This window comes from Bacteroidota bacterium (genome assembly GCA_039821555.1).
Classification (GTDB): Bacteria; Bacteroidota; Rhodothermia; order Rhodothermales; family Rubricoccaceae; genus JBCBEX01.
On the sequence record JBCBNX010000024.1, the window covers coordinates 1 to 53,304 of the forward strand.

Consider the following 53,304-nt stretch of genomic DNA (forward strand, 5'->3'; position numbering starts at 1 on the left):
CCCACGAGCGTCGGCACCAGGTCGCCGCGGCGCGGCAGCAGCACCCCCACGCGGCTCTCGGGCCCCACCCCGCGCGCGGCGAGCGCGCGGGCGAGGCGGCGGGCGCGGGCGGCGAGCGCGGCGTAGGTGAGGTGGGTGTCGGCGGCGACGAGGGCGACGCGCTCGGGGGTGCGGCGGGCCTGGGCGGCGAGGGCGCGGTGGAGAGGCAGGAAGGGGCGGTCGGGGAGCGGGGGCCCGGCGGCGCGTTCGAGCAGGGCGAGGCGCTGGGTGGAGGTGAGCAGGGCGAGCTCGCTCAACCGCGCCTCCGGCGACGCGGCCATCCCTTTGAGCAGCAAGCCTAGGTGCTCCAGCACGCGCTCCACCTCTGATTCGGCAAAGCGCTGGGCGCTAAAGAGCGCCGAGCACGTCAGCGACTCTGCCCCCGTGACCTCGACCGTAATCGGGTAGTTCGTCTGTTCCTGGAGGTGGACGTCGCCGATCTGCAATGCAGATTCGTCGGACATCGCCTCGAGTTCCTGGACGGGGTAGTTCTCGAAGACGAGGATGCTCTCGAAGAGCGTGCTCTCGTGCGAGAGCCCACTGTCCCGCTGCATCTCGTAGAGCGGGAAGAAATCGTACCGACGCGTCTTGGCCTGGTGCGCTTGAAGCGCTTGCAGCCACGTACCCACGCGCTCGTCCTCGTCGACGGCCACTCTCACCGGCAGCGTGTTGATGAAGAGGCCGATCATGGATTCGACCCCCTTGACTTCTGGAGAGCGACCCGAGGCCACCGCTCCGAACAGGACGTCCTGTTCTCCGCTGTACCGCGACAGCAGCAGCGCCCATGCCCCCTGGACCATCGTGTTCAGCGTGACGCGCATCGACCTGGCTGCCTCGCGGAGCTGTGCGGTGCTCTCTGGGGAGAGGCTGACCCGGACTCGGCTGGGCGGCCCGTCGTTGGACATGCCCCGCTGCACCGTGCCGGCCTGCAGCCCGAGCGATGTCGGCTTTACATCCCCGGCCAGTTCCTGGCGCCAGAACGCGGCGCCCGCTTCGTGGTCCTGCTCCTCTAACCACTCGATGTAGGTCCTGTACGGCGTCGCGCGGGTTCGCTGCGGCCGCTGTCCCGACCGCAGCGCTTTGTACGCGTTGTGGACCTCGCCAAACAGGGCGGCGACGCTCCACCCATCCACGAGGATGTGGTGGTGGCTCCAGTGGAAGAGGTACTCGTCTTCAGCCGTGCGGATGAGCAGAAACCGCATGAGCGGCGGACGGGCCAGGTTGAATCCCTTCTTGCGATCTGCCTCCACGAACAAACCGAGGCGACGCTGCTGCTCGGCTTCGTCGAGCGCTCGCCAGTCCTGCTCCACCCAGCGGATGTCGACGGAGGCGAGCACGGCCTGCCGGGGATCCTCTTGCCCCTCCCACACAAACGCCGTCCGAAGAATATCGTGCTGCGCTACGATCGCCGCCCATGCCCCCTTAAACGCGTCGACATCGAGGTTGCCTACGAAGCGCCACTGCAGCTGATTGATATGCTCGCCCGCTCCCGGAGCATATATCGTATGGAACAACATCCCCTTTTGCATAGGAGACAACGCGTACACATCGTCGATTCTTGGCTGTACGACATGTTCCATATCCTAGCCCTCAGTCATGGTCTAGAGGTGCATTTAATACGTCGAGCAAATCAGCCCAATCGTCTTCTTGTCCTTCTGATTCTAGTGAAGTAGAGACTTTATACCAAGGGTTCTTTTCATTTATATCAGATATATCTTCGAACGTAGCCTCATGAGCTACACGTCTCAACTCATTGATATAATCGTTTACCATTACAGACACATAGTCTTCTCCCTGTATATCCCTATTGAACCTCCATTGCACCACAAGCTTGCCCCCCACGACCATCACATCAAAAATGTGCGGATGCGTCCGCTTGTTGGCCAAATTCCGCACACGTCCCATCGACTCTGTCGCCCCACCAAAAAAAGTGGATTCGACGCCAACCCTGTCGATCACCCCCAGATAGTTGAATAGAATCGGTGCTCCGGATCGCCTCTCGTCTAGCAATTCCAACGCACCCAGCGCTGACCCGAGGGATGTTGCACGACTCGTATCAAGGCGCACCGTTTGGAGGGCCGTGAACCACCCTACCGTACGCGTCAGATCAGCGCCGATGTCTGAATCCCGTCCATGGCGTTCGACATCGATATCCAGCGGACCCTGGCGCAGGGTCGGACGGAGCGTTGTCGCAAGCGCGGCGATGAGGACCTCGTCGAGCGGGCGCCGGGCGAGGCGCGGGATGCGCTCCAGCAGCAACTGCGTGGTCTCCTCGGACAGTTCGCGCGTGATGGTAGCGCCCGTCCCCTCGGTCCCGGCCTCGCCGAGTTCCGGCCAGGGGTGCGCTGGCTGCAGGGCTGCGTCCTGCTCCTGCTGTGCCACGTTCACCCACGCGCTGAAGGGCAGCACAGGCGGCAAGGAGGCCTGCTCGCCGTTCCGTGCCGCCTCGTAGAGGAGATGCAGGTCCTCCAACAGGGCCGTCCAGGACACGCCGTCTACCACCAAGTGGTGAGCAACGAGGAGGAGGCGGCCAGGCGTGGCCGCTCCGTAATGCGCGTAGACGACGCGGCACACCGGACCCTCTGTGATGTGCAAACTGCCCTGCGTCTGCTCAGCAGCCTGTTCCAACGCACCAGATCGGAGCGCAGGGGGCACGGCGGAGAGGTCGAGCATCGTCAGCGTCGGCCCCGTCTCGGCTGCTACCTGCTGCTGCCATTCCCCGGGCGCGTCTGGGGCTGGGCTGAACCGCAACCGCAGCGCGTCGTGCCGACGATAGAGACCATCGACGGCGTGGCCGAGGGCACGCATATCGATGCCCGCAGCGAGGGTCAGCAGCACGACCTGGTTCCAGTGGTGCGGCTCGGCGAAGTCGTAGTCAAAGAACCAGCGCTGGATGGGTGTCAGGGGGAACGGTCCGGACACTTCGCGGAGTGAATCCAGTTGGGGTCCGGCCAGCCGGGCCACGGACGCAAGTTCGGCGATGGTCTGGTGCTCAAACAGTTCGCGCGGGGCGAGCTCTAGCCCGACCGCCCGCGCTCGCGCGACGAACTGAATCCCGATGATCGAGTCGCCGCCCAGCTCGAAGAAGTTGTCGTCCACGCCGATGGGCTGGCGTTTGAGCAGCAGCTCCCAGATCTCGACGAGCTTCTGCTCCGCGTCCGAGGCTGGAGCCACGTAGGCCGCGCCGACCTCGGGATCTGGGAGGGCGTTTCGGTTGAGCTTGCCGTTGGGCGTCAGCGGCATCGCCTCCAGTGCCACAATGAATGGCGGAACCATGTGGTTGGGCAGGTACCCTGCCAGAAACCCGCGCAGCGTCTCCGTAGACGGCAGGGGCTGCCCGGCCGTGGGCACGGCGTAGGCAACGAGCCCGAGCGCTCCGCTTGGGCCTTCCCGCACAACAACGGCCGCCGCCTGAACACCAGGGTGCTCGACCAGGACGGCCTCGATCTCGGCGAGCTCCACCCGCTGCCCGTTGAGTTTTACCTGGAAGTCGAGCCGGCCCATGAACTCCAAGGCTCCGTCTGTCCGCCAGCGTGCGCGGTCGCCGGTGCGGTAGAGACGCCCACCCGGCTTGCCGCCGAATGCATCCGGTATGAACCGCGACGCGGTCAGTCGGGGTCGGCCTTCGTAACCGCGCGCCAGTTGGACGCCCCCGAGCATCAGCTCGCCCTCCGCGCCGCTCGGCACGAGCCGCCCACGCTCGTCTACCACGTAGGTGCTGGTGTTCGACACCGGGCGCCCGATCGGCACGGTGTCCTCATCGCCGTGGCACATCCACCACGTCACATCGACGGATGCTTCGGTGGGGCCATAGAGGTTGTGCAGGGTGGCCGACGGCAAGCGCTCGTAGAACTGCCGCACATGGGCAGGGGCAAGCGCCTCTCCACTCGCGACGACCTGGCGCAGAGACGAGCATCGGCCTTCTTCCACCTCTTCGAGGAAGAGCGAGAGCATGGAGGGCACGAAGTGCATCGTCGTGACCTGCGCCTGCTCGATCAGAGCCGCCAGATACGCCGGATCCTCGTGGCCTCCCGGACGCGCCACGACCATGGGCACGCCCACGAAGAGCGGCCAGAAAAACTCCCAGACCGAGACATCGAAGCCGAACGGGGTCTTCTGAAGCACGATGTCGTCTTCGGTCAACGGCAGCGCCGCCTGCATCCAATCCAGGCGGTTGCAGATTCCGGCGTGCGTGCACACCACCCCTTTGGGGCGGCCGGTGGAGCCCGAGGTAAAGATCACATAGGCTGCCTGACTGGGCAGGGTATCTGCGATTAGTGCGGGCTCGCTCAGCGCCTGCCCGACTTCAGGCTCCAGTTCGTCGACGATGAGCACGTGTGCCGACTGCGCGGGCTGGTCAGGGGCCAAGGCCGCCGTAGTGATCAGCACCTCAGGAGCCGCGTCCTCCACCATGAGGCGGCGACGGGTACGCGGCAGGGCCGGGTCGATGGGCACGTAGGCCCCGCCGGCCCACCAGATGCCTACCAGACTTGCAACCAAGTCAAGGGAGCGCTCCAGGCATACGCCCACGCGTACATCGCGGCCGACGCCGTGACTGCGCAGTTCCCGCGCGATCTGCGACGCTCTGGCGGCAAGCTGACCGTAGTTGAGCACATGCCCGTCGTAGGTGACGGCGACGGCGTCCGGGGTGGCTTGCGCGCGGCTCCAGATGCGCTCCGGCAGCAGCCGGCTATCTGGGAACGCGTGCTCGGTTGCGTTCCATTTCGAGGTGACGCGCGCGCGCTCGGGCGCGCCCAGCACCGTCCAGTGTGTAACGGGCGTCGTCGGGTTCTGCACGGCCTCGTCCAGACACGCGACAATGCTGTGGGCGAGGTCCGACGCGTCCTGATCGCCGATCTGCGCTGCGTCGTAGGCAACGAGTGCCCCGAGCGTCCCCTCGGCCTCCGTCACGTAGAGCGTGAACCTAGCACCGCCGCTGGAGTCATGCACGCCGACCAGTTCGACGCGGGCCTCTCCACTGCTCCACAGGGCCTGCGTCGTGGCGAAGGCATACGACTCCGCCGCTCTCTGCTCCTGCTGGATGAGCCGGTCCGTCCAGGGACGCTCCCGGTGCGCATCCACGTGGCTTCTCGTGCTGCGCAGTACCTCACCAAATGAGTGCTCGGCGTTCGAGGCCGGTGCGATCGACACCCAGTGCGCGAGGCGCCCCGCGGATTCCGCGAGCCCCTCCACATCCCGACCGTCCAGGTGATACCCGATGGCCGAGGGCGCGATACCACGGCGCTCCAGCACGACCTGGTACGCCGCCAGCATGACCAGGTGTGGCGATACACCCTCTCGATCTGCCACCGCCTGCACGGCGGACGCGTCGAGCCCGGGTAGCTTGGTCCAGCACCACCGTGGCTGACCGTTCCCGGACGCCGCCAATGGATGCGGGGCAGGGTCTTGAGTTGGGGGACGCTCTTCGCGGGCGTTCGCAAGCCCGTCGTTCTGCCACGCGGCGACATCTGCGTATTGGAGCGGCGTCGAGGACGTGTAGCCCTCCCCACAGTGTTCGGCAACACCACGGAGCACGAGATGCACCGTAGGCACGTCGGCACAGGTAGCCGGGAGGGCAAGCATCAACCGAAGCTCGTCCTCGTCGATGTGGAACAGCACGCCGCGCAGGGTCGGACCGGGCTCAGCCGGAGACTGGGCTAGCGCCTGGCGAGTCGCCCGGAAGCTCGCTGCTTGCGCCTCGGGGGCCGCGTCCCGCACGTCCTGGTAGTCCACTGCGATTTCGCCGCGTGCGCTCTCGTCGGCCAGGTACACGACCTGGACGACCTCACCCCCAGGGCCCTGGCTGACAACCGTTCGCAGGATCTCATGCTCGCCGCACAGGAGGCGCAGGGCATCGAGGACGCGCTCCGGATCGGAGCAGCCTCGCACCACCGCTTCCGTGACGACCGCCCCCCGCGGAGCACGGGCCCACACCTGCCGCTGTAGCGGAGAGGTCTCGAAGGCCGGATGGGTGGCGGTCATGGTGCACCTACATGTTGGATGGTTGTCGGCCTATCAGACGGCCCCTGTGGTGGAGACACTCCGGCGGCGCGCCCTGGACAACAAGCTGGAATCCACCGTTGCCTGCTTCCGCGCGCGAGCCTGGCTTCGCCGCGCCGCCGCCTCTCGGACCGTCGCCACCACGGAATCCAGCGGCGCCTCGACGTCGGCAGCCAGCGCCTCCATCACGGTCTTCCAATCCTGAACCAGGTCCAGAATCGTCTGCTTGCGATACAGACCCGCTGCGTACTCCAGGTCGCCCACGAGCCCTGCTGCCGACTCGTGCACGTTGAAAAACAGGTCGTGGCGGCTGGCCTGCTTCTCGACCGGGATCGACTCGATGACGAGGCCCGGCGACGCGGTGTCCTGGGTGGTGGCCGGAGCGACCACGGGGGTGTTCTGCAGCGTGAGCTTGACTTGAAACAGCGGAGCAAACCGTGGATCACGCTGGGGGGCGACGGCCGCCACCACGCGGTCGAACGGAGCCTCACGCTTCGCAAAGGCACTCAGCGCCCCCACGCGAGCTCGGTCCAGGAGTGCGCGCAGCGTCGGATTACCGTCCAGGCTGAGTCGGAGCGCCAGTTGGTTGATGAAGAAGCCAATCAGCTCCTCTTCCTCGACGCTGTTGCGTCCGGCGCTGTCCGTCCCAATCACGATGTCCGTGCTGCGCGTGTAGCTGTGGACCAGCACATGCACCGCGGTCGCGAGCACCATGAACAGCGTCCCTCCTACCTCCTGGGCGCGCGCCCGAAGCCTGGAGACCAACTCGGGGGGCACGTCGATGGAAACGGACGCACCCGACCCGGAGGAATCCTGGCGACGCTCGTGGTCGACGGGGATTGTCTCGGTGAACGAGGCTCCAGCTAGCTCGGCCTGCCACTCGCCGACGAGGTCGTCAAGTTCGCCTTGGCGGAACCGCTGCCGCTGTGACGCCGCCGTATCCACGTATTGAACCGACAGCGGAGGCAACGGAGACGGGGCCCCACGCAGGAAGGCGTCGTAGAGCGACTGCATCTCGGCCATCATGATGCGTATCGACCACCCGTCCGAGATGATGTGGTGCATGCACAGCGAGAGCACGTGGCGCTCCGTCCCCGACGGCGAATCGATCTCGGTTTTGCAGAGCTGCGCGCGGATCAGCGGCCCGCGAGACAACGCGAAGGGGCGCCGAGCATCCTCCGACGCGAGTCGCTGGACTACGCGTTCGCGAACGTGGCCTGGCACCCCGGTGAGGTCGACGAGCGGGAGCGCAAACGGTGTCGGCGCTGCAATACGCTGCTCGGGTTCGCCATCCTGGGAGGTGTGGAAGGTGGTCCGCAGGGTGGCATGCCTCCGCGTCACCTCGGACAGCGCCGCCGCCAGCGCCGTGCGCTCCAGCGGGCCCACGAGCGCGACCACCACTTGCATGATGTAGGCTGGATCGCCCGGGTTGAACTGGTCGATGGCCCACAGGCGCTGCTGCGCGAAGGAAAGGGGCCCGACCTGCCTCTCAGGCATGCGCTCGACCACGGCCGTCACGGCGGGCGCCTCCTCTGCCATCAGCGCCTCCAACTCCGACGCGATTGAGGCCACCGTCGCCTCGCCGATGAGCGCCGCCATCGGCACACGCACCCCAAACCGCTCGGTGAGCCGGGCGAGCACCCGCGTCGCGACGAGTGAGTCCCCGCCCAGTTCCAGGAATCTGTCGTGCAGCCTGATCCGGCGGGCGCCGAGCAGTTGGGTCCAAATCTCCGCCACACCGCGCTGCACCTCCGTGACCGGGGCGTCGGCATCCGTCGTGTCCTCGTGCTCAGCCTGCTCTTCAGCCGCCGCTGCCGCTTTGTCGGCGTCGCGCTCGATCCAATAGCGCTTCCGCTGGAAGGGATACTGCGGTACGGGCTCGTACCGCCTTGATTCCTCGGCGTAGTACGTCTCCCACGACAGATCCACACCGACCTGCCAGAGCCCGCCCGCCGCCTCCAGCAGCGCTGACGAGGCGTCGGCCGAGTCGGCGTCCTTGTAGGCCGAGTTCACGGCTGCCCGCACGGCGTCCCCGTTCGGGTGCTTGGCTGCAAGCGAGGTCAGCGTCCGCCCCGGCCCGATCTCGACCAGGGTGGTCGGTGTGTGCGCGAGGAGCGTCGACACGCCGTCCATGAACCGGACCGGAGCCCGCGCATGCCGCGCCCAATAGGCTGGCGAGGTCGCCTCGCTGGCGGTGATCCAGGTACCCGTTACGCAGGACACGAACGGAACCTCAGGCGGCCGCATCTCCACGCTCGCCACCGCGCGTTCGAACTCGTCCAACATGGGGTCCATCATGGGAGAGTGGAACGCATGCGATGTGTTCAGACGCCGGTAGTCGATGCCGTCCTGGTCGAACTGCCGTGCCAAGGCATCCATGCTCTCATGCTCGCCGCTGATGACGCAGCGGCCGGGCCCGTTGATAGCCGCCACCGAAACGCTGCGCGGGAGCATCGGCAGTACGTCGGCCTCCTCCAGAAGCACAGAGATCATCGCCCCGGAGGGCAGCGCCTGCATGAGCTGCCCACGCAGCGCCACGAGTTTGAGCGCCGACTCCAGTGAAAAGACGCCGCTGAGACACGCCGCGGCAAACTCGCCGACGCTGTGCCCGATGAACGCGTGCGGGTGTACCCCGTGGGCCTTCCACCACTGCCCCATCGCGTATTGCGTGGCAAACAGGATCGGCTGCAAGTAGGCCGTCTGGTGGAGACGACGGCCCGTGTCGGCCCGGGCATCGTGGTCACGGAGCGATGGACGCAGCAGGAGTTTGCGGAGGTCCTCGCCCATCAAGGCCTGTAGCACCGCTGCAGCCTCGTCCAGATGGTGACGGTAGATGGGCTCAGCCTCGTAGGCCGCGCTCGACATGCCCGCGTATTGCGACCCCTGCCCAGGGCACAGGAACGTCACGTGGGCTGCCGCGCCGTCATAGACCGCTGTTCTCAGTCCCGTCCTGAGCGCCGTAGCCACGTCGTGGCCCGTCGACGCGGCAGGCACAGTCACAACGCCTCGGTGGGCGAACGACTGCCGCCCCGTCGCGAGGGTGTAGGCGATGTCGGGCAGCGCGAGCGTGTCCGTGTCGCAGGCGGCAGCAAGCTGTTCGGCCTGGGCGTTCAGGGCCGCGCCCGTGGTTGCGGACAGGCGGAGCACCACGTCAGGACGCGAGGCTGGGGTGACTGCTGCGCGGGCCGGGGCCTGCTCCAGCACGACGTGCGCATTCGTGCCACCCAGGCCGAACGAACTCACGCCCGCGCGACGGAGCCCGCCCTCAGGGTCCCAGGGCCTCGCCTCGACGGGGACGTAGAAGGGACTCTCAGCAAGGTTCAGCGCAGGATTGGGGGCCGAGAAGGTCGGGTGCGGCGGAATGGTTGCGTGTTCGAGGGCGAGCACGGTCTTGATCAGTCCCGCGATGCCGGCAGCCGAGCCGAGGTGGCCGATGTTAGCCTTCACCGCCCCGAGGGCGCAGTATTCCCGGGCGTCGGTGCCCTCCCGGAAGGCCCGCGTCAGGGCGGCCACCTCAATGGGGTCTCCGATGACGGTGCCGGTCCCGTGCGCTTCGAGCAGCGACACCGTCCCAGGCGCAACTTCTGCGACCTGCTGGGCCGTCTGGATCACCTTCACCTGCCCGTCGATGCTGGGCGTAGTGAAGCCAGCCTTGAGGGCCCCATCGTTGTTGACCGCGGAGCCCTTGATGACGGCGTGGATCACGTTGCCGTCGCGTTGCGCGTCGTCAAGACGCTTCAGGGCGACGATGCCTGCGCCACACCCCCCCATCGTTCCGGCTGCCTGCTGGTCGAACACGCGGCAGTGTCCGTCGGGCGACAGGATGCTGCCCGCTTCGTAGAGGTGGCCGGCATGATGGGGAAAGGCCACGCCCACACCTCCGGCGAGGGCCACGTCGCACTCGCCAGCAAGGAGACCCTGGCATGCCATGTGCACCGCCACCAACGAACTCGAACAGGCCGTCTGCACGTTGATGCTCGGCCCCTTGAGGTTGAGCTTGTACGAGATCCGCGTGGGCAGGTAGTCCGACTGATTGCAGAGCCCGATCTGGAACTGGCCGACCTGAGCGACGATGTCTGGCCGCGACGCGATTTGGCTCCAGACGTAGCTGCTGCGGTTTGCGCTGGCGTAGACCCCAATGCTGCCCGCGTAGCGCGTGGGGTCGCACGACGCTGCCTCCAGCGCGTGCCACGCACATTCGAGCATGATCCGCTGCTGCGGGTCGATGAGCTCGGCCTCGCGGCGGCTCATCCCGAAGAACCCCGCGTCGAACCGCTCATAGTCGTCCGGTTCGAGCGCGCCGCGCACGGGCACGTACGCCGGATTGGTGAAGAGCACCTCGTCCAGGCCGTCGGCGGCCATCTCGGCCTCCGTGAACGTGGTAAACGCCTCGTCCCCCTCGACGAGGAGTTGCCAGAAGGCGTCTAGGTTCGGCGCGTGCGGCATCCGAACCTGCATGCCCACGATCGCAACCTCAAGTCCTGTCGGTTCCATGAAAGCCTTCTGTTCGAATGGATGGATGCACGGGTGTTCGACCTCGTCGCCCTAGGCCTCTCCGCGACGCGCGCGTTGGTCAAGAAGTCGGCGACGGCCCTGGCGGCGGCTCGCGCTGGCAGCCCCTGTCGCAGGATTAGGCGTAGCGGATGGTCCCGCGGCGGACGGTCCTGCCGTCGATGGTCCCGCAGCGGACGGTCCTGCTGCCGGTGGCCCCGCAGCAGCGGCGAGGTGCTTCGCCAGCGCAGACACGGTTGGGTGCTCGAACAGGTGGACGAGTTGCAGCTCGACGCCGAGCTCCTCTTTGAGCTTGCCGAAGACGGCCACGGCCGTGAGCGAGTGGCCTCCCAGATCGAAAAAGTTGTCGTGCAGTCCGATCTCGTCGAGTTGGAGAACGGACCGCCAGATGCCTGCCACGGTTTGCTCGATGCGCGTCTGGGGCGCCTGATTCGGGGCGGCGTTCGTCTCCGCCTTGGGACGAGTCCTGCGTTCACGCTCCGCCCTCGCATGGTCCACTCGTCCGTGTACGTCCCTGGGAAGCTGGTCGACGCGGTCGTACGACCGCGGACGCATCGGTGCGGGCAGCCACCGGGCAGCCGCCTCGGCTAGGTCCTGCGATTTAGGTTCGGAGCCGTCTATCTCGGCCACCACCGCTAGGTGTCGCTCGCTCCCGCCCTCGACGAAGGCCACCGCCTCGCCGACCCCATCGACGGCACGCATCACGGCTTCGACCTCGTCCAGCTCCACACGCACGGCACCCAGCTTCACACGCCGGTCGCGGCGTCCTAAGAACTGCAAGGACCCGTCTTCCATCCGGCAAACATGGTCGCCCGTTCTGAACAGCCGCCCGCCCCGACTTGACGGGTCCGGGAGGAACGAGGCGGCCGTCTCGGCAGGCCGCCCGAGGTAGCCACGCGCGACGCCCCCGCCGCCCACGTGTAGCTCTCCCGGGACACACACGGCAATGGGCGCGCCGCGCCGGTCAAGGACGTGGACGAGCGTTCCAGCTAGCGGCTGCCCCAAGGAAACCACGTCCTGCTCGGGATGGAGTTCGGTAGCCGTCGCGCACATCGCCGTCTCAGCGGTGCCGTAGTGGTTGTGGAGGTGGACCCCAGGCATGGCCTTCGCGAGCGCGCGCGCCTGCACGGTGGTTAGCTCCTCTTCGGCAGAGCACACGGCTGTCAGCGCGTGCTGTCCTCCAGTCGCGGACGCCGCCTCTTGGATGCGGAGAACCTTCTCAAGAACGGACGGAGCGAGCCTGGCGACGGTCACCCGCTGCCGCAGAATGGCCTCGGCCACGGCTGGCGCTTGCTGCCCGGACGTCACGACCTGAGCGCCTGACGTGAGGGCCCAGAGCACCTCAAGCAGAACCGCATCGGAGGTTAACGGGGCCGCTTGGAGCACGCGGTCTCGCAACGTCAGCGGTGCGCTTTCCGTCATCGCATCGAGGCTGGAGCAGAGGCTCCGGTGCGAGACCATCACGCCCGCAGGCCCGCCACGGGGACGCGAGACATAGGCGACGTACGCCAACGTGGCTCCGCTTGCGGTCGGCCCGTTCTGCTCATCCGGCTCAGGCGCTCCTGCTTCCGACACCCCTGCTTCCGACACCGTTGCTTCCGACACGGAGTGTGCGGCCGTCGACACCACTGGGATGGACACGGCCTGCTCGACTGTAGCGACCGACCCCATCGCTGAAGGGGCTACGAGCATGGCAACCGCACCCGCGTCCTCGACGATTGCGGCCAGCCTTGCGGTCGGGACGTCCAGCCCAACGGGGACGACAGCCGCTTCGGCTTTGAGGGCTGCATAGATGGCCACACAAGCTTCCACGCCCTCGTCGGCGTGCACCACGACGCGATCCTCTGGACCGACGCCCGTCGCACGGAGCCGGCCCGCGAGCTGCGTTGCCCGCTCTTCGAGCGCGCCGTAGGTCAGCGTGCTCGTTCCAGACACGAGAGCGGTCGCGTCGGGCGTCTGTCGCGCGTGCCTCGCAATGCGTCCGTGGGCGCGCTCAAGGTCGCGGAGCGCCGCCGGCTGGCTCTCGTTCACCGACACGCTGGCGCTCGATGGAGCTGGCTCCATCTTTATGCTCCCCAACGCGACGTTCAGCCCGTTGCCAAACGCGCGCAGCGTAGCACCCAGCGTATCGGACACGCGGCGCAGCGCGGCTTCATCCAGCCGGTCGCTGCGTCCTTTCAGATCGATGCGCAGCTCTTCGCCCGGCATCGACGTCAACGTCAGCGGGAGCCTGGCTGCCTCGTTGAGGTGCACCGTCTCCATCTCCAGCCCGATCCCGTCGGCCGGCGCCGACGACTCGCCCGCAAAGTTCAGCACGTCCAGCAGCACGTCGAACAGCTGACGGTCGGGGGGGCACTGGGCCCACCGCTGCATCTTGTACAACGGGACATACGCGTACTGGCGCGCCTCGACTTGGTCCGATTGGATCGCCTGGAGCCATTCTGCGAGACTGCGGTCGCGCTGCAGCTGGATCCGGGTAGGCAGGGTGTTGATGAACAAGCCGAGCGTGCGGTCGGCCCCTTCCAGCGTCGGCGGCCGACCCGACGTGACGCTGCCGTACGTGACCTCGTCCACGCCGGCGTAGTGCCCGAGCGTGAGCGCGAGGGCCCCCTGCAACAGCGTATTGACGGTGAGGCGGCTTGTCCGTGCTGCCTCCTGCACGGCAGCGGTCTGGTCCGCGGGAAGCACGAGGGGCAGCACATGCGTCGCAGGTCCACCGCGGCGAGGCACCGCCCTGGACCGAGGCAGCGGCGTCGGGTGCTGCCAGCCTTCCAACGCACCCCGCCAATAGCCCTCGGCCTTCTCATGATCTTGCTCCTTCAGCCAGGCGATGTACGCGCTGTAGCGCGGTGCTGGCGGCAGCGCAAGCGTTCGCCCGTCGCGGAGGGCCTGGTATTGCGCAAACACCTCCTGGAGCGTCCCCACGCTCCACCCATCGAGCAACAGGTGGTGGTAGGACCACAAGAACAGCGCGTCGTCCTCGCCGATGTGGGCCAGGGTGAACTGCATCACCGGGGCCCGCGCGAGTTCGAGGCCTGCGCTGCGCTGGGTCCGGGCCAGCGCGTTCAACCGCTCGGTGGGCGCGGCTTCGTCTCTCCAGTCGAGTTCATCCCAGGGGAGGTCAACTTGGCGCCGAACCACCTGCACGGGTTTCGAGAGGCCCTCCCACACAAAGGCGGTCCGAAAGGTCGAATGCCGTTCGACCGTGCGGCGCCAGGCCTCCGCGAAGGCAGCGGCATCCAGCGCGCCGCGTAAGCGAACGGCATACTGGTCCACATACAGCCCTTCCTGAGGAGCCCGGAGGGAGTGGTAGAGCATCCCCTCCTGCATGGGCGATAGTGGGTAGACTTCTTCTACGTTTTTCACAGCGGACCGGTGTTTTCTTCAGCAGGATGGATGAGGGCGTCTGGAGAGTTCGTCTAGACAAGCAGGGCGCTGATCTTGTCGAAATCCCCCTCGTCGAGGTCCACGAGGGTGAGGTCCTCGTAGGTGAAGGGCAGCCCGGCTTCCGCCGACTCGCAGTGGCGGACGAGATCCCGGAGGGCTGTGTCGAGCGCGTCTTGCAAGCCTGCGATGGCGTCTTCTGAGAAGCGCGCGCGACTGTAGGAGATGCGCAGGCAGAGCTCGCCGTCGAGCTGGTGCCCCATCAGTTCGAGCACGTGCGTCCGCTCATTGTCGGCGTCGTGCTCGGGAGGGAGCGTCTCGGGCGCAGGCGGGAAGTCTTCCTCGCCGTCAGGCGGCAGCGGCACCTCGCCGAGATAGCTGAACGCGATCTCCGGCTGCGGCAGCGCGCGTAGCGCCTGCCCAGTCGTGGAGGCAGGATGGACGTACCGCGCAACGCTGTAGGCCATCACCTCTTCGGGCTGCGGTGCTGCCTCCTGGCTGAACAGCGTAAGCGCCTCTTCGGGCGTGCCTTCGTCCGGGAGGCTGACCCACAGCGGGTACTGGTCCGCGAAGGCGCCGACGGTCCTCGACAAGTCCACGCCGTCGAAGGCGTGGGTGCGGCCGTTGGTCTCCACGTCCACCCACCAGCGCTTGAGCCCGCCCCACCGGCGAAGCGCCAGCGCGATGCCGGCCACCAGGACCTCCTGCCCCCGCAGCCGATAGCTCCTCGACACGAGATCGAAGAGCTGACGCGTCGTCGTCGGGTCCAGCCAGCGGGTAGCCGTCGCAGTCGACGCGTGGGTGCGCGCAGCGGAGTCTGGCTCGGTCGCCATCAGCCGGGCTGGCAATACATCGGTGACCTCGCCGAGCCGATCCAGCCAGTAGGCCGCGGCCTCCTTGGAGGGCTCCAGGGCCTGGAGACGAGTCCCCCAGTCCAGCACCGAGGTCGTCTTCATGGCCGGAGGCGCTTGCGTGCCCGACCGCACAGCGCTGTAGAGGACTTTCATGTCCTCCTGCAAGACCTGCCACGAGAAGCCGTCCGTCACCAGGCGGTGCATGATGAGCATGAGACGCCCGCGCTCATCGCCCTGCTGGAAGTAGATGCTCCGGAAGAGCGGTCCCTGCCCGATGTCCAGGCTGCCTGTGCCTCGCTGCAGCGCTGCGGCGAGCGCGCGCGCCCTGGCCGGAGGCGGCAGTGCGCTCAGGTCGACGACGGTCAGCGGCTCGTCGAGCGCGGCGCCAATTTCTTGACGCCGGGTCCCATTCACCACTGGGAAGCGGGCGCGTAGGCCGTCGTGCGCACTCGTGAGGTCGCTCATCACGCTCGACAGATCGCCCGCCGTAAGCGTCGTCGGTGTCTCGCAGAGGGCCGAGAGCACCCAGCCTGCGGGCGCGGCCCACGACCGCTCGAAGTACCGGGCCTGGAACGGTGTGAGCGGGGCCGTGCCAGTCACGGGGCCCGTGCTTGCGATCTCCACAGCACCGGCCTCGACCACCTCGGCCAGTTCTCCCACGGTCTGATGCTGGAAGAGCTGCAGCGGAGTGAACCTTATTCCGGCCTTCCGCGCGTGAGCCACGAGTTGGATGCACAGGATCGAGTCGCCACCGAGGTCGAAGAAGTTGGCGTTGACCCCGATTTCTTCTAGGCCAAGCACCGACGACCACACCGCGCAGAGTCGATACTCCACGTCGTTGCGTGGCACCACCATCTCGTCCGGCAGCGCGTCGTTCGGATCTGGCGGAGGGAGCGCCTTGCGGTCCAGCTTGTCGCTCGGCGTCCTCGGGAACGTCGTTCGGATGACGAAGAACTGGGGCACCATGTATTCCGGCAGCGCAGCTCGCAGCGCGGTTCGAAGCACAGCGGCATCCGGCGGCGCGTCTGGATCCTTGGGCAGGACATAGGCGGCGAGTTGCTGACGGCTGGGCCCGCCGACCGGCACCACGGCGACCTCGCGGACCGCGTCGTGGTTGAGCAGCGCCTCCTCAATTTCACCAGGCTCCACGCGGTAGCCTCGCACCTTGACCTGCGCGTCCACTCGGCCGACGAACTCGACCTCTTGGCTGGGGAGATGGCGCACGACATCGCCTGTGCGATACAGCCGCTCGCCCGTCGCCCCGGGCCACGAACTCGGCACAAAACGCTCCGCCGTCAGCCGCGGCTTCGACCGATACCCGCGTGCCAGCCCAGCGCCACCGATGTAGAGTTCGCCGGGCATGCCCACGGGCGCGGGGTTGCCGAACCGATCGAGCACCAGCAGTCCTTTCCAGTCCACGGCGCGGCCGATCGGTATGCTCGTGCGCTCGTCGTCGGGATGGCACGTGTGCCACGTCGCATCGATGACGGTCTCCGTCGGCCCGTAGACGTTGTGCACGGGCAGCGACTCCAACGAAGCGGGGAGCGCGGAGAAGTAGCGCTCCTTCAACTCTTGGAGGAACAGCTCCCCCCCGCAGAAGATGTGACGGAGCGCCGTGCACTGCGCCAATTCGGGGACGTCGAGGAGCATGTCGAGCACCGAGGGGCCGGTCCCCAGCACCGCGCACCGGTCCCGGGCCGCCATGTCGACGAGGGCTTCGAGGTCTCTGGCTTCGCCCGGCGGCGAGAGGCAGATGCGCCCTCCGCTCGCGAGCGGCCAGAAGAACATCCACACCGACGGGTCAAAGCTGAACGAGAAGTTGTGCAGCACGGCATCGCCAGGCCCTAGATCAAAGACGCGCTGCCTCCACCTCAGTTGGTTGACGATCCCGGCGTGTGTGACCATTACCCCGCGGGGCTTCCCGGTCGACCCCGACGTGTAGACGATGTAGGCGAGGTGGTCATCCGAGAGCGCGCGGCGCGGCGGGCCTGGGTCTTCTCCTGCCCGTAGGATATCCTTCACCTCGCTCGGCTCGATCCAGAGGCGCTCGACGGGCGATTCCGACGACCGCGCGGCGCAGGCCTCCTCGGTCACGAGCAGCTTCAGACGCGCGTCCTCTTCCATGAGGCGCTGCCGCGCCACCGGGTATTCGGGGTCGATGGGCACGTAGGCGCCGCCGGCCTTCACGGCAGCGAGGATGCCCATCACCATGGCTGGCGTCCGCGTCAGCCTCAGTCCGACCGCGTCGTCAGGACCGACGCCGGCCTCTTGCAGCCGGCGCGCAAGGGTGTTGGACACCGTCTCCAGGGCCGCGTAGCTCACATGCTCCGTCCCGACCGTCAGCGCGATGGCATCCGGTTTCTGCGCGACCTGCTGCTCGAAGAGGGCTGGAAGCGTAGCCGGAGACGTGGGCTCGACGACAGGCTGTGCCCCTTCGATGCTCCATCCCGACGGCGGCAGCTTGGCGGCCGGGATCTCGGCCACGACGCAGTCTGGATCGGCCACGCACGCCCCCAGCAGCGTAAGGAACGAGTCCGCCATGGACTGGATTGTCGCCTCGTCGAAGAGCGCCCGGCTGTATTCAAACACGCCCTGGACCTGCCCATCGCGGTGGTAGAGCGCCAGCGTGAGGTCGAACTTCGCCGTGCCGGTGTTGACACTCTGCTGCTCGCTCGCCAGGCGCAGGGACGGGGCGACCTCGTCGTAGGTCCCGCCCGGTGTAGACCCGTGCTGGCCGTACGAAAAGACCACCTGAAAGAGCGGGTGGCGGCTCAAGTCGCGCTCCACGCCAAGGAGGTCGACGAGCCGGTCGAAGGGCACGTCCTGATGGGCATCGGCTTCGAGCATCGTCGTGCGGACGACCTGCACGAGGTCGCGGAACGTCGCGGTGGCGTCGGTTCGGCACCGGAGCACGAGGGTGTTCACGAAGAAGCCGATCAGGCCCTCGATCTCGCTTCGGGTGCGTCCCGAGACGGGCGTGCCTACGGTGATGTCGTCCTGCTCGGACCAGCGACTCAGCATCGCCACGAACGCAGCCAGGAACCCCACAAAGGGCGTGGCGCCCGAATGGGACACGAGGGCCGCAAGCGACGCCGAGAGCGAGGCAGGAATCTTCACCGGCACCCACCCGCCTTCGAACTGCTGCACGGGCGGACGCGGCCGGTCCGTGGGCATAGCCAGCAGCGGTGCGGCGCCTTCCAACTGTGTTTGCCAGTACTGCTCCTGGCGTGCGGTCTCGCCGAGCCGGTCCTGCCGTTGCCAGACGGCATAGTCGGCATACTGCACGTCCAGCTCCGGCAGCCGCTGGTGCGGCAGTCCCACGTGCTTGCGATACCCGCCGATCACTTCGCGGAGCAGCAACTCCATCGACCACCCGTCCGAGGCGATGTGGTGCATCGTCACGAGAAGCTGCCACGCCTGCGGCCCCTCCTGCAGCAGGCACGCGCGCAGGGGTACGTCGGTCTCCAAGCGGAAGCAACGGTGCGCCTCGGCCTGCTCCCAGCGCTTCGCCTCCTCTGCGCGCTGCGATCCCGGTAGCCCCTGGATGTCGATGTGCGCGAGCGGCACGGAGGCGTCGGGGGCCACGACCTGCTGAGCCCGTCCTTCGTCGTCTTCCGAGAACGTGGTTCGGAGCGTCTCATGCCTCGCCACGACGGCCTGCAGACTGCCCTCAAGTGCGGCCACGTCGAGGTCCCCGACCAACCGGACATTCAGCGGCAGGTTGTAGGCTGGGTTCGCCGGATCCAGCCGGTAGAGAAACCAGAGGCGCTGCTGGGCGAAGGACAGCGGAAACCCCTCCCCTTCCACTCTCTGCTGCCGGACGATGCCCGCGTTGGCCTCGCGTCCCTGAGCGGCCTGCCGCTGCCGCGCCCGAAGCACGAGCAAAGCGCGCTGCCGGTCCGTCAGTTCGTCAATCTTGACCTGGTTCTGTATCATCCTGGCAGGATGTCATCCTGCTCAGCGGTCAAAGCAGGTGGGCGATTGGGTGGTAGCATGGCTGGAGCGCGCTTCGCAGGCTAGACGAGGGTTGGCCCACCTCGGAGTGCTCCTTTTTCTTCTTCCAACAGGGCCGCGACTTCTTCGTCCGTCAATCCGTCCAGTTCGCTCAGCGCGTCGGCTAGCTCGGCGTCAGACAGAGAGCCGAGAAGGAGGTCCTCGACGGCCGCTGCGAGGCCCCGCACGGTCGGCTGGTCGAACACGGTCGCGAGCGGCACGTCCACACCGAAGACGGTGCGGATGCGTGAGACGAGCACCGTTCCCACCAGGCTGTGCCCCCCGAGCAGGAAGAAGTCGTCGTCGACCCCCACCTGGTCCAGGTCCAGCAGCTCTTCCCAGATCTCGGCGAGTTGTCCCTGGATGGGCGTCTCGGGCGCCGCAAACGAGGCCTTGGTCGCCCCCTTCGTCTCGGACGGCGGAAGCGGGCGCTCCGCGGTGGCGCACCACGCCACGAACGCCGGCGGGGTCTCCAACGAACCGAGCGAACGCTCCGGAGCCTCGACCAGCTGGGTGAGCAAGGACACGTAGGCCTCGGCCAGCAGGGTCATGGTCGAGGGCCTGTAGAGGTCGAGATCGTAGGTGAGCGTCAGCTCCAGGCCCGACGCCGTCTCGACTACGTAGAAGTAGAGGTCGAGCGGGGTCGTGTTGTCGGCGTTGCGCTCCATCACCTCGACGCTCAGGTCGGGAAGCGTGAGCTTCTCGCGCGACGCGCTCATGTGGCTGAACGCGACCGGGATGACGCGCCCTAAGCCGGCTGGCACGCCGGTTCTCTTCAGATGGAACAGCTCGTGGAGCGGCACGTCGGCGTGCTCGTGCACGGCCAGCATTGCCTCGTGCACGTGCCGGACGTGCGCAGAGCCAGGCTCCTCCCCTGCCACGTCCGCGCGTATCAGCAGGTCGCTGGCGAGCATGCCAATCAGGGTCTCGGTGCCGGGTCGGCTCCGGTTGGCCATCGGATAGCCGAGGACGAAGCGCTCTTTGCCTGCCATGCGGGCCGCGACAAGCTCGAACACCCCGAGAAGCACGGCTACCAGCGAGACCTGCATTTCCTGGGCGAGCGTCTGAGCCGCGGCCGCGACGCCGTCGGGGATGGGATGCACGAGTTCGCGGCCCACCGCCATCGGCACGCGGGGCCGAGGCAAGTCGGTGGGCAGCGCCAGGGTGAGCTCGACCCCGTCCAGCGTGTCCTCCCAGAACGCCGTCTGCTCTTCTACCACGTCGGTGGTGAGTCGCCCGTGTTCCCAGGCCGCGTAGTCATCGAACTGGATTCGAAGCGGAGGGAGCCCCACCCCAGCCCCTCGGCAGAGCGAGTCGTAGACGGTGCCCAGCTCGCTCAAGAAGAGCTGCTGCGAGGCATGGTCGAAGGCCAGGTGATGGAAGACCGGGAGGAACACCCAGGAGGTGGCTCCTACGCGAAGGAGCGTCGCCCGCATCGGAGGCTCCGAGGTAAGCTCGAAGGGCCGTTCGAGCTCTACTCGAATGTGCTCCTGCACCGTTGCGTTTACGTCCGCCGCGTCTATGTCCTCACTGTCGCTCGTGAGGTCGACGCGGGTGAACGCCATCGGGCACGTCGCGTGAATGGCGAGGTGCGGGACGTCCCCGTTGGAGATGACCGTAGCCCTGAGGATGTTGTGGCGCTCCTGGATGGCTCGCACGCAACGCTCCAGCACGTCCGGGTCCAGCGGCCCTTCGATGCGGAGGGGCGTCAGCACGTTGTTGCCCGCATTGTCTGGACTCAGCAGTTCCCGAAACCAGATGCGCTGCTGCCCGGCCGTCAGCGGCACAGGACCCGTGGCGGACCTGCGCGGAATCTGTGACGTCGAGGCGCTGCGCTTCCGTGCGGGCGCTTGCTGCTGAGCCGCGAGCAGTCGGCTCGACAACGCAGCGAGGTCTTTCGGGTCGATGTCGCTCAGACGATGTGAGAGGTCACCCATGGAAGTCCTTCGGGCTCGGTGCAGAATGGCTGGCCTGGTACACCAGGCCACGTTGGATTAGTCGTGGAGGACGCCGTCCGTAGCGAAGTCGGCGCCCTCGACCTCGGCCAGGCCGTCGTACCCCATCTGCTTCAGCTGACGGGCGACGATTTCGGGCGCGAGTTGGGCGATGCTGGCGTGCTCAAAGAGCGCCCGCAGCGGTAGTTCGATGCCGTAGGCGACGCCGAGTCGCGTCACCAGCTGGGACGCGAGCAACGAGTCGCCGCCGAGCTCGAAGAAGCTGTCGTGGATCCCGATCTGCTCGACGTGCAGGGTCTCTTGCCAGGCTTCCGCGAGCGCCTCCTCCAGTTCGCTTCGCGGTGGCTCGTAGCGGGTAGCCAGCTTCGGACGCTGGTGGAGCGAGTGAGCCGGTGCCGAGAGCCGCTCGACGAGGTGGCTTGCCGTGAGGGCCGATGTGCGCGTCTCGAAGCGCTCCAGAGGTTCGATCGAGACGGCGACCTGGGGCCCGACGGCGCTTCCCAGGATCCGAGCAAACGCTTCGGCCCCGAGCTCCGGTCGGATGCCGTCGCCCTCCGTTGCCTGCAACGCTGCCGGTTGGCTCGGCTGGAACTCGGCCGCACCCAGGGCCTCGATCTTCCGCACCGTGTACCCATTCAGCCGCGCGCAGACGCTGCCCGTTTCGTCCGTCACGAGCACGTCTCCACAGAGCACCGCGTCGGACGCGCTGCGGTCGTGGACGCGGACGTGGCTGAAACAGGCCGCCGGCATCGGCGCGAACACCTCGACCGACTCGTACTCCAGCGGGAGGTATGTCCCCGTCCCCGCTGCGCGCAGCAAGCCCGTCGCCACGTCGAGCAGCGCTGGGTGCACGTCATAGTGGTCGACATCGGCTGCGAACGCTTCAGCGAGTTCGAGGCGAGCGAGCAGTGCGCCTTCGCCGTGCCACAGCTCTCGGATGAGGCCGCGCCACCGGGGCCCCAGGCCCAACCCCTCGTCGTCCGTTTCGACGTAGTCCGCCTGTTCATACGATGCTTTGATTGCGTCGAGGTCGAGATCGTCTGGCTGCCCTGCGCCTTCGACGACGACCGCCTTCGACACGGGGCTGTGCTCGCCACCGGCTTCGTAGAGCGTGACCTCCGCAGTGCCGTCCTCTCGCCGCAAAACCCGCACCTCAATGGGCGTGCTGGTCCCGTCCTCTACGATGAGCGGCCGGAGGAACTGAACGGCGCGCAGCATGGTGGCTGGCCTCTCTGCCCACGTCGTTGCCGCGGCGTGCATCAGGCCAACCATCGCGGTTCCCGGCAGCATACCGCTGCCTGCCACCCGATGCTCGTCCAGAGGCCACTGGGTCGATGGGTCCAGGGTGCCCGTCAGTATCAGTTCTTCTGCGCTTTCCAGCTTCACTTCGCTCAGGAGCGGATGCATGCCGTTCGCCTGGCCGTTGCCCGCCGGTTCTTCGAGGAGGGCGCGCACCCGCGGCGACACGACAGCATGAGCCGCCTGCCCCACTTCTGCCCATCCGCCCCAGTTGATCGCGACCGTGCGATGCGTGCTCGCATAGGCCCAGGCATCCAGGACCGCGTTCGCGGCGGCATGATCCACCGTCCCAATCCCTCCAAAGAGCGCGTGCAGGGACGAGCACAGCACCACAAAGTCGAGGTCGCATTCTGCCAAGGCAGCTTCGAGGGCATAGGTACCCAGCACCTTCGGGGCCAAGACGCTGGCTGCCGCCTCGCGCGTCTTCACCTGGATGAGTCCGATGGGTGCCACGCCTGCCGCGTGAATCACCCCGCGAAGGGTGGTCTCGTGTTCGTCAACGAGTGCCGCTAGCGCCTGTGCCTCTGTCACATCGACGGAGCGCACAGCCACGGTCACCCCTGCGGAGCGCCACGTGGCAATACGTCTCGCCGTGTTGGTATGGGCGTCGCGAAGACCGTCTTCGGAGGCCGAGCGGCTCGCCAGAATGAGATGCTTCGCCCCTGCCTGAACCAGGCGTTCGGCGAAGGCCAAGCCCAGCCCTCCGAGCCCTCCGGTGATGATGTAGGCGCCGTCTCCATCGACGCTCTCCTCCCAGCGCTCGGTGTTCTGTTCGGGTAGAGGCTGTGCGGAGAACTCAAGCACCCAGCGCCTTCCGTTGCGGTAGGCTACCGTGTGATGGCCGAGTTGGACCTCGGCGCACTCACGTACGATGGCTGCACTCAGCGAGGAAACGTCGCGCGCGTCGGCATCGACATCCAGGCTGATGCTCTCGAATCCTTCGATCTCCTGAGGAGCTACGCGGCATGGCCCGAGCAACGCCGCCCGCGCTGGCATGAGGGACTCCGCTCCGGTGACGGACTGCACCTGATCCGAGACGACTGCCAGACGAGGCACCGCCCCGCCGTAGTCGCTCCAGGCCTGCAAGAGGGCCAGCAGGCTATAGAAACTCGCTTCCAAGGTCTGTTCGATCTCACGCGGATCAGAGGTCGGCGCAGATCGGAGCGGGCCGTGCTCGGGCTGCGACGCCCCGCCCAGGTTCAGCAGGTGAACGACACGGGTGGGCGACATGCCGCGCTCCGCTAGGTCATCCAGCATCAACGCGTAGTCACCGGCCTCCGTCAACCGTGCTGTGTACGAGACATGGGCTCCCGCCGTCGAGCGTTCCTCGACCGCGTAGCCGTCCCCGCTTGCCACCTCAGCCCACGAGGCGCCCATGGCCTCCAGCCTGCCGCGTACGGCGTCTGCCAGGGCTTGCTCGCCGTTTCGAGGGGCCACAAGCAGCCAGGTCGCGTCTGATGCGTGCTCTTCCTCGCGTGCTGCAAGCAGCGGCGTCTGCCGCCATGTTGGCACGTAGAACCAGTCGTCCAGAGAACGTTGAGCGTGCTCCTCCGCCATCCTTTCCCGACTTTGTGTGGCCGTCTCCGCGGCCATCGGGAGGGCATAGCGCGTGCGCTCGAACGGATAGGTGGGGAGTGGTACGCGTCGGCGCTCGTGCCCCTCGTGATACCCGGCCCAGTCGATCTCAGCGCCACCGAGCCACAACTTTGCGAGCGCCGATGCAACGGTGGTCGTGTCAGCCTTGCGTTCCCACTCGTGGGGCAAGGACGCTAGGACGGTTGGGGTTTCTACATCGCTCACGACTGGGTTCTGTAGTGCCCAGGCTCCGAGCGTGTTGCCTGGTCCCACTTCCAGCAGCATGCTCCGGCCATCCTTCCACAGCGTTGCTACTGCGTCGGCGTAGCGGACAGGTTGCTCCAGGTGGCTGCACCAGAAGGCGGGGCTCATTGCCTGGTCTGGGGTCACCCAGGTGCCGGTCACGCCCGACACGTAGGGACGCTGGGGCGCTGCCAGTCGGATGGCGTGAAGCGCTTGCTTCAACTCGGCGACGATCGGGCGCATCCGGTGCGTGTGAAAGGCATGCCCAGTTTGGAGGAGGCGGCTCCCGATCCCCTCCGCTTCAAGTGCCTTGGCGAAAGCCTGGACCGTATCGACGCCTCCCCCGACGACCGTGAGCCTCGGCGCGTTCACCGCGGACACGGAGAGATCCGGCCCTAGGCGCTCTACCACCTCGCTCTCCGGCGCGGAGACGGCCAACATGGCTCCCGGCTCCAGCGCTTCTATGAGGCGGGCGCGCAGCGCTACGATCCGAAGCGCGTCCTCCAGCTTGAACACGCCTGCGAGCGTCGCCGCGACGTACTCCCCGATGCTGTGTCCGAGCATCGCGCGCGGAACAATGCCCCATGACTCCCAGAGCTGGGCCAAGGCGTAGGACACTACGAACTGCAGGGGCTGGGCGTATTTCGTCGAGCTTGTCGGTCCATCGGTGCCGTTTTTCGGCTGGTCGCGTTGCAGCATGCGCCTGAACGCGTCCCCTCCGGACGGCTCCTCGTCGGGCTCGGCGGTCTGCGCCGGGTAGAGATGCTGACGCAGGTCGCAGCCTAGGTGCGGTTCGAGCAGACGCGCGCATCTGTCGACCGTCTCTTTGAACACGGGCTCGGTGTCGTAGAGCCCCCGGCCCATGCCCACGTAGTGGTTGCCGAGCCCTGGAAAGAGCAGATCCACGGGCCGCTTGCTGGCGTCGTTGTACCCTTCAAGTATCCATTCAGGGTCGAGGCTGCGGAGTATGTCAGCCGCCTCGTGCCCCGTTGGGATGAGGGCTACCCGGCGGTGGTCCATGCGCTGCCGTCCGACGTGCGTCGTGTAGGCCGCGTCGGCCAGCGTGGGCGCGCCAGGCTGGCCGAGCGCTTCGGCCAAGTCCTTCGTCGCGGCGTCGAGCCGCTCGGCTGAGCGGGCCGACATGAGCAGCAGCTCCACGGGCCGGCTCGGACTCGACGACGTGGCTGGGGCGGCCTCTTGCAACACCACATGCGCGTTGGTGCCGCCAACGCCGAAGGCGCTCACGCCAGCTATTCTAGGACCGCTCTCTGCCTCCCAAGGACGAAACTCGTCGACCACAAAGAACGGGCTGCCCGCGAAGTCGATGCGCGGGTTGGCGCGGTCATAGTGCAAGGACGCTGGGAGTTGTTTGTGCTCCAACGCCAAGACCGTTTTGATCACACTAGCCACACCCGCTGCTGCATCCAGGTGGCCGATGTTCGTCTTCACGGAGCCCAGCCCGCAGAACTGTTTGCGGTTCGTGCTCTGGCGAAACACCTGCGTCAGCGCTTCGACCTCGATGGGGTCGCCGAGCGGAGTGCCGGTACCGTGCGCCTCGACGTAGCTGACCTCGCTCGCGTCGACGCCAGCCAGCGCGTGGGCGAGCGCGATCACCTCGATCTGCCCATCGACGCTCGGGGCCGTGTAGCCCGCCTTTCTGCGCCCGTCGTTGTTGATGGCGCTCCCTCGGATCACGGCTCGAATCGTGTCGCCGTCACTCAGGGCATCTTCGAGGCGCTTCAACACGAGCACCCCGACTCCGCTTCCTGAGACGGTGCCCTGCGCCTTCGCGTCGAAAGCCCTGCAGTGGCCGTCCGCCGAAAACACGCCTTCGCGCGCGGTGTAGCCTTGCTCGGCTGGGTAGGACAGGTTGACGCCCCCGGCGAGGGCCAGATCGCAGCTGAAGTCGATCAGGCTCTGGCACGCGAGATGGATGGTCACCAGCGACGTCGAGCACGCCGTCTGGACGGTCATGCTGGGGCCGCGCAGGTTCAGGTGATACGAGACGAGGGTGCTGAGGAAGTCCTTGTCGTTCCGGATCCGGTACTGCAGCACATCGCCTGCCTCCTCCTGGGGCGCCTGCATGGCGTAGGAGAGCAGGTACGTGTTCCAGCCCACCCCGGCAAAGACTCCGGCCAGCCCTTCGATGTCCTTGGGGTTATAGCCGGCGTCTTCGAGGCTCTTCCAGCACTCCTCCAGAAAGACGCGCTGCTGGGGGTCCATGACCTCGGCGTCCCGCGCCGAGAGTCCGAAAAACCCGGCATCGAAGCAGTCGATCTGGTCGATTGCTCCGGCTGCGGGCACATACGTGGGGGACGAGCGAAGCGCTTCCGAGACACCCGCCTGCCGGAGGGTGGCCTCGTCGAACCGGCGGATGGACTCGACGCCGGCGGCTAGGTTCTGCCAGTATTGGTCGAGGGTGTCTGCGCCCGGAAAGCGTGCGCTCATCCCAACGATGGCGACGGCAGCACTGTCTTCGAGGTCGGTATGCGGGGTCTTCATGAGTGCGGGCGTCGTTGATGTGTTCGGTTGCGGGCCTTCCGACGAGCGAGGCGGGCTGCCGCAGCAGTGGCCGCCGACGCGGAGCTGGACAAGGGCCGGTGGGCATACAGGTTGTAGATGCCCGTCCCTTCGTAGAGCGTGTCTTGCTCGGCCAGCACGCGGTAGCCGTGTTCGTGTAGCAGCGCGTTCATGGCTTCGACGCGGCCTTCGGTGTCGTGCACCTCGACCACGATCTGCTTGATCTTCGGCCAGTCCTCCTCCGAGAGCCCGTGCAGCACCTCCATCTCGCACTTCTGGACGTCGATCTTGAGCAAGTCGATCGTGCTGATGCCGTGCTCCGCGATGACGTCGCTCAGTCGCCTGAGCTGGCACGTGAGGGCGGTGCTCTGGAGGCGTGCTTCGAGCAGGTCGTCGGCGTGCTTCATCACCGCTTCCATGCCCGGCATGCCGTGGTCGCGTTGGTTCTCCATCAGCGAGCGCAACACCTGCCGCTCCTCGTCGAGGTCACCGTGGAACGACGACATGCCCGAGCTCTGCGGGTAGAACGTGAACGAGGCCGTGGTCTCTTCGTCGGAGATGCCGAAGTTGTGCAGGGTGGCGTCGACGCCGTGACGGCGCCGGTTCTCGTCGAGTATGCGATAGAGCGGCGGTGCCGGCTCGAAGCAGAAGAGCCGGGGGCGCACGCACAGAAAGTGCACCGACAGCATGAACATCCCGATGTTGGAGCCTACGTCGAAGACGCAGGCGTCCTCCGGAAGCGTGATGCCGTTGCGGAAATAGACCTGCTTCTCGAACAAGTCCTCGTAGAAGAACAGGGCTTCCGTGGGACTCTGACAGACGATGTCGAGTCCGTTCGGAAGGCGCACTTCAGTCATGGGAGCTACGTCGTTCATGAGCCCTAGGCCATCGGCTTGATTCCTGTGAAGTAGAACAGCCGCCAGAACAGGTGGAAGTGCGGCAAGCTTGCGGTGTAGCCGAGGTAGCGCTTGGCTCGGTCCAGACAGTCCTCCGCCGAGCAGTTCATGTCGAAGATCATCCGGAGATACCGGCCCGCTGCGGCCTCGTCCTCGAACACCCAGGGCACCGAGTGGACGCCCCATTCCTGCAACTCGATGCCCGAGAACTCGCAGATCGTCTCGAGGTCCATCCTGTCGAGGAACCTGTAGTCGTGCCCGGTGCTGCAGTGGGCGTGGATGTGGTCGTCGAAGAACCGCTGCACGGTGGTGTGATCCGCAACATCGCCGATGATGAGGCGACCGCCCGGCCGGAGGAGGCGGTAGAACTCGCGGCAGAGGGCCACCTTGTCGGCAACATGGTGCAGCGAGGCCAGGGTGAACACGGTGTCCACACTGCCGCTCGGGAAATCGATCCGGTCCCCGTCGAGCGAGATCAGGCGCACGTTGGGTTCGTCCCGCAGGCCCCGCGGCATTTCGTCTGCGGACATCTTCGAGCCTTCGACGGCGACGACCTCGCCGGTGGCGCCGACCTGCGCGGCCACCGGCAGCGAGAGCACGCCGGTCCCGCACCCAAAGTCGAGGATGCGCTGCCCGGGCTGGGCGGCCACCTTCTCCAGCATGAGACTGAGCTCATGCACACGGACGGCGGGCATCTGCTCGTTGGCGCGGCGATAGTTGCGCCCCCGCCTCCCCTCGTCGAAGTCCGTGCCCCCCTCCAATTCGTGGGGGAGGTGCTCCATGGGAAGCGTGGGGGCACTGAGCGTGCCAGGCGCATGCCCGTTCCCGTTGATCGGTGCTGTACCAATGTCTGGCGAGGTGTACGATGGGCTTTTCATCGACGTGTAGGGTTAGGTCTGGGATCCGGAGGGGCCTGGCTGGGCGGCAGACAGCGCGCCCGCGGGTGGTGCTGAACCGTAGTGCACCGTGACGTGCGGAGGGAGGGGCTGGATATCTGTGAGGGGATGTATAAATGTGAGATGCGCTCCGTCCCGAGTGCCGACCTCGAAGCCACCGAAGACGAAGCTGACATACATGGCCCGGTTGCGGTCCGTCTGGACGAAGTCCGCCGCGAGCCGTACGCCGGCGTCGCGCGCGCGCTGCTGGATGTGCGTCATCAGCACACTCCCCACGCCGCGCGACATCACGCGGCACGACATGAGCAGCAGTCTGACGGTCCACTCTTCCGGCTGCTGCTCCACCAGTGCCAGCCCGATGGTCCCGTAGTCGCCGTAGACATCGGAGAGGCTGGCTACCATGAGCCAGTGGTCCGGGGCATGGCGAAGCGCATCGAGCTCTTCGTAGGTGTAGGTGCGCCCTGTTGAGTTGAGTTGGTTGGTGCGCACGGTCAGTTCCTCCGCGCGCTGGAGGTCGTCCCGGGTGGCCTCGCGGATGGTGAGCTTCATCCCGAGCGTGGCGTGGAAGTCCTTTTTAGGCCCCTCATACACCGACTCTGCTTCCTTTCGACGCAGATCCGCCTGGTAGAGCGACCGGCGCTTGCCGGACTCGGCTGTGATGAACCGAGGGGTGAAGGCCGCATGACTGGGCAGCGACTTGGCTACGCTCGGATCCAGACAAAGGACTTGGGGGAGCGCGAAAGTCACCTCGTCTCGTTCGTAGGGCTGGTCGTCGACAAACGCCACCGCGTCGAGCCCAATGTTTATCTCCGCTGCAATGCGTTTGACCGAGACCGACTTCTGACCCCAGTTGATCTGCGGAAGCAGAAACAAGTCCGCTAGCCCGTGGCGGCGCAGCATCTCAAGCGCCGTCGCCTCGTCGTTTCGGCTCGCAATCGAGTGCAGTATTCCCCGCCGATCCAGTTCACGGATCGTGTCGACGAGGTCGTGCCTGAGTTCGACGCTCTCCTCTAGAAGGACTCCATCCCAAAGCGTGTTGTCCAGATCCCATACCACGCACTTGATGGTTCGCCCATCAGCTACGTCAATCGTAGGATATGCTACTTCATGCATCAGTCTTGCCGAAAACGTTTGCGTTGCCGTTCGTTTGCAGGACCGCGCCGTGTCTCCTGTAGACATCTTGCGCTAGCGTGATCTGGTGGATCTCGTTGGTCCCTTCAATGAGTTCCATCACCTTGGCGTCGCAGAAGAAGCGCTGAACCGAATGCTCTGAGCTACACCCGCTTCCTCCGTGGAGCTGCACGGCGTCGGCCGTCGCCTTCGCGGCCACAATAGCCGCGTAGTACTTGGCCTGCGCCGTGGCCGTCGGCCCATCTGGCTGCGTTGCCTCTAGCAGGCGGGCGGCTCGCTGCGTCAGTCCGCGGGCCGCCTCCGTCTGGACCGACATGTCGGTGATGAGCCGGCGGACGAGCTGGAACGACATGAGCGGCTGCCCGAACTGGTGCCGCTCGCTTGTGTAGCGCGCGCTGGCCTCCAGCGCGGCCTGGGCGAGGCCCACGCAGCCAGCTGCCACGGTGAGTCTCCCGTGCACCAGTGCTGTTGCCAGCGCAAAACGCCCGCCCATGCCAGGACGTCCCAGTCTGTTGGCTCTCGGCACGCGACAGCCGTTGAGGCGAACCGTGCACGTCCCCCCTGCCCGCACGCCCAGCAGGCCACGGATGGGGTCCACCTCGAGACCGGGCGTCGAGCGCTCGACCACGAACGCCGCCAGCCCACTCGGCTCTTGGGCAAACACCAAGAACACGTCGGCGGTCTCCGCGAAGGTCGTCCATTTCTTGGTACCGGACAGCACGTAGTCGTCGCCTTCGCTCCGGGCAGACGTAGCGACCGCGTTTGCATCGCTGCCCACCTCCGGCTCGCTGAGCGCGAACGCTGCCAACTGCTCCCCGCAAGCGAGGCGGGGCAACCAGCAGGCTCGCTGTTCGTCGCTGCCGCACCGCTCGATGGTGTGGGCAACCATGGAGTGCACGGTCAGGAGACTCCGCGCGGCCGAGCAGGCCCAGCCGAATGCTTCAGCTAGTTGGGCAAGCGCAGACCAACTTGCCTCCCCGCCGCCGTAGCGACGAGGGAGCGTCATGCCAAGGTATCCCTCTGCTGCGACTCGCTTGATCGTAGCCATCGGGAACGTCTCCGAGGCGTGCCAGGCATCGGCGTAGGGAGCCAACTCCCTGGCCGCGAAGGCGCGATAGGTCCCAGGCTGCGTATTCGAGAGCGCAGCTCGGTCGCGGGTTGCAATCGGCGGTAGGGGGTTCACTGGGAGAGGTGCTTCGAGGAACGAGAGCGCATCAGACTGTAGCGCTCTCTTTGCGTGCTAGAAATGCTGTCATAGAATCGACACTTTTAAAATTGTCCATGACAAGATCATCGTCTTCTACTTGAACATCAAAGGTCCGCTCTAGGAATAAGACAAGTTGCATCGCAAACATCGAATCGACAAATCCTAACGAGAAAATATCTTCACTATCGGAGATTCCCCCAATGTGGAAATATTGTCCCAAAAACTCGCGAATGGTTGTTCTGTGCTCACGCATTGCTTTTGATGATGTGTTTGACTCAGAATGAGGAAGGCGAATCGACCGAGTAGGGATAAAATCCATGCCCACTCTTACGTCCCAGCAGGCCTGCTGCGACTAACTTTTTCAGCAGAGGTGCCGGTCTGTATTTATCGTCGTTGTAGCTCTCGTATAGCACAACAAGACTATCAAGGATGGTATCGAGCCCGATCAGGTCCGCTGTTTCAAGTGGACCCATCGTATGCCCAAAGCATCCTCTAAAAATGCGATCTACCTCCTTAGCTTCTGCTACCCCATCTTGGATAACAAATACGGCCTCATTAACTGTTAGCATCAACACTCGATTCGTCACAAATCCAGGCATGTCTTCTACTACAATTCCCTCTTTTCCTATCTGAGCCAACATAGTTGACGCCGATTCAATAGTACTATCATTAGTATAGTACCCCCGAATTAGCTCAACGAGTGGCTTCACCGGGACAGGATTCATAAAGTGCATTCCAATCACACGCTCTGGCTTTTGCACCAGACTTGACACTTTTGTGATAGAAATTGCCGAGGTATTAACCCCTATGATTACATCTGGTCCACATATCCTATTTAGATGACCATATACTTCCTTTTTTATATCCCATCGCTCTGTAACGTTTTCGATTACGAACTCTGCACGACCTAGCTCCTCGTAGTCCGTCGTGAAGTGCACCCGTCCGAGAACCGCCTGCGTAGGCTCCTTGGCGCTGCCCGGAGCACGAAGGCGGCCGTACCGCAGGTTCTGCCTGATCGTTTCCCCAGCCTGTTCGAGGACCTCTGGGGTGAGGTCCACCAATACGACGTCATGCCCCGAGGCTGCGAGCGATTGGGCTAACCCACAGCCCATCACGCCCGCGCCAACAACCCCGACGGTCTGAAACCTCTTTTGCGCGCTCATGATACCGGCTCTAAGGAGTGAGGAGTGGCTTGGTCACGAGGCCCCATGGCCTCTTCGGGATCCAGTTTGAGCACGAGCGACAGCCCGTCAGCGATAGGAATCATGCTGTGCAGGACGCGGTGATCGTTGCCCAACCGCTGGTTCAGCTTGCGAATGCCCACCGTCTCGGAGTCTTGCACGTCCAGGTCCGCGACCCGCCCTGCCCACAGGACGTTGTCTACGAGAAGCACGCCCCCGACCCTCAGCAGCGTATAGGCCTTGTCGTAGTAGGTGACGTAGTTCTCCTTGTCTGCGTCGAGGAAGATCATGTCGAACGACCCGTGCGCCCCCTCAGCAAGCAGGGCATCGAGCGTCTGGAGCGCGGGCGCAATCCGGAGATCGATGCGCGCATCGACCCCAGCTTCTCTCCAATAGTGCTCGGCGAGCGATGTCGCCTCGGGATCGATGTCGCAGGCGATCAAGAGCCCGTCGTCGGGCAGGGCCCGGGCGATGCACAGGCTGCTGTAGCCCGTGAAGACGCCCACCTCCAGCACGCGCCGTGCTCCGACGAGGCGGACCAGCACTTCGAGCAACTGGCCGACCTCGGGCGGGGTCTGCATTTTCGCCCCGTCCCTCTCAGACGTGGCCGTTCGTAGCCGTTTCAGCACGGAGGGTTCGCGCACCGATACCTCTAGCATGTAGCGGTAGAGGTCGTTGGAGACGTCGAAGAAGCGGAGTGACATAGTCAGCCTATGAGGTGGCCTACGCGGCGGTTGGCGTAGCGGTGATCGGTGCAGGAGCGCTTGAGCGGTTGCGCATGGCGAACCAGACGGCAATGCCGCTGAGAAGGACTCCAGAGGCGAGGTAGAGCCAGCCGTTGGAGAAGGCCACGTAGGCGAAGGCGTTGGTCGCCCACGCGTGAGCCATCGCGTAGCCCACGGGCATGGCGACAGCGAGGGACACGAGCCCGAGCAGCAGGAACCGACGGCGCCGCTGGGAGCCCGTGAGGCCGTTGCCTGCGTATCCGCTCGACACTCCGAGGGAGATGCCGACCATCAACAGCAGCAGCGCCGTGATGCCCGTCAGCAGCCGCACGTTGAAGCGTTCGCTCACGAACGGAGCGCGTGCCTCTTGCGCCAGCGACTCCATGAGGAATGGGCGGTCCGCAGAGCGTTCATTCCAGACGGCGGTGAGCCCTGCTTGCACCTGGTCAAGCGGTGCCTCGGGGTCAACGCGCACGATCAAGTACCCCGCTTCCTCCGGCTCGACCAGCGCCGTCATGGACACCACGCGCTTGTCCAGCGGCTCGAAGTGGAAGTTCTCGAGCACGCCGGATACGACGCCGAAGCTCTCCCCCACGGCAAACTGCTTCCCGATCGCGTACTCGGGGTCCCACCCGAGCTGGGCTACCAACTCGCTGTTCACCAGGTACTCCTGGTAGGGCAGCTCGCCTGTGACGTCGCCGCCGGCTATGAGTTGGAGGTCGAGGGCTTCCATGAAGTCCTCGTCGGTGTAGAAAACGGCCGCCTCGGCGCTGTAGAACCGGTCCTCGGCGCGGAACCGGCGCATCGTGTAGTTGCTCTGCGTCGGCACTGCCGAGACGAGCGAGGTCGCGACCACGCCCTCCACGTCGTCGATGGCGGCCTTCAGCGCGTCCCGATCGCTCATCAGGTCCGCGTTGCCCGCGATCGGCAACACGTAGGCATGGTCGAGGTCGAACCCGAGCGAGTGGCTGTCGACGAAGCTGAGCTGCTGGTGGATGAAGAGCATCGCGACCAGAGCGGTGAGCGCGACGACTAGCTGGAGCCCCGCCGCGGCGTACGGGCCCTTTCTCGTCTGCGCCTCTCCGTTGTGATCCTTCTGCGAGGACCGCGTCGCCCACCAGCCGAGCCCGAGCGCGAGCACTACCGCGGCGGCTACCATCATCAGCGAACCACTCACCGTGGGCGTCAGAGGAACGCTTCCAGGTGCCAGCAGGCTGCCGAGCCACGGAGCCACGGCGGCGGCTACGCCTCCTGCCACCAGCCCGATCAGCCCGAACGAAACCAGCGACGGCGTCGTAGGTCCCGCTCCGGCATCCACCGGCTTGCGTCGAACCCGGGCCGCTGTCACAAACGCGATGGCCCCGAACAGGACGACCAGTCCCATACCCAACGCCGCCAGTCCGACGGACAGCGCACTCCCGTTGGGCTGCAGTTCGCCTTCCAGGGACGAGTAGAGGTGGATATCCGTGACGGGCTGCATCAGGAACCCCGTCTGCGAGTCGTCGAAGCTCATGTAGCGCTGGATAAACGCTGGCAGCTCCGTGCCGACGAGGGTATCGATCGAGACGTCGTCGGCCAGGCGGACGTAGGTGGCGTATGGATTCCAGATCCAGCTCGTGATCCAGTCTTCCGGGATGCCTGCGAGAGCAAGCACCTCGGCCCGCGTCCCCATCGAAATCAGCATGTCGAAGTCCACGTGGGAGCGCATCGCGGCGGGCGCGAGGACGCCCGTCACCGTTAGATCGATCGCGTTCTCGTAGCGCAGCGTCCGGCCCATCGGGTCCGCTCCGGGGAAGTAGCGCTCGGCGGCCTCCGCGGAAATGATGATGGTGCGCGGTTCGCGCAGCGCCCCAGCAGGGTCGCCCGCCGAGAGCGGGATGGTGAACACGCTCAGCAGCGACGGGTCGGCCATGAACAGCCGGGGCTCATAGTTCACCGCTGCCGTGCTGGCCACGACCGGCGCCGGCTGAGGATGGTAGAGCCGAGCCGGAAGCACGCCGTCGAGGTCCGCCACGAGGTTCTCGGCCACCGGCCCTGGCAACGTGGCATATTCCACGGTCCCGATGGTGCCGAGCTGAAGCCGTTGCGTGACCCGGAAGACCCGGTCGACGTTCTCGTGGTGGCGGTCGTAGCTCCATTCTTGGTAGACGTAGGAGGCCCCCACGTAGGCCGATGCTACGACCAACGCTAGCGCTACCAGACACAAGCCTGCGGAGAGGGGCTGGCGGCCGATCGTGTTGAGCCTGCCGCCCTGGCGAGTCGAATTCATGGGAGAGTACCGAGTATGATGAATGGGGCTCTATGCTCTGCGACGCCGCCGGCGTGCCTGCCGCTGGCGTTGCGCCCGCTGCAGAATGGCGTCCTGTGGTAGGGTGTCCGATGCGCCGCCTTCGAGGAAGCCCGCCAGCGAGCGCACCGTCGGGTAGCGGAATAAGTCAACGAGCGTGATGTCGGGGTTGAGCGAGGACCGCACGTCGCGGTGGACGAGCGCCATGAGGAGCGACGTGCCCCCACGCTCGAAGAAGTTGTCCTCGACGCCCACCTTCTCGACCTCGAGCACGCGTGCCCAGATCGCGCTGATTTGTTGTTCCAGGTTGCCCTCGGGCGGCGCATAGGGCTGCGACGCTTTCGGGGATGTTGCCATCGAGGCCAGGCGCCCGCGGTCGACCTTGCCGTTGGGGGTGAGCGGGAACGCCTCGACGACGTGCAGCGCTGAGGGGACCATGTAGGCTGGAAGCCGCTCTTCCAGGAAGCGCGGCAGCGGAGGCAGCGTCCCGCCCATATCGCCCATGCCCTTGTGAGCCTGCGCGCCCAGCTGTAGGCCGTCGGCGGCGGCGTAGAGCAGGTAGACATACCTCGATGCGCCTCCCTCTCGTCCAATTTCGACGTACCGGTCCGCACTGCACTCGAAGCCGTGCGACTCCAACAAGCCGCGGCATTGCTCCAGCAACTCTTCGGTGTCCACCTCCGCCACGACCTGCTTGATCCTCGCCCAGTCGGTGGCCTTGATGCCCATCAGCACCTCGTATTCGCTCCGCTCTGCATCGATCTTGAGCAGGTCAATCTGCTCAATCCCCTGGGCTGCGATGAGGTCCGAGACGGTCTGGAGCGTGCACTCAAACGTTTCGGTCACGAACCGCTCATCGAGCGCCAACTCGATATCGTCGCTGGCGAGCTCGACCGCTTCGGAGCTGCCGGCCTCCTGCTTCAGTTCCGCCTCGACGATGTAGCGAGCGATGGCCCGGTCTCGGTCCGGGTCGGCGAACCGGCCGGACAACCCTGACGAGTTTGGATAGAACGTGAAGGTGTCTTGCCCGGCAGCCCGCGCCACTCCACGTTGGAAGGCCCCCCCATCGATGCCGTGACGGGCAAAGTTTTCGTTGAGGCAGGCGAACGTCGGAGGGATCGGCTCGAACGCATAGACGCGGACTTCCTGCGCGGCGTAGTGCGCGTACAGCGAGAACATGCCGATGTTGGCGCCCACGTCCACCACGCAGTCACCGTCCTCGATGGTGATGCCGTGGCGTAGGTAGGTCTCGTCCCCGAAAATCTCCGTGTACAGCCCGCTCGTGATGTGGTCGTGCTGATGCGCCACGTCCAAGCCGTTCGGGAGCGTGTAGCTCTGGAGCAGGCTCGCCGACGCAGCGGGGTCGGGAGCCTCGTCCGTCGCGGCGTCCACGCCACGCGCATCGGGTCCAGGTGATGTGCTTCGCTCGAGTAGGTAGTAGGCTTGGACGTGCGCGCCAACGCCCGTTCCTGAGACCACCGCCACCGCGTCGCGGACGGTCGGGTGGGCTCGCATGTGTGCTTCGATTTCCTGGAGCTCGACGCGGAACCCACGCACCTTGACTTGGGAATCGAAGCGGCCCATGAAGACCAAGGTGCCGTCGGGCAGCCGCCGAACGCGGTCGCCGGTCCGATACAGTCGCCTCCCCGGCGCGCTCGCCCACGGGTCAGGCACGAACCGCTCGGCGGTGCGTGCAGGAAGCTGCAGATACCCTCGGGTGACCCCTTCCCCTCCGATGTACAGCTCGCCGGGCACGCCCACGGGCACCTGTTCGCCTGCGGCGTCGAGCACGTGGAGCTGCGTGTTTGCGATCGGATACCCCAGTGGCACCGGATGCTCGGCGCCCTTGAGGTGATGCGTCGAGGACCATACGGTGGTCTCGGTCGGCCCGTACATGTTCACGAGCACGGTGTCGGGGAACGTGCGTTGGAGCGACTCGGCCAGCGCCGACGACAGCGCCTCGCCCCCGACGTACCAGTTCCGCAGCGTGCCTAGGGCCTCCACGACCTCAGGGTCCTCGACGAAGCTCGCCGCTGTGGACGGCGTCGTCTGCAGGTGCGTGATGCCATGGTGCCGAGCCAACTCCACGAGGGACCAGGCCCGCGTGGGTCTTGCTTCGGGAGCGGGTGTTTCCGCGGTCCTCTTCGTGCGCTGGTGCACGGTATCCAGGGCGGTCAGAGACTCCAGCACGGCCTCCGGTTCGACCCCGAAATCGATCAGGCAGGCGACCTCGTCCACGCCCAGGGCGCGGAAGTCCTCGGCACGGGCTGCACATTCGTCAATCGTCCCGATGAGACTGCTCGACTCGATGTAGCGCTCGACGGCTAGGTCGAGCAGGATCTCCATGTCCTGGTCCGTGAGATTCTGCTGCACATCGGCTTTGTGGGCCTCGGGTGCCAGGCTCTTGACGAGCCCGATGGAGCCGCGGAGGTATTGCCGGAATGGCCCCTCAACCTGCGCGCGCACCTCGTCCGCATCCTCCCCGACGAACGTGTGGAGCATGAGCGTCACCCGTGCCTTTTCGGGAGGGTGTCCCGCGTCCCGCCAGGCCTTCCTGTAGAGGGTGATCTTCTCCGCGAGCTCCTCTCGGCTCTGGCCAAGCAGGTGGGTTAGAATCCCCGCTCCGACTTCGCCGGCGCGCCTGAACGTTTCCGGGCTTCCGGCTGCGGTGATCCATACGGGAAGCTCCGGCTGCACGGGCCGAGGCATGACCTGCACATCGACGGGCGCTCCCTCGACCCCGTCGAAGGTGACGGCGTCGCCCCGCCACAGCCGACGCACGGTATCGAGGCCCTCAAACAAGACCTCGCGGCGGTTTGCGTAGTTGTCCGGGGCAAGAATGAAGTCGTGCTGGTGCCAGCCCGAAGCCAGGGATAAGCCCACGCGTCCCCCCGACAGATTGTCTACCATGGCCCATTCCTCCGCAATCCGCACCGGATGGTGCAAGGGCAACACGGCACTGCCAGCCCGGATCTGCACCGATTCGGTGATCGCGGCGATGGCCGCACCCGCGACTGCAGGACTGGGGTAGAGCCCGCCAAACGAGTGGAAGTGGCGCTCGGGCGTCCACACGGCCTCGAAGCCGTGCGTGTCTGCGAAGCGCGCCCCTTCCAGCAACAGCTTATAGGGGTTCTCCTGTCCCCGAGCCTCGTCGGCGAAGTAGAACAGACTGAAGGCAAGCGGGCGCGTCGAGCGCTGGGTGGGCTGAAGCCCCTGCGCCCCACGCCCCACGCTCGGTGGCGAGTAGAGCACCACATGGAAGCCCCTCGACAGCGTCCAAAGCAGTTCGAGCACCGAGATGTCGAAGGAGACACTCGTCGTTGCGAGCCAGGTGTCGCCCTCTCCTCCGTCCAGGCGGTCGTCCATCCCGCAGAAGAAGTTGGCGACGTTGCGGTGGGTCACCATCACACCCTTCGGCGTGCCCGTAGACCCCGACGTGTAGGTCACGTACGCGAGTCGGTCTAGGCCCACCCCCTCCTCTGGCGACGAGGTAGGCTGCGCCCCGATGTCCTGGCGGGCTGCCTCCAGGTCCAGGACCTGCTGCGTTGTGCCGGGTAGCGTCGATGAGATATCAGCCCGCGTGATCACCAGCGCAGGGCTGGCTCCATCGAGGACCTGCTTGACGCGGGCCTGGGGATAGGCGGGATCGAGGGGCACGTAGGCCGCGCCTGCCTTCAGAATGGCCAGCAGCGCGACAACGAGGTCGGCAGAGCGGTCCAAGTACACCGCCACGCGGCTTCCGGGGCCGATCTCTCGCTCCACCATCCAGTGGGCGAGTTGGTTAGACTGGGCCTCTAGCTCGGCGTAGGTCCACGTTGCATCACCGACGCTGAGCGCCGGCGCGTCCGGGGTGCGGACGCTCTGGCGATTCAGTTGCTCCGAAATCGACTGCTCGCGCAGCGGCGTGTCTGTCTGATTCCAGGCTCGCAGGGCGTCCTGCTCCGCTTCTGGCAACCACTGGAGGCGCGCCAGCGAACGATCCGGGGCCTCCAGGGCCGCCGCTAACACCGCCACGTAGTGTTCGGCCAGTCGCTCCGCGGTGGCAGGCAGGAATAGGTCGGTGTTGTACTGGATGGTTCCGACCCAGGCCTCCGCGTCCTGGCTGATGCTCAGGCTCAGGTCGAACGGGGCCGTCCCGTAGTCGAGGGGGATCGGCTTCGCCTCGACCCCTGCCAGTTGAACGGAGGCCGACGGCGTGTTTTGTACGGCAAGGAACACCTGGAACAGAGACGCGCCGCTTAGCTCGCGGGTCGTCTGCAGCGCCTCGACGAGGCGCGCGTAGGGGAAATTCTGGTGCTCGTACGCCGCCAGTGCCTCCTGACGAACGCGACGCAACAGCGCGTGGAACGTGTCGTCGTCGCGCACAGGAATGCGGAGCACCAGCGTGTTGACGAAGCAGCCGATCAGGTGCTCCGTGCGCGTGTCCGGCCGATTGGCCACCGGCGTTCCTATGGCGACCTCCTTGGCCCCGCTGTAGCGGGCCATGAGCGTAGCCTGCGCTGCCGTGAGCACCATGAACGGCGTCGAGCGTGTCTCTTGGGCCAGCGCTTCGACCCGTCGTACGAGCGCCGGAGGCAGTTCGAACGTGGTGGACGCTCCGTTGTAGGTCTGAGTTGGGGGACGTGGCTGATCTGGCGTGAAATGATCCACCGGCGACAGGCCGCCAAGACGGTCGGTCCAGTAGGCCTGCAAGGCGTCTCCTTCCGGCCCTGCGAGGCGTTGCCGCTCAAGCGCGGCCACATCGTCGTACTGCAGCGTCAGTGAGCCCAGTCCCTCGGCCGTTTCGTGTGTATAGCAGTGCCCAACCTCTCGGATGAATAGCGCGATCGACCACCCGTCGCAGACCACATGGTGCAGGGTGATCGCGAGGAGCGTTGTCTGTTCGTGCACGCGCAGGGCCGTGGCTCGCGCAAGCGGCCCCTGCTCCAGATCGAAAGGACGCTGGCCGAGTTCTATCGCCAAGCGCTGCGCGTGGCGCTCGGCTTGCTCCAGCGGCATGCCTCGCAGGTCAACGCGTTCCAGCGGCAGCCCCTGCGTGGGATCGATCACTTGGACGGGCCCCTCCTCCGAGAGCTCGATTCGGCTCAGCAGCACTTGATGGCGCTGAGCCACCATGGTGAGGGCTCGCTCCAACCTCGCGACGTCTAGGTCACCTTCCAGCCGCAGCGTCGTGCTCATGTGGTAGGCTCCGTTTCCCGGTGCCAGGCGCTCGACGAACCAGAGCCGCTCCTGGGCATGCGAAAGCGGCGCGCGGCGTTCGCGCGTGGCTCGCTCGCGCAGGAGCTGCGCCAGCAAGGCTCTCCGCGCATCGGGTCCCTCACCGTTCGAGGCGACTTCCGTACGTACTTCGGTTGTTTCGATCATGGTTATGTACGGAGGAGATGGGACAGAAGCTGTTCGACTTCGCTATCGGAGAGCATGGGTGCGCCGTGGCCGTCCCCTGACGGAACGGTCCCATCGGCTTCGACCTGCTCGGCCAGCCAGCCGAGCGTGGGATGCTCGAAGAAGGCCTGAAGCGACACGTCCAGGCTGAAGGTGTCTCGGATCTCGGCCAGCAGGCGCATCGCCAGCAGTGAGTGCCCCCCCATCCGGAAGAAGTCGCTGTCGAGACCTGTCGGCTCTTTTTCGAGGATGCGGGCCCACACGTCGCCCACGCGCTGCTCCACTTCGGACACCAAGGGTTGACCGGCGCTCTGAGACCGCGGCGCTGGGGAGGGAAGCGCCCGCTTGTCCACCTTGCCGTTGCCGTCCAGAGGCAGGGCGTCCAAGACGACGATGGCCTGCGGGACCAAGTACCGCGGCATGCTCGATTCCAAGCGCGCCCGCACGTCCGCGCACCACGCCGACCGATCGACGAACGCCTCGGCGGCTTCGGGGACCACATAGGCCACCAGGATGGGGTCCTCGCCAACTTCCGGTGCGCGACTCACGACCACAGCGGCGCTCAGCTTGGCGACGCGCCGCAAACCGGCCTCGACTTCGGCTGGCTCGATCCGGAAGCCGCGGAGGGCGATCTGGTCGTCCACCCGTCCCACGAAGTGGAGGGCGCCGCCTTTCGAGCGCACTCGGTCCCCGGTGCGGTAGAGACGCGCACCCGGTCGTTTCGAGAAGGGGTCCGGGACGAAGCGGGCGGCTGTCGCTCTGGGCCGAGTCCAGTAACCCCGGGCCACACCGTCGCCGCCGACGTAGAGTTGCCCCTCGACACCGAACGGGACGGGCCGCATGGCGTGATCTAGCACGTACACGGAGCTCGTAGCCAGCGCGCGCCCGATCGGCACACTCGTGGCGTGCTCGTCGGCCTGCGCTGCCCCGGCGTGCTCTGCGAAGAGCGTATTGGTGATCGTCGTCTCCGTCAAGCCGTAGGCATTGGTGAGGACGAGCGCACGAGAGCCGGTGGTCGTCCACCATGCCCATGCCTTTCGTTCGGTGGCGGCTGAACCGACGACGAGATGACGTAGCGCTGTGGGCAGGTCTGCGTCCTGCTTGGCGAGCCTGGCGGTCCACGCATGCCAGAACGGGGACGGTAGGTTCGCGATGGTGATGCGCTCCCGTCGCAGCATCGCGGTGAAGCCGTCCAGGTCGGAGGTCTCGCTCGCATCGGGCAGGACGAGGGTACCCCCTCGGATGAGAGCGGGGAAGACTTCCTCAGCGGACACGTCAAAGCTGACCGCAGCGAATCGCAGAACTCGGTCCCCAGGTGTTATGTCGAAGGCCGCCCCAATGGACATCGCATGGGCCGTCAGACCGTGCACGGACACCATGACGCCCTTCGGCGTGCCCGTCGATCCGGAGGTGTGCCGCACGTAGGCCAGGCGTCTGCGTGTACGGGATGTCGGTGACCCCAGTGCACGTGGCTTCGAGTCATGCTCCCGCTGCGTTGATGCGCTCCGAGGACATACCTGGAGAGCCAGAGCATCCCAGCCGCCAGCGATCTCGGCAACAACCGGCTCCTCCGCTTGGTAGCGCGCCGGAAGGTGGCCCCGCTGCGAGGCCGTCGTAACCACGAGGGCCGGATCCAGGTCGTCGAGGAGCGCTGCCCGCCGCATCGGAGGCGTCGCCGGATCCAACGGCACGTAGTACCCGCCTGCCGCCAGGACGCCCCGGACGGCGACGATGCGCGCTATCGAGGTCGGCAGCAGCACGGCCACGCCGGTATCGGGAGCGATCCCCGACGTCTGCAAGGTTTTCGCAAGGTGCCTCGCTTGGTTCTGAAGCCAGGCATAGGTGACGTGGTGCGAGCCCGCGACCACGGCAACCGCGTCCGGCGTCTCGGCGACCTGCTGGTCCAGCAGGTCACTCAGTTGCGCGGTGCCAATCTCCGCGGCCTGCGCCTGCTGCCCCTGCAGCAGACGGCGCTGCGCGATGCTGAAGGCCGGGAGGTGCTCAACCTGGGTCTCCGGGGCTAGCACGGCGCCTTGGAGGAGCGTCATGAAGTGCGTCAGCCACCCCGAGACCGTGGCGGCATCGAGCAGGTCCGCGTTGTATTCGAAGGCCACGCGTGTCTCCTTCGGGCTCCCAACGAGGTGCACCGTCAGATCAAACTGAGCGCTGGCATCCCCCAGATCCACCCGCTTCATCTCGACCCCTTCCAGCACCGCACGAGGTCTGGCCAAGACGTCGTCCTCCATCGACAGCATGACCTGGAACACGGGGTGCCGACTCGGATCCCGGGGCAGATTCAGGCCCTCCACGACACGCTCGAACGGGATCTCGGCATGCTCGCGCGCCTCGACCACGGTTTCCTGAACGCGCCGCACCAACGTGCCGAAGTGCTCACGCTCTTCCAGTTGGATTCGGATGCCCAACGTGTTCACGAAGCAGCCGACCAGGCCTTCTAGGTCGTGATGAGTGCGGCCTGCCTCAGGAGTCCCCACAACCAGGTCGCGACCGCTGGTCAGCTTGGCGAGCAGCACATAGAGCGCTGAGAGGACGACCGCAAAGGGCGTCACCCTGTAGTGCCTCGCCACGCGATCCAGCGCGATCCGCACCGCTGGCGGCATACGTTCGGAAAGGCGACCGCCTCGATAGGTCTGCAAGCGGGGTCGGCTTCGGTCCAGCGGGAGCTCGGCCGGGGCGAGCCCATCCAGCTGATCCAGCCAGTACTCGAGGTCGCGCTCAGCCTTGGCCCCTTCAAGCCGGCTGCGCTGCCATACCGCATAGTCGGCGTACTGGACGGGCAGCGGCGCGAGGTCGGGGGCCTCGCCTCGCACCAGCGACGCGTAGCACTCCGAGAGCTCGCGGAGCAGAAGGTCTATCGACCACCCATCAGCTACGATGTGGTGGAAGGCGAGCAGCAACGTGTGCCGAGCCCCAGCCTCCTGACGGACGAGGTACGCGCGGAGGGTGGCTCCGCCCTCCAGGTCGAAGGGCCGTTGCATGGTTGCCCGGCCGAGGCGTCGCAGCGCGGATGCTCTTCGGCGAGCCGGAAGCGCGGAGACATCGACCTGCCGCCACTCGATCGCCGCGTGGTCGTTGGCCACCTGCACCGGGTTGCCGTTGCGCTCCTCGAACGCCGTGCGCAGAATCTCGTGGCGCTGCGCCAAGTGCGCGAGACTGCGGCGCAGCACGTCGACACGGAGCGTGCCGTTGAGCTGCAACCCCGCCGCGATGTGGTAGGCCGGGCCGGGAGCAAAGCGGTAGAGAAACCAGAGCCGCTGCTGTGCTAGAGCGAGAGGCACCTCGGCTCCACGGTCTCGCGGTGCCAGTTGGTTTTCCGCGTGGGGCCTCGGTGCCTCTTGGAGCAGCTGCGCAAACGCGGCGACCGTCGGCGCGGTAAATAGATACTTCGCGGGGACCTCCCAGCCAACGAGCTTGCGCACGCGAGAGATCACCTGCATCAAGAGCAGGGAGTGACCGCCTAGCTGGAAGAAGTCCTCGTCGATGCCCACCTCGTCTCGTCCGAGAGCGTCTGCCCACAGTCGGCAGAGGTCCTCTTCGAGGGGCGTCCTCGGTGTGCGATGGTCCTCATTCTCGTGGACCGGATCCGGGAGCGCCTTCGTGTCCAGCTTGCCGTTGGGTGTGATCGGCAGTTGCGGAAGGAAGACGTAGGCGGAGGGCACCATATAGCTCGGCAGGCTGCTAGCCAGCCCCGCACGGAGCCTCGCCGCATCGGTCTCGTCGGTTGCCACGACGTAGGCCACGAGCGCCTCCGTCTTGCCCACCGTGCGGAGGAGGACGGACGCCTGCCCAATGCTGGGAAGACGCTCAAGTGCCGCCTCGATCTCCCCTAGTTCTATCCGGAACCCTCGCAGTTTGACTTGCCGGTCTTGCCGCCCCACAAAGGCCAGCGAGCCGTCTTCGAGGCGTCGGACGCGATCGCCGGTGCGATAGAGGCGCTCCCCGTCCATTCCGGAGAACGCGTCAGGGACAAACCGCGCCGCCGTTTGACGGGAGTCGGACCGGTAGCCGTGAGCGAGGCCCGCCCCACCGATGTAGAGCTCGCCAGCCACCCCTGCCGGGACGATGTGTCCTCGCGGGTCGAGCACGTAGCCTCGCAGATGCGAGAGCGGCCGCCCGACGCGGCTCTCGGCGTCCGGGAGCAGGTCCTCCGCTGTCACCTCGGCGTAGGTCACGTGGACCGTCGTCTCGGTGATGCCATACATGTTGACGAACGTGGGGCCGCCAACCGGTATGCGCTCGCGCCATGCTCGCAGGTGGCTTGCCGAGAGAGCCTCCCCGCCGAACACGATCCAGCGCACGCTCTCCAGGGCACGGTCCACGTCTGGGATGACCTCAGACAGCCGCTGGAACGCGGACGGCGTCTGGTTGAACATCGTCACCCGTTCGCGCTCCAGCAGGCCCAGCAGCCTCTCCGGCAGCCGCCGGTCGGACTCGGGCACGATCACCAGACGGCCACCGTAGGCCAAGGCACCCCAGATCTCCCAGACGGAGAAGTCGAAGGCAAACGAGTGGAACAGCGTCCAGACGTCTTCGCTTCCGAACCCGAATCGTGGGTGGCACGCCTCGAACAGGCTGGCAACGCTGCCATGAGATACGCCGACTCCCTTGGGCCGACCCGTGGAGCCTGAGGTGTAGATCACATAGGCCAAGTCCTGGCTTCCGAGCGTGCTGACCACGTCGTCGGACACCCCATCTGCGTGCTCACCCTCAGCAGGCGCTTCCAGGGCGATGGTGGGGTATATATCGAGGCTCGCGCGGATCGGACCCGTCACCTCACGCGACACCAGGACGACGTCCGCCTCGCTGCTCTCCAGGATGTACTCGGCGCGCTCCGTAGGACTGTGCGGATCCAGCGGCACATACGCTCCGCCGGCCAGCCACACGGCCACCAAGCCTGCAATCATCTCAACCGACGGCTCGGCACACACCGCCACCCTCGCTCCCCTTCGAACGCCAGAGGCTCGCAGCCGAGCAGCCACGTCTTCGGCCTGACGAACGAGCGCGCCGTAGGTAATCGTCGCAGGGCCAACGGTCAGCGCGACGCGGTCGGGGTACCGCGATGCCTGTTCCAGCACTCGCGCGGGGATAGCCTGGGACGAGCCCAAGCTCTCGCTCGCCGCGGCGCCCGGATCAGGCGTGACAACGCCCTCCTCGGGCGCGACTCGGGCCACCAGGCTTAGCGTACGATCTGGTGCGCCCAGGGCCTCGCGAAGGATGTCCGCGCAGTGATCGAGGAGACGACCGGCGAGCGCTTCAGAGAGACGGTCTTGATCGTACTCCAGCCGGAGAGCCAGACCGTGGCTGTGGTCTGTGACGTCGAGCGTGAGGTCAAACTTGCTCGTCCCCGAGGGAGGCTCCATCACGCGGGCCCGGGCGTCGCCGAGTCGCGTTTCGTAGAGGTAGGTGGTTCCTCCCTCGCGCATTCGACCGCCATCGCCTGCGGATTGGTGCCAGGCAAGCACGGCCTGAGCGAAGGTCTTCTCGCTGCCCTGCCCCATCGCCGCGGCGAGGTTTCCTATGGGAAGCTCGCGCTGGTCGAGGGCGCGCAGCGACGACGCGCTGACCGCAGAAACCAGGTCTCGGAACGATGCGCTCGGGTCGATTTCGACCCCCACCAGCACGAGGTTTACGAAGCACCCGATGACGTGCTCGTCTTCTGCGCCCGACCGCAGCGATACCGGTGTCCCCACTGCAAACGCGTCCTCTCCTGAGTACCGGTGCAGGGCTGTCGAGAACGCAGCCATCATGACGGCAAACGGGGACACGCGTTCGGCGCGAGCGAACTCGTGCACACGGTGCCGGAGCACACTGCTCAGCGACCTCGTGTGGACGCCTCCGCGGAATCGCATCCCCTCGTGATCGGGTCGAGGCGGCCCTATCACGAGAGGCCGGCTGCTCGCCAGTCGCTCCTTGCCCGCTTGCGTAGCCGACACGAGCGCGTCCCCGCTCATCCGCTGCCGAGTGCGGTAGGCAAACTCGCGGTAGCGAGACGGCAGTGGCGGCAAGGCAACCGCGTCTCCCGCTTGGAACGCGCGGTACGCCACGTCCAGCTCAGTGAGCAGGATCTCGATGGACTGCCTGTCCGCCACGATATGGTGGAGGACCATGACCAACTGATGCCGTGCCGGACCCAGGCGGAGCAGTACCACACGCCACAGCGGGTCACGGGCCAAGTCGAAGGCTTGCAACGCTAGGCGACGACGCCACTCCGCCGCGACCTGGACTGCAGCGTCCCCCCTCCCCGCAAGGTCAATGATGGCAAGCTCGGTCTGACCCACCTCGTCTACTTCGGGGCGCGGCTGGCCGTCAACGGACTGATAGCGTGTCCGCAGAGCCTCGTGCCGGCTCTCCAGATACTCTACCGCGCGGCCGAGCGTGGGTATGTCGAGGTGGCCTTCCAGCTCAACCACCACCGGCATGTTGTACATGCCTGCCTCTGGGGCGAGCTGCTGTGCAGCCCAGATGCGCTCCTCTGCGAATGACGGGGTCGCCTGCTGCTTCGCCCCGATGTAGTCGACGAGGGCACCCTTGCGGTGGCGTATCTCCTCCTGCACGCTCGCGCTCAGCGCTCCGACGGGTCCCTCACAGTGCAGGTGCCCCGCATGCTCGTCCGCCCAAAGCAGGATGCCTTGGTCCGAGAGATGATCGACGAATTGCTGTGAGGTCAAAACTTCAGGTGCACCGTGTCTGATCGTCCGTCTGGTGTGGCCTCGGTCCCCTGCCCCATCTCGTGCAGCTGGTCTGCGAGCTGCGCAACCGTCGGCGCCTCGAAGAGAAGCGCGATCGGCAACTCCGTCCCGTGGGCCCGCCGTACTTCGGAGGCGATCTTCATCGCCATGAGCGAGTGGCCTCCGAGGTCAAAAAAGTTGTCATGGATGCCAACGGCGGAGACGCCCAGGACCTCCTTCCACGCCTCGCACAGCACCGATTCCAGTTCAGAGCGAGGAGCTTCGGACGCGTTGCCCGTCACCCGGTCTGGGGCCGGCAGCGATTTGCGATCGATCTTCCCGCTCGACGTCTGGGGCAGCGTGCCGAGCACGGTCACCGAGCCGGGCACCATGTATCGCGGCAGGCGGGCGCCCAGGAACAGCCGGAGTTCGCGGCTGGAAAGCTCTGCGTCGCCCACCGGCACCACGTAGGCCGCCAGCAGTTGCTCCGTGCCTTGCTCGCGCACCACGACGGCCGCGGCGGCGATGTCGGGGTGGCTGCGGAGCGTCGCCTCGATCTCGTTGAGCTCGATGCGGAACCCGCGCAGCTTGATCTGTCGGTCTACCCGGCCGTGGAAGGCCAGCGCTCCGTCCGGGCGCCAGCTTGCCCGATCTCCCGTTTTGTAGAGGCGCTCCCCGTGATTGGCGAACGGATCTGGAATGAATCGCTCGGCCGTGTGCCTCGCTCGGCGACAGTAGCCCCGCGCCAGCCCGATGCCTCCGAGATAGAGCTGCCCTGGGACGCCGATCGGCACCGGTCGCAGGTGCTCGTCCAGCACGTACGTGCGCATGTTGGCGACGGGCCGTCCAATGGGAACAGCCTGGCTGCCATCCGTACGCTCGCACGCCCACGCCGTGACATCGATCGAGGCCTCTGTGGGACCGTAGAGGTTGTGGAGGCCAGCCGCCGCGTTGACATCGAAGAACTGGTCGCGCAAATCGTGGGTGAGCGCCTCACCACTGCAGACGACGCGCGCAAGCGTGCGCGTCTTCGCGGCGACCTCCGATGCCTGGAGGAAGGCGCGCAGCATGGACGGCACGAAATGAGCGGTGGTGATCCGCTCACGCTGCATCAGCGACGCGAGATACTCTGGATCGCGATGCCCGCCCGGCCGCGCCATCACCAGGGCCGCACCTTGCCAGAGCGGCCAGAAGAATTCCCAGACCGAGACGTCGAAGCCGAAAGGCGTTTTCTGGACGACCCGGTCTGCGGGGGTGAGGCCATACGCCTGCTGCATCCAGTGCAGCCGGTTCGCGATCCCGGCGTGCTCGATCATGACCCCCTTGGGCCGCCCGGTCGACCCCGACGTGTACATCACGTAGGCCAGCTGGTCAGTCCGATGCTTCACCGAGGGCCGAGACGCGGGCAGCGCATCCAGCACCCCCCAAGCGGCCTCGACCGTCACCACGGGGACGGCAGACTCCCCGAGCTTCGAGCGCACCGCCTCCGCGCAGAGCGCGACCGCGGCCTGCGTCTCTTGCAGCGAGAACACGAGCCGGGCTGGTGGCGAGTCTGGATCGAGGGGCAGGTAGCTGCCTCCTGCTTTCAAAATGGCCACCATGGACACGACCATCTCGACGGAGCGCCGCTGGCACACTCCGACCGTCACGCCGGGGCCAACCCCCCGTCCCACAAGCAGGTGGGCGAGTTGGTTTGCCTGCCGCTCTAACACACCATAGGTCAGGTGGACGCCGTCTACGACCACCGCTACGGAATCCGGAGCCCGCGCTGCTTGCTCTTCGATCGGACCATGCAACAGCGTCTCGCTCGGATAGTCCTCCTGCGTCTCGTTCCATGCCGTCGTCACCTGGACCTGCTCGTCCCCCTTCAGCATCGAAAGCTGCGAGAGGCGCTGCGCCGGATCCATGGTCATCGACTCCAGAAGCTCCACGTAGTGCGCCACGAAACGCCCGGCAGCATCTTCGTCGAACAGGCGTGTCCTGTACAGCAAGGCGAGGCTATACTCTTCCTCGCCGCGCGCCACCGACATAGCGATCTCGAACTCCGCACTCGGCGTGGGCACAGCCACGGACCTCAGCGGCAAGTCCGAGTGGGGTATGCCTCCTCCCTCCTGTCCCAGGAGCAGCGGAGCATAGTTGGCCCCCCTGCCCGTCTCCGCGGAGAGGTCACTTGACTGATGCGCCTGCTGCATCGCAAACAGAGCCTGGACCAGCGGCGTCATGTCTGAGCGCCGGCGACCAGCCAAGTCCTCCACCATAGACGGGAACGGATAGGGCTGGTGGGCCCGCGCCTCGCCGAGGGTGGCGCGCGTTTGCTGTACGAAGGACCGGACGGTGGGGTCGCCAGCGTTTGTGGACCGGAGCGGAAGCAGGTTCACGAAGTAGCCGACGGTGTTGGCCCATTCGGCACGAGAGCGGCCCGTCGAAACTGTCCCGGTGAGCAGGTCTTCTTGCTCTGTGTAGCGGTGCAGGAGAAGCTGGAACGCCGCCATGAGCACGGCGAAGCTGGTCGTTCCCTCCGCGGCGGCCAGGCGGTCGACTCGGCGCGACAGATCCAGCGGGAGGCGTCCCGCCACCTGAGCACTCTCCGAGCCTCGGCGCGCATCGTCGGCCGGGTTCTCTGGCAGTTCGAGCACCTGGGGAGCCCCGTCGAGCTGGCGCTTCCAGTAGGCCCGCACCGCCGCGCCTTCCGGGGCGTCTTTGTGTGCGTCCACGTAGGCTCCGTAGTCAACGACGCGCCCCCGCGCTGCTGCCAGCGAGCTTGGCCGAGCGTGGTACGTCGCCCCGTAGAGCTCCTGGAGTTCGCGTAGCAGCCCTTCCACCGACCACAGATCCGCGACGATGTGATGAACGACGAGAAGAAGCACCGGGGCCACGTTCGGCCCCCGATAGAGCACGGTTCGGAATAGCGGCGCCTCCGAAAGCGCGAGCGGCTTGGCCGCAGCCCTGGCAAGCATCGTCTCACGATGGCGCTCCGACGCACACTCGACGACGTCAAACCGAACCGAGGCCTCGTCGACCACGCGTTGCTGCACAACGCCCCGGTCTTCTGCGAAGCTCGTGCGCAGCGCCGCATGCCTGGTCACGAGTTGATGCAGGGCCACGCGGAGCGCCGGTTCGTCCACCTGGGCAGGGAGACGCACGGCCCGTACGATCTGGTAGGTCGCCGCGTTGGGCGCGGTGTGGTGCAACATCCAGAGCGCCGTCTGCCCCGGCGATGCCGCGTAGGCGACGACTCCCGGTTCGGTGTAGAGCGGCGTTGCACGAGGTATGGAGGCCGCGCGCCCTGCGCCTGCCGCTAAGGACTCTGCGAGGTGGCTCAACGTCTGTCCACCAAGCAGGTCTTCCACCGAGACGGTGACGTCTAGCTTCTCTTCAAGGTGCGCCGCGAACGTAATCGCGCCCAGGGAATCGAGGCCCTGGGAGGTTAGAGGGATGTCGGTCTGGACAGCGGAGGCGGGTCGCTTCAGCAGGCGCGCCACGCCCTCCACGAGTGCAGCGACGAGTTGCGCAGGGTTCTTCGCGCTACTGGGCTCGAGTGCCAGCAGAGCGCTGTCAGCATGGCCCGCATCCTTTCGACTATCACTTGAAGCCGCGTCACGACCTTCGAGAACCGGGACGTCCAGTCTCGCCGCCTCGAACTCGCCCCTCACGAAGGCCGTCCGGCAGGCCTTCCTCCGGACCTTCCCACTCGAGGTCTTCTTCACGGCACCGGGCTTGACCAACACCACGGCGTGGGTATCCAGCCCGTGCTCCAGGGCGATGGCGTGGCGTATGGCCTGGGTCGCCTCGGCCGCGTCGAGCGAGCGCCAGGCGGACCGACGGACTTCTACCACCACCACCAGCGCAGCGCCGCCGTCCAGTTCCACGGTGAACGCCGCGCCCGATCCATCCCGAAGGGCCGAGTGACTCGACTCCGCCGCCCTCTCTAGATCCTGGGGATAGTAGTTGCGCCCGCGAATGATCACGAGGTCCTGCAACCGGCCGGTCACGTAGAGGGACCCTTCGTGAACGAAGCCCAAGTCTTTGGTTCGCAGGTACGAGCCCTCACGTCCCGGCAAGGCGTTCTCGAAGGCCTCCTGCGTCAGTTCAGGAGCGTTCCAATACCCTTGCGCTACCGAAGGGCCTTTGACCCAAATCTCGCCTACGGTTCCTGGCTCGCACTCGCGCCCGTCCGCTCCCACAATGGCGATGGTCACGTCTTCGTCCGCGCCTCCACATCCGACCAGGTGTTGGGCCGCGGCGCTGTGGGCGGCTTCTTCCACCCGGTGCTCCGTCAGGGCTTCGGGATCCACGGAGAGCACGTCGGCGGCTTGTCCAACCCGGTCGCCGGTTACAAACAGCGTAGCCTCGGCCAAGCCATAGGTCGGGTAGAAAGCTTCGCCTCGGAATCCTGACCTTGCAAACCGTTCTACGAACCGATTCATGGTCGCGCTCCGGATCGGTTCGGCTCCATTGAACGCGAGCTTCCAGCAGCTCAGGTCAAGCCCGGCCTGGTCCTCGTCGCTGACCTTGTCAACACATAGGCTGTAGGCGAAGTCCGGCCCGCCGCTCGTGCGGGCACGATACGTTGAAATAGCTTCGAGCCAGCGCGCTGGGCGCTTCAGGAAGTCTACCGGGGACATCAGCACACACGACGCCCCGAGATAGAGCGGGTGCATGAGGTTGCCAATGAGCCCCATGTCGTGGTAGAGCGGCAGCCAGCCCACGACGGCCGGCGTACCCTCGTGCTTGAAGGCGCTCCGGATCATGCGCTGGTTGCTGATCAGATTCCCGTGGCTGACCATCACCCCCTTAGGGGCTCCAGTGGACCCTGAGGTGTACTGGAGAAACGCGAGCGAATCTGGACGCAGGTCGGCTGGCTGCCACGCACGGGCTAGCGAGTCTTCAGCGCTCTCTGTCTCAACCCATGTCTGGGGCCTCCAGTCAACGAGTTCGTTCTCCTGGGCATCGATACCCTTGCGGATGCTCTCCGTGGTGAGGATGAGCGAACTCTCGGCGTTGTCTGCTACGGCACGAATGCGCTCAAGCGACTGATTGCGCCGAGGCGGGTAGAGCGGTACGGGAACGCACCCCGCATAGAGGGCGCCCAGAAAGGCCTCGATGAACGCGGTGCCGTGGGGATAGAGCAGCAGGGCACGGCGTCCGTAGGCGTCATGCTGTTGCAGCAGCGCTGCCACAGCCCTCGCCCGCTGATCGAGCTCGCCATAGGTGTACTGCTGCTCGACACCTTGGTCTCCTGCCAGGAACGTCAACGCGCGCGCTGCTGGCCGCTGCTGCGCGTGCTCTCGGAGCACATCGATGAAGGTTGCACGGTTGTGGGCGACCGTCATGGGCTACCTCGTCCTGTTGAACGCTGAGACGGCTCTGGGGCAGACCGTGCCCCTCTGATTCCATCCAAGTACCCCCGACCAAGGATCTCATTGTTCATGTAGGTCCGGTCCGAGATACGAAGCTCATCCGCATCGAAATACCAGGCTCCCCCGCGCACAATGGTGCCCTTTGCTTCGCGGCCTGGCCAGTCGCTGTTTGTGGCAAAGCCAAGGTCGCCGAGGTCGCCGTCGCCGTGTGTGCCTTGGAACTGTCGGCCTTCGTGCTGGTCGAGGGAGACCGTTTGCTCGCTGACGTTGCCGCTCAGTTCCATCGCGCCGTAGTACGAGGCGCCCGCGGCTTGCCGGTAGCCTTGGGCCGTCTCGGAGAAAATGCCCACCCGCAACGGCCCAGCCTTCCCGGCTCCTCCCCGCCTGAACAGGCTGCCAAACGAGGCATTCCCATCGGTCACCTCGCCGCTTGCCTGCTCTAGCCCATCCGTCGCTAACTCGCCGCTTGCCGGATCCAGCACGTTCTTCGACTTGGCGATGTAGGTCGACCCCCACGCGTATTCTCCAGCAATGGGTGGCTGGTCTCCCCGCGCGGCCTTCTCGTACTCCAGTTCCGTCATAGGGCGCAAACCGGCCCAGTCCATGAAGGCGGTCCCATCGGGCCACCCGATGTAGGACACGGCGCGGTTCGGGTACTGTGCTCGACACCCGCTCTCGTCGCACGCGATGGCTCCTCGGTAGTCTACGTAGCTGTACGTGTTGTCTCGAGGTATCTCCGCGTTCGGGTCGGGCGTTTCCAGGCTGATGTTTCGCACGGCGCGCTGCTCAGGCGTGAGCAGCGTCAGGAAGGTCGCGTACTGCCCCTGCGTCAACTCGTACTTCCCCACGTAGAACGCCTCGTACCCCGTCGGGTAGCCGGCATTGTCGATGCGCGCCGCCGCCCCCGCCGTGTTGATGCCGCCGTCCCCGTCCACGTACACACCCTCTCCTCCGAGTACGTTATCCATGTGGTAGCCGTCGGTGCTCTCCTCGAAGTCGCCTCGTTGCACGACGGTGCCCGTGGAGTCGATACGCACCGGCTCCCCTCCGGCCCCCTCGAACGCTGCCACCGACACCCCGTCCCCCGCGTAGAACGCACCCTCCGGCACGTACACCATCTCCAGGCCCAGCACCCGTACCTCCGCACCCGCCGCGGCGCCGTCGGCCCCCGCCGCCCAG

Annotated in this window: 19 protein-coding genes; all 19 read right to left on the reverse strand. The window is 66.1% G+C overall.

The genetic code is table 11. The features are described from left to right. The coding region (locus tag AAFU51_17095; GenBank protein MEO1572971.1) for a condensation domain-containing protein at window positions 1–1,619 on the reverse strand (1,619 nt) is incomplete at its 3' end. A 10-nt stretch (window positions 1,620–1,629) separates the two neighbouring features. Next, entirely contained in the window at window positions 1,630–6,021 is a 4,392-nt protein-coding gene (locus tag AAFU51_17100; protein ID MEO1572972.1) for an amino acid adenylation domain-containing protein, read from the reverse strand. A 33-nt stretch (window positions 6,022–6,054) separates the two neighbouring features. After that, on the reverse strand, window positions 6,055–10,533 hold the full coding sequence (locus tag AAFU51_17105) for a condensation domain-containing protein (protein ID MEO1572973.1): 4,479 nt from the start codon (window positions 10,531–10,533) through the stop codon (window positions 6,055–6,057). 51 nt (window positions 10,534–10,584) lie between these two features. Next, a complete protein-coding gene (locus AAFU51_17110) occupies window positions 10,585–13,917 on the reverse strand; it encodes a condensation domain-containing protein (protein MEO1572974.1) in 3,333 nt (1,110 codons plus the stop codon). Between the two features lie 53 nt (window positions 13,918–13,970). After that, window positions 13,971–18,725: an amino acid adenylation domain-containing protein gene (locus tag AAFU51_17115; protein ID MEO1572975.1), complete on the reverse strand. Its 4,755-nt coding sequence runs from the start codon at window positions 18,723–18,725 to the stop codon at window positions 13,971–13,973. Between the two features lie 80 nt (window positions 18,726–18,805). Next, on the reverse strand, window positions 18,806–20,719 hold the full coding sequence (locus AAFU51_17120) for a condensation domain-containing protein (protein ID MEO1572976.1): 1,914 nt from the start codon (window positions 20,717–20,719) through the stop codon (window positions 18,806–18,808). A 57-nt stretch (window positions 20,720–20,776) separates the two neighbouring features. Continuing rightward, window positions 20,777–26,356 carry an SDR family NAD(P)-dependent oxidoreductase gene (locus AAFU51_17125; GenBank protein ID MEO1572977.1) on the reverse strand — a complete coding sequence of 1,860 codons (5,580 nt, stop codon included), beginning with the start codon at window positions 26,354–26,356 and terminating at the stop codon, window positions 20,777–20,779. Beyond that, window positions 26,353–27,249: an FkbM family methyltransferase gene (locus tag AAFU51_17130; GenBank protein ID MEO1572978.1), complete on the reverse strand. Its 897-nt coding sequence runs from the start codon at window positions 27,247–27,249 to the stop codon at window positions 26,353–26,355. The genes AAFU51_17125 and AAFU51_17130 overlap by 4 nt, the downstream gene beginning before the upstream one ends. A gap of 5 nt (window positions 27,250–27,254) precedes the next feature. Continuing rightward, on the reverse strand, window positions 27,255–28,052 hold the full coding sequence (locus AAFU51_17135; protein ID MEO1572979.1) for a methyltransferase domain-containing protein: 798 nt from the start codon (window positions 28,050–28,052) through the stop codon (window positions 27,255–27,257). 108 nt (window positions 28,053–28,160) lie between these two features. Next, window positions 28,161–29,222 (reverse strand): HAD-IIIC family phosphatase, encoded by a 1,062-nt coding sequence (locus AAFU51_17140; GenBank protein MEO1572980.1) that lies wholly within the window; start codon window positions 29,220–29,222, stop codon window positions 28,161–28,163. 49 nt (window positions 29,223–29,271) lie between these two features. Further along, window positions 29,272–30,480: an acyl-CoA dehydrogenase family protein gene (locus AAFU51_17145; protein ID MEO1572981.1), complete on the reverse strand. Its 1,209-nt coding sequence runs from the start codon at window positions 30,478–30,480 to the stop codon at window positions 29,272–29,274. Window positions 30,481–30,511: 31 nt separating this feature from the next. Next, a complete protein-coding gene (locus AAFU51_17150; protein ID MEO1572982.1) occupies window positions 30,512–30,823 on the reverse strand; it encodes a phosphopantetheine-binding protein in 312 nt (103 codons plus the stop codon). Further along, a complete protein-coding gene (locus AAFU51_17155; protein MEO1572983.1) occupies window positions 30,780–31,667 on the reverse strand; it encodes a 3-hydroxyacyl-CoA dehydrogenase NAD-binding domain-containing protein in 888 nt (295 codons plus the stop codon). The genes AAFU51_17150 and AAFU51_17155 overlap by 44 nt, the downstream gene beginning before the upstream one ends. After that, window positions 31,664–32,389: a class I SAM-dependent methyltransferase gene (locus AAFU51_17160; GenBank protein ID MEO1572984.1), complete on the reverse strand. Its 726-nt coding sequence runs from the start codon at window positions 32,387–32,389 to the stop codon at window positions 31,664–31,666. The genes AAFU51_17155 and AAFU51_17160 overlap by 4 nt, the downstream gene beginning before the upstream one ends. Window positions 32,390–32,408: 19 nt before the next feature. Beyond that, complete coding sequence (locus AAFU51_17165; GenBank protein MEO1572985.1) at window positions 32,409–34,679, reverse strand: ABC transporter permease; 2,271 nt, start codon at window positions 34,677–34,679, stop codon at window positions 32,409–32,411. A gap of 30 nt (window positions 34,680–34,709) precedes the next feature. Next, complete coding sequence (locus AAFU51_17170) at window positions 34,710–40,061, reverse strand: MupA/Atu3671 family FMN-dependent luciferase-like monooxygenase (GenBank protein ID MEO1572986.1); 5,352 nt, start codon at window positions 40,059–40,061, stop codon at window positions 34,710–34,712. 2 nt (window positions 40,062–40,063) lie between these two features. Continuing rightward, on the reverse strand, window positions 40,064–46,765 hold the full coding sequence (locus AAFU51_17175; protein MEO1572987.1) for an amino acid adenylation domain-containing protein: 6,702 nt from the start codon (window positions 46,763–46,765) through the stop codon (window positions 40,064–40,066). Further along, entirely contained in the window at window positions 46,762–52,098 is a 5,337-nt protein-coding gene (locus AAFU51_17180; GenBank protein MEO1572988.1) for an amino acid adenylation domain-containing protein, read from the reverse strand. The genes AAFU51_17175 and AAFU51_17180 overlap by 4 nt, the downstream gene beginning before the upstream one ends. Then, a partial coding sequence (locus tag AAFU51_17185; protein ID MEO1572989.1) for an SUMF1/EgtB/PvdO family nonheme iron enzyme occupies window positions 52,095–53,304 on the reverse strand: 1,210 nt, incomplete at its 5' end. The genes AAFU51_17180 and AAFU51_17185, both read right to left, overlap by 4 nt.

Bases quoted from the DNA above. Each gene is read 5' to 3' on its own strand.
- AAFU51_17150 (MEO1572982.1), bottom strand. From the start codon at position 30,823: ATGGATTTTATCCCTACTCGGTCGATTCGCCTTCCTCATTCTGAGTCA.
- AAFU51_17155 (MEO1572983.1), bottom strand. From the start codon at position 31,667: ATGAGCGCGCAAAAGAGGTTTCAGACCGTCGGGGTTGTTGGCGCGGGC.
- AAFU51_17170 (MEO1572986.1), bottom strand. From the start codon at position 40,061: ATGATCGAAACAACCGAAGTACGTACGGAAGTCGCCTCGAACGGTGAG.
- AAFU51_17120 (MEO1572976.1), bottom strand. From the start codon at position 20,719: ATGGGTGACCTCTCACATCGTCTGAGCGACATCGACCCGAAAGACCTC.
- AAFU51_17125 (MEO1572977.1), bottom strand. From the start codon at position 26,356: ATGAAGACCCCGCATACCGACCTCGAAGACAGTGCTGCCGTCGCCATC.
- AAFU51_17165 (MEO1572985.1), bottom strand. From the start codon at position 34,679: ATGAATTCGACTCGCCAGGGCGGCAGGCTCAACACGATCGGCCGCCAG.
- AAFU51_17115 (MEO1572975.1), bottom strand. From the start codon at position 18,725: ATGATACAGAACCAGGTCAAGATTGACGAACTGACGGACCGGCAGCGC.
- AAFU51_17135 (MEO1572979.1), bottom strand. From the start codon at position 28,052: ATGGAGCACCTCCCCCACGAATTGGAGGGGGGCACGGACTTCGACGAG.
- AAFU51_17180 (MEO1572988.1), bottom strand. From the start codon at position 52,098: ATGACGGTCGCCCACAACCGTGCAACCTTCATCGATGTGCTCCGAGAG.
- AAFU51_17105 (MEO1572973.1), bottom strand. From the start codon at position 10,533: ATGGAACCGACAGGACTTGAGGTTGCGATCGTGGGCATGCAGGTTCGG.
- AAFU51_17160 (MEO1572984.1), bottom strand. From the start codon at position 32,389: ATGTCACTCCGCTTCTTCGACGTCTCCAACGACCTCTACCGCTACATG.
- AAFU51_17100 (MEO1572972.1), bottom strand. From the start codon at position 6,021: ATGACCGCCACCCATCCGGCCTTCGAGACCTCTCCGCTACAGCGGCAG.
- AAFU51_17130 (MEO1572978.1), bottom strand. From the start codon at position 27,249: ATGAACGACGTAGCTCCCATGACTGAAGTGCGCCTTCCGAACGGACTC.